General features: G+C 42.4%; 53 protein-coding genes and 1 tRNA gene (1 of these 54 only partly in view). 13 read left to right on the forward strand and 41 right to left on the reverse strand.

What is annotated here, in order from left to right:
• Nucleotides 1-571: 571 nt before the first annotated feature.
• Nucleotides 572-2014, reverse strand: coding sequence for a cytochrome c oxidase accessory protein CcoG (gene ccoG, locus HWQ47_RS27555; protein WP_269969110.1), 1443 nt, complete (start codon nucleotides 2012-2014; stop codon nucleotides 572-574).
• An 88-nt stretch (nucleotides 2015-2102) separates the two neighbouring features.
• Between ccoG and HWQ47_RS27560 the strand changes: the two genes are divergently transcribed.
• From HWQ47_RS27560 to pstB, 7 genes are all read left to right on the forward strand, one after another.
• On the forward strand, nucleotides 2103-2456 hold the full coding sequence (locus tag HWQ47_RS27560; protein WP_269969111.1) for a hypothetical protein: 354 nt from the start codon (nucleotides 2103-2105) through the stop codon (nucleotides 2454-2456).
• Nucleotides 2457-2571: 115 nt separating this feature from the next.
• On the forward strand, nucleotides 2572-3477 hold the full coding sequence (locus HWQ47_RS27565) for a 1,4-dihydroxy-2-naphthoyl-CoA synthase (protein WP_269969112.1): 906 nt from the start codon (nucleotides 2572-2574) through the stop codon (nucleotides 3475-3477).
• Between the two features lie 169 nt (nucleotides 3478-3646).
• Entirely contained in the window at nucleotides 3647-3841 is a 195-nt protein-coding gene (locus HWQ47_RS27570; RefSeq protein ID WP_269969113.1) for a DUF2061 domain-containing protein, read from the forward strand.
• A 488-nt stretch (nucleotides 3842-4329) separates the two neighbouring features.
• On the forward strand, nucleotides 4330-5142 hold the full coding sequence (locus HWQ47_RS27575; RefSeq protein ID WP_269969114.1) for a phosphate ABC transporter substrate-binding protein: 813 nt from the start codon (nucleotides 4330-4332) through the stop codon (nucleotides 5140-5142).
• A gap of 76 nt (nucleotides 5143-5218) precedes the next feature.
• Nucleotides 5219-6124, forward strand: a complete 906-nt coding sequence (gene pstC / locus HWQ47_RS27580; RefSeq protein ID WP_269969115.1) for a phosphate ABC transporter permease subunit PstC — start codon at nucleotides 5219-5221, stop codon at nucleotides 6122-6124.
• Nucleotides 6124-6972, forward strand: coding sequence for a phosphate ABC transporter permease PstA (pstA, locus tag HWQ47_RS27585; protein WP_269969116.1), 849 nt, complete (start codon nucleotides 6124-6126; stop codon nucleotides 6970-6972). The genes pstC and pstA overlap by 1 nt, the downstream gene beginning before the upstream one ends.
• 15 nt (nucleotides 6973-6987) lie before the next feature.
• The gene (gene pstB, locus HWQ47_RS27590; RefSeq protein WP_269969117.1) at nucleotides 6988-7737 is read left to right on the forward strand and encodes a phosphate ABC transporter ATP-binding protein PstB; all 750 of its coding nucleotides are present in this window, start codon (nucleotides 6988-6990) and stop codon (nucleotides 7735-7737) included.
• A 54-nt stretch (nucleotides 7738-7791) separates the two neighbouring features.
• Here the strand turns inward: pstB and HWQ47_RS27595 are convergent, their stop codons facing one another.
• The 3 genes from HWQ47_RS27595 to HWQ47_RS27605 are packed head-to-tail and all read right to left on the reverse strand — an operon-like array spanning nucleotide 7792 to nucleotide 10214.
• Entirely contained in the window at nucleotides 7792-8460 is a 669-nt protein-coding gene (locus HWQ47_RS27595) for a helix-turn-helix transcriptional regulator (RefSeq protein ID WP_269969118.1), read from the reverse strand.
• Nucleotides 8461-8517: 57 nt separating this feature from the next.
• Entirely contained in the window at nucleotides 8518-9795 is a 1278-nt protein-coding gene (locus HWQ47_RS27600; RefSeq protein WP_269969119.1) for an L-cysteine desulfidase family protein, read from the reverse strand.
• 32 nt (nucleotides 9796-9827) lie between these two features.
• The gene (locus HWQ47_RS27605; protein WP_269969120.1) at nucleotides 9828-10214 is read right to left on the reverse strand and encodes a Rid family detoxifying hydrolase; all 387 of its coding nucleotides are present in this window, start codon (nucleotides 10212-10214) and stop codon (nucleotides 9828-9830) included.
• 252 nt (nucleotides 10215-10466) lie between these two features.
• Between HWQ47_RS27605 and HWQ47_RS27610 the strand changes: the two genes are divergently transcribed.
• Complete coding sequence (locus HWQ47_RS27610) at nucleotides 10467-11768, forward strand: hypothetical protein (protein ID WP_269969121.1); 1302 nt, start codon at nucleotides 10467-10469, stop codon at nucleotides 11766-11768.
• A gap of 132 nt (nucleotides 11769-11900) precedes the next feature.
• On the opposite strand, the gene HWQ47_RS27615 is transcribed toward HWQ47_RS27610, so the two are convergent.
• A complete protein-coding gene (locus HWQ47_RS27615; RefSeq protein WP_269969122.1) occupies nucleotides 11901-12272 on the reverse strand; it encodes a VOC family protein in 372 nt (123 codons plus the stop codon).
• Nucleotides 12273-12647: 375 nt separating this feature from the next.
• Here HWQ47_RS27615 and HWQ47_RS27620 point away from each other — a divergent pair, with 375 nt between their 5' ends.
• On the forward strand, nucleotides 12648-13691 hold the full coding sequence (locus tag HWQ47_RS27620; RefSeq protein ID WP_269969123.1) for a GMP reductase: 1044 nt from the start codon (nucleotides 12648-12650) through the stop codon (nucleotides 13689-13691).
• A gap of 155 nt (nucleotides 13692-13846) precedes the next feature.
• On the opposite strand, the gene HWQ47_RS27625 is transcribed toward HWQ47_RS27620, so the two are convergent.
• From HWQ47_RS27625 to HWQ47_RS27670, 10 genes are all read right to left on the reverse strand, one after another.
• Complete coding sequence (locus tag HWQ47_RS27625; RefSeq protein ID WP_269969124.1) at nucleotides 13847-14215, reverse strand: hypothetical protein; 369 nt, start codon at nucleotides 14213-14215, stop codon at nucleotides 13847-13849.
• Between the two features lie 410 nt (nucleotides 14216-14625).
• Nucleotides 14626-16455, reverse strand: a complete 1830-nt coding sequence (glmS, locus tag HWQ47_RS27630) for a glutamine--fructose-6-phosphate transaminase (isomerizing) (RefSeq protein WP_269969125.1) — start codon at nucleotides 16453-16455, stop codon at nucleotides 14626-14628.
• 70 nt (nucleotides 16456-16525) lie between these two features.
• Nucleotides 16526-17296: a DeoR/GlpR family DNA-binding transcription regulator gene (locus HWQ47_RS27635; RefSeq protein WP_269969126.1), complete on the reverse strand. Its 771-nt coding sequence runs from the start codon at nucleotides 17294-17296 to the stop codon at nucleotides 16526-16528.
• A 165-nt stretch (nucleotides 17297-17461) separates the two neighbouring features.
• Entirely contained in the window at nucleotides 17462-19597 is a 2136-nt protein-coding gene (locus tag HWQ47_RS27640; RefSeq protein WP_269969127.1) for a TonB-dependent siderophore receptor, read from the reverse strand.
• Between the two features lie 229 nt (nucleotides 19598-19826).
• Entirely contained in the window at nucleotides 19827-20852 is a 1026-nt protein-coding gene (gene tdh / locus HWQ47_RS27645) for an L-threonine 3-dehydrogenase (protein ID WP_269971877.1), read from the reverse strand.
• A gap of 46 nt (nucleotides 20853-20898) precedes the next feature.
• On the reverse strand, nucleotides 20899-22110 hold the full coding sequence (locus HWQ47_RS27650) for a glycine C-acetyltransferase (protein WP_269969128.1): 1212 nt from the start codon (nucleotides 22108-22110) through the stop codon (nucleotides 20899-20901).
• Between the two features lie 62 nt (nucleotides 22111-22172).
• Entirely contained in the window at nucleotides 22173-23366 is a 1194-nt protein-coding gene (locus HWQ47_RS27655) for a dicarboxylate/amino acid:cation symporter (RefSeq protein ID WP_269969129.1), read from the reverse strand.
• A gap of 495 nt (nucleotides 23367-23861) precedes the next feature.
• On the reverse strand, nucleotides 23862-25697 hold the full coding sequence (selB, locus tag HWQ47_RS27660) for a selenocysteine-specific translation elongation factor (protein ID WP_269969130.1): 1836 nt from the start codon (nucleotides 25695-25697) through the stop codon (nucleotides 23862-23864).
• On the reverse strand, nucleotides 25685-27049 hold the full coding sequence (selA, locus tag HWQ47_RS27665; protein WP_269969131.1) for an L-seryl-tRNA(Sec) selenium transferase: 1365 nt from the start codon (nucleotides 27047-27049) through the stop codon (nucleotides 25685-25687). Before selA ends, selB begins: the two co-directional genes overlap by 13 nt.
• 91 nt (nucleotides 27050-27140) lie before the next feature.
• A tRNA-Sec gene (locus HWQ47_RS27670) sits at nucleotides 27141-27232 on the reverse strand.
• A 482-nt stretch (nucleotides 27233-27714) separates the two neighbouring features.
• On the opposite strand from HWQ47_RS27670, the gene HWQ47_RS27675 reads away from it, so the two are divergent.
• Complete coding sequence (locus HWQ47_RS27675) at nucleotides 27715-28107, forward strand: GrdX family protein (protein ID WP_269969132.1); 393 nt, start codon at nucleotides 27715-27717, stop codon at nucleotides 28105-28107.
• Between the two features lie 60 nt (nucleotides 28108-28167).
• Here the strand turns inward: HWQ47_RS27675 and HWQ47_RS27680 are convergent, their stop codons facing one another.
• From HWQ47_RS27680 to HWQ47_RS27720, 9 genes are all read right to left on the reverse strand, one after another.
• Entirely contained in the window at nucleotides 28168-29463 is a 1296-nt protein-coding gene (locus tag HWQ47_RS27680; RefSeq protein WP_269969133.1) for a glycine/betaine/sarcosine/D-proline family reductase selenoprotein B, read from the reverse strand.
• Between the two features lie 12 nt (nucleotides 29464-29475).
• Complete coding sequence (locus tag HWQ47_RS27685) at nucleotides 29476-30768, reverse strand: glycine/sarcosine/betaine reductase component B subunit (RefSeq protein WP_269969134.1); 1293 nt, start codon at nucleotides 30766-30768, stop codon at nucleotides 29476-29478.
• Between the two features lie 55 nt (nucleotides 30769-30823).
• Nucleotides 30824-31867, reverse strand: a complete 1044-nt coding sequence (selD, locus tag HWQ47_RS27690) for a selenide, water dikinase SelD (RefSeq protein ID WP_269969135.1) — start codon at nucleotides 31865-31867, stop codon at nucleotides 30824-30826.
• A 123-nt stretch (nucleotides 31868-31990) separates the two neighbouring features.
• Nucleotides 31991-33145, reverse strand: a complete 1155-nt coding sequence (grdD, locus tag HWQ47_RS27695; protein WP_269969136.1) for a glycine/sarcosine/betaine reductase complex component C subunit alpha — start codon at nucleotides 33143-33145, stop codon at nucleotides 31991-31993.
• 13 nt (nucleotides 33146-33158) lie between these two features.
• Complete coding sequence (gene grdC / locus HWQ47_RS27700; RefSeq protein ID WP_269969137.1) at nucleotides 33159-34706, reverse strand: glycine/sarcosine/betaine reductase complex component C subunit beta; 1548 nt, start codon at nucleotides 34704-34706, stop codon at nucleotides 33159-33161.
• A gap of 72 nt (nucleotides 34707-34778) precedes the next feature.
• Nucleotides 34779-35246, reverse strand: a complete 468-nt coding sequence (gene grdA / locus HWQ47_RS27705; RefSeq protein ID WP_269969138.1) for a glycine/sarcosine/betaine reductase complex selenoprotein A — start codon at nucleotides 35244-35246, stop codon at nucleotides 34779-34781.
• 16 nt (nucleotides 35247-35262) lie between these two features.
• Nucleotides 35263-35577, reverse strand: a complete 315-nt coding sequence (gene trxA / locus HWQ47_RS27710; protein WP_269969139.1) for a thioredoxin TrxA — start codon at nucleotides 35575-35577, stop codon at nucleotides 35263-35265.
• A gap of 12 nt (nucleotides 35578-35589) precedes the next feature.
• Nucleotides 35590-36801 carry an FAD-dependent oxidoreductase gene (locus HWQ47_RS27715; protein WP_269969140.1) on the reverse strand — a complete coding sequence of 404 codons (1212 nt, stop codon included), beginning with the start codon at nucleotides 36799-36801 and terminating at the stop codon, nucleotides 35590-35592.
• Nucleotides 36802-37323: 522 nt separating this feature from the next.
• Nucleotides 37324-38205 (reverse strand): LysR family transcriptional regulator, encoded by an 882-nt coding sequence (locus HWQ47_RS27720; protein WP_269969141.1) that lies wholly within the window; start codon nucleotides 38203-38205, stop codon nucleotides 37324-37326.
• A 158-nt stretch (nucleotides 38206-38363) separates the two neighbouring features.
• On the opposite strand from HWQ47_RS27720, the gene speB reads away from it, so the two are divergent.
• The 3 genes from speB (at nucleotide 38364) to HWQ47_RS27735 (ending at nucleotide 42027) form a co-directional block, all read left to right on the forward strand.
• Nucleotides 38364-39347 carry an agmatinase gene (speB, locus tag HWQ47_RS27725; RefSeq protein WP_269969142.1) on the forward strand — a complete coding sequence of 328 codons (984 nt, stop codon included), beginning with the start codon at nucleotides 38364-38366 and terminating at the stop codon, nucleotides 39345-39347.
• A 146-nt stretch (nucleotides 39348-39493) separates the two neighbouring features.
• Nucleotides 39494-40417, forward strand: coding sequence for a DMT family transporter (locus HWQ47_RS27730; protein ID WP_269969143.1), 924 nt, complete (start codon nucleotides 39494-39496; stop codon nucleotides 40415-40417).
• A 578-nt stretch (nucleotides 40418-40995) separates the two neighbouring features.
• Nucleotides 40996-42027, forward strand: coding sequence for a PTS sugar transporter subunit IIC (locus tag HWQ47_RS27735; protein WP_269969144.1), 1032 nt, complete (start codon nucleotides 40996-40998; stop codon nucleotides 42025-42027).
• Between the two features lie 74 nt (nucleotides 42028-42101).
• On the opposite strand, the gene glmU is transcribed toward HWQ47_RS27735, so the two are convergent.
• The 17 genes from glmU to HWQ47_RS27820 all read right to left on the reverse strand — a co-directional run.
• A complete protein-coding gene (gene glmU, locus HWQ47_RS27740; protein ID WP_269969145.1) occupies nucleotides 42102-43466 on the reverse strand; it encodes a bifunctional UDP-N-acetylglucosamine diphosphorylase/glucosamine-1-phosphate N-acetyltransferase GlmU in 1365 nt (454 codons plus the stop codon).
• A gap of 115 nt (nucleotides 43467-43581) precedes the next feature.
• Nucleotides 43582-43938, reverse strand: a complete 357-nt coding sequence (locus HWQ47_RS27745) for a DsrE/DsrF/TusD sulfur relay family protein (RefSeq protein WP_269969146.1) — start codon at nucleotides 43936-43938, stop codon at nucleotides 43582-43584.
• A gap of 546 nt (nucleotides 43939-44484) precedes the next feature.
• Complete coding sequence (locus HWQ47_RS27750) at nucleotides 44485-44913, reverse strand: F0F1 ATP synthase subunit epsilon (protein ID WP_269969147.1); 429 nt, start codon at nucleotides 44911-44913, stop codon at nucleotides 44485-44487.
• A gap of 72 nt (nucleotides 44914-44985) precedes the next feature.
• Nucleotides 44986-46362, reverse strand: coding sequence for a F0F1 ATP synthase subunit beta (atpD, locus tag HWQ47_RS27755; RefSeq protein ID WP_269969148.1), 1377 nt, complete (start codon nucleotides 46360-46362; stop codon nucleotides 44986-44988).
• A 35-nt stretch (nucleotides 46363-46397) separates the two neighbouring features.
• The gene (gene atpG / locus HWQ47_RS27760) at nucleotides 46398-47258 is read right to left on the reverse strand and encodes a F0F1 ATP synthase subunit gamma (protein ID WP_269969149.1); all 861 of its coding nucleotides are present in this window, start codon (nucleotides 47256-47258) and stop codon (nucleotides 46398-46400) included.
• Between the two features lie 48 nt (nucleotides 47259-47306).
• Nucleotides 47307-48848, reverse strand: coding sequence for a F0F1 ATP synthase subunit alpha (gene atpA, locus HWQ47_RS27765; protein ID WP_269969150.1), 1542 nt, complete (start codon nucleotides 48846-48848; stop codon nucleotides 47307-47309).
• 14 nt (nucleotides 48849-48862) lie between these two features.
• Nucleotides 48863-49396, reverse strand: a complete 534-nt coding sequence (gene atpH, locus HWQ47_RS27770) for a F0F1 ATP synthase subunit delta (RefSeq protein ID WP_269969151.1) — start codon at nucleotides 49394-49396, stop codon at nucleotides 48863-48865.
• Nucleotides 49397-49412: 16 nt separating this feature from the next.
• A complete protein-coding gene (gene atpF, locus HWQ47_RS27775; protein ID WP_269969152.1) occupies nucleotides 49413-49883 on the reverse strand; it encodes a F0F1 ATP synthase subunit B in 471 nt (156 codons plus the stop codon).
• A gap of 37 nt (nucleotides 49884-49920) precedes the next feature.
• Nucleotides 49921-50172, reverse strand: coding sequence for a F0F1 ATP synthase subunit C (atpE, locus tag HWQ47_RS27780; RefSeq protein WP_011639455.1), 252 nt, complete (start codon nucleotides 50170-50172; stop codon nucleotides 49921-49923).
• 65 nt (nucleotides 50173-50237) lie between these two features.
• Nucleotides 50238-51032 carry a F0F1 ATP synthase subunit A gene (atpB, locus tag HWQ47_RS27785; protein ID WP_269969153.1) on the reverse strand — a complete coding sequence of 265 codons (795 nt, stop codon included), beginning with the start codon at nucleotides 51030-51032 and terminating at the stop codon, nucleotides 50238-50240.
• A gap of 12 nt (nucleotides 51033-51044) precedes the next feature.
• The gene (locus HWQ47_RS27790; protein WP_269969154.1) at nucleotides 51045-51428 is read right to left on the reverse strand and encodes an ATP synthase subunit I; all 384 of its coding nucleotides are present in this window, start codon (nucleotides 51426-51428) and stop codon (nucleotides 51045-51047) included.
• A 225-nt stretch (nucleotides 51429-51653) separates the two neighbouring features.
• Nucleotides 51654-52544 (reverse strand): ParB/RepB/Spo0J family partition protein, encoded by an 891-nt coding sequence (locus HWQ47_RS27795; protein WP_269969155.1) that lies wholly within the window; start codon nucleotides 52542-52544, stop codon nucleotides 51654-51656.
• 15 nt (nucleotides 52545-52559) lie between these two features.
• Nucleotides 52560-53351 carry a ParA family protein gene (locus tag HWQ47_RS27800; protein WP_269969156.1) on the reverse strand — a complete coding sequence of 264 codons (792 nt, stop codon included), beginning with the start codon at nucleotides 53349-53351 and terminating at the stop codon, nucleotides 52560-52562.
• Between the two features lie 85 nt (nucleotides 53352-53436).
• A complete protein-coding gene (rsmG, locus tag HWQ47_RS27805; RefSeq protein WP_269969157.1) occupies nucleotides 53437-54063 on the reverse strand; it encodes a 16S rRNA (guanine(527)-N(7))-methyltransferase RsmG in 627 nt (208 codons plus the stop codon).
• Nucleotides 54064-54165: 102 nt separating this feature from the next.
• The gene (gene mnmG, locus HWQ47_RS27810) at nucleotides 54166-56058 is read right to left on the reverse strand and encodes a tRNA uridine-5-carboxymethylaminomethyl(34) synthesis enzyme MnmG (protein ID WP_269969158.1); all 1893 of its coding nucleotides are present in this window, start codon (nucleotides 56056-56058) and stop codon (nucleotides 54166-54168) included.
• A gap of 458 nt (nucleotides 56059-56516) precedes the next feature.
• Nucleotides 56517-56957 carry an FMN-binding protein MioC gene (mioC, locus tag HWQ47_RS27815; protein WP_269969159.1) on the reverse strand — a complete coding sequence of 147 codons (441 nt, stop codon included), beginning with the start codon at nucleotides 56955-56957 and terminating at the stop codon, nucleotides 56517-56519.
• A 185-nt stretch (nucleotides 56958-57142) separates the two neighbouring features.
• Nucleotides 57143-57671, reverse strand: the final stretch of a protein-coding gene (locus HWQ47_RS27820; RefSeq protein WP_269969160.1) for an S-(hydroxymethyl)glutathione dehydrogenase/class III alcohol dehydrogenase. Its footprint extends 602 nt past the window's final position; only the last 529 of its 1131 coding nucleotides appear in the window; the start codon falls outside the window, past its right edge; it ends in the stop codon at nucleotides 57143-57145.

Raw genomic sequence — 57671 nt, forward strand, 5'->3', positions numbered from 1 at the left:
ACTTCGAATAACTCAACACCTGTGAGTGCCCACACAGATTTCTTGTTTTGAATTGTTAAAGAGCTTCACACTAGTGTGTGACCGTTGACGCTAGGTCGCGGGTTTCTTACTAACTTCCCAAGACGTATCGTCTTGGCTAGGGAGGCGTATTCTACACTCTCCAGTGTCGGCGTCAAGCGCTTATTTTAACAAGTTTTCGAGTGGTGATTTCTTAAGCAGAAGTCAAACTCGAAGCCCGTAAAGCGGTTGTCACCGGAATCAAATCCCCGAAGAGTTTTAACTCTCACTCCTCGTTAAAAGAGTGAACTGATCACGCTGCAAGTCCCCTGCTATCTAGCCTTGCGACTGGGTAGTCGGCCTGCTGTGCCGTGTCAGTGGATGCAGATTATAGGGATATCGGCGAAGAGCACAAGTGCTTTTATTGATAAAATAGCCTTTATGGAACTGAATGCCTTTTTATCATTCAATATGACTAATATAGCGACACAATAGAGGTTTTGAATACACAAAGGAGGCTAACGCCCCCTTTGTGCTGTCACTTAATAATTGCGATGTTAGCTTCTAAAATAACTTATTGGCTAAAGAAGCGTGATTCCTGCGTTGCTTCAATCGGCTCATTACTACTTTCTACGCCAAGACTCTCGGAAACCACTTTAAAGTTTATCTTAGTCATGGTTCTAGAAAGCTCCACTGGATCGACTGCTACACTAATCGGTAGTGTTAACACTTCCCCGCCAGCGATTTTGACCTCTTGCGCTCCATACCAGATATATTCAGGCAATCCTTCAACTGTTAATTTGTAGCTATGATCTTGTTCTGTCTTGTTGAGTAGTTTCAAGGTAAAGGTGTTTTCTATTAAACCTTCATTGTTCTCTCTAAACAGCTCATTACGATCACGAATGACATCGATACGAATAGGCGCGATTGTCGCACTAGCATATACAAAAATAAGGATCATCGCGGTAAGCACGACACCATAACCAACCAACTTAGGACGTAAGACTTTCTCTTTAACTCCGTCCAACTTATTCTCGGTTGTATACGCAATTAAGCCTTTGTCATATCCCATCCGCTCCATTGTGTTATCACAAGCATCGATACAGGCACCACAATTAATACACTCATACTGCAATCCATTTCGAATATCTATCCCTGTTGGACACACCTGGACACATAAATCACAGTCAATACAATCCCCAAGTCCCAACTCTTTTGGATCAGATTTACGCGTTCTAGGGCCTCGAGTCTCTCCTCTTTTAGTATCATACCCGACTATATAGGTATTCTTATCAAACATGGCTGCCTGAAAACGAGCATAGGGACACATATGGATACACATGATCTCCCTCATCCAGCCAGCATTACCGTATGTAGCTAGTGTAAATAGCACCACCCAGAAGTAGATACCGCCACTTGCACTAAGCGTAAATACATCTATATAGACTTCACGAGTAGGCACAAAATAAGACACAAATGTCATCGCTGTAACTAAGGATATCAATAACCAAGAGGCATGTTTCGCAGTTTTACGCCAAAGCTTATTAAAGCTCCATGGCATCTGATCTAACTTCATCCGCTTATTACGTGCACCTTCGAGTTTTTCTTCGAACCAGATAAAGATAAAAGTCCACACGGTCTGTGGACAGGTATAACCACACCAAACTCGTCCTAGGTAAGTGGTAACAAAGAAGAGGCCAAATGCCGCTATCATCAATAGCGCTGCCAACAAAGTAAGATCTTGTGGCCAGATAGTTAAACCAAAGATATGAAACTTCTGCTCAACTAAGTTAAACCATACCGCCTGTCGATTCTCCCAAGGGATCCAAGGCAGAATAAGAAAGAACAACATAGCAGCCCAACCAAGTCGAGTACGTAGGCGGCTCCATAGTCCTTCTACAGCTCGAACATAGATTCGGTTACGTGGGTTAAATCTATCGGCTTTATTAGCATCAGGTTGGTGGATTTTGATCCGGTTAGCCTTTGAATAATCCTTTTTATTAGACTCTGTGCTCATCTTTGTAGCCTTACTACTTTAATATTGCTCATTAATTAGCTTATTATACCTGTTATATTACAAATTATTAGCCAAAGTTGGATTTTAAATGAGAGGTTGGATCATATTAGGACTAGGTGTAGGTCTACTCTATTACACTGCAACTGAAACCAATAAACTTGATGACCCCATAGCTCAATCTGAGGCGCTATTACAAAAGATTGAACATAAGATACAGGCCATGACAGGGACTGCAGCTATAAAAACTAACGATAGAATGCCTAAAATTAAACAAGAGATAGCAGAGCGGCTCTCACCAAACGAGTTAAACGCACTCGACAACATACTCGACTCCAAAGATTCATTAGGGAAATTTAAAACAGAGTATTGCTCTGGATCTACACTAAAACATAAGAGTATAAGCCAAGAAAACATTTACTTTATCTGCGATAAACTTAGATAGCTTTTCAATCAGTCAATAAGCCTAACCCGCCATTTATCTCTCCCCATGATTGACCTGAGTTCTGTTTCGGCCTAGCCTTTGCTCAATCTAGAATTGGATATTAAGGCTAAATATCATGGCACAACAGGTCTCAGACATTTTCGATCCTAATTTATGGGATCAAGTTTCCGGATTTGATTTCGAAGACATCACTTATCACAGAGCCAAAGATCAAGGTACTGTTCGAATCGCAATTAATCGTCCGGAATGCCGAAACTCATTCAGGCCTAAAACTGTCGATGAGCTTTTTATCGCTTTGGATCATGCCAGACAATGGTCTGATGTAGGCTGTGTACTCCTGACTGGAAATGGTCCTTCAGCCAAAGATGGCGGTTGGGCATTCTGCGCAGGAGGTGATCAACGTATTCGCGGTAAAGATGGTTATAAATATGAAGGTGCTGAAGCTAACAGTGCCGATATTGCCCGTATGGGGCGCTTGCATATTTTAGAGGTTCAACGTCTTATCCGTTTTATGCCTAAAATCGTTATTGCTGTGGTACCAGGTTGGGCTGTAGGTGGTGGACATAGTCTACATGTAGTCTGTGATCTGACTTTGGCTTCAAAAGAGCACGCTATCTTCAAACAAACTGATCCTGATGTCGCTAGTTTCGACTCAGGTTACGGCAGTGCTTATCTTGCTAAGATGATAGGCCAGAAACGTGCTCGAGAGATCTTCTTCCTCGGTTTTAACTACAGCGCCGATGAAGCCTTCGATATGGGCATGGTCAACCGCGCTATACCACATGCTGAATTAGAAACTGAAGCACTCAACTGGGCAAAGGAGATTAACTCTAAATCTCCGACGGCTATGCGCATGCTTAAGTATGGTTTCAATATGGCCGATGATGGCTTAGTGGGTCAGCAGCTGTTTGCCGGTGAAGCGACACGATTAGCTTATGGCACAGCCGAAGCTCAAGAGGGCCGTGATGCATTCTTAGAGAAGCGCGATCAAGACTTCTCGAAATTCCCTTGGCACTATTAGCAACCTCTTTTAAATGAGACGCTAGCGATAGTAAAGCCGTTGATTCTGACGGTTTTATAACTAAAACCAATTCTTAATCTTAAAAATCTATCAAATTAATCTAATATTCCCCCTTTTAAATCTTAATGATAACCATTATCATTAACGAATCAATTTAAGGAGAACAAACATGACCAAGACACTTACCTTTGCAATATTACATTTCAGCGTAGCTTTTACAGTTACATATTTACTGACGGGTAGTATCGTTATTGGTGGCGCAGTTGCACTTGTAGAACCCGCTGTTAATACCGTTGTATTTTATTTCCACGAAAAGGTATGGAGTAAATTCGAAAAACGCTCAAACGATATCGTCTCGGCATAGGAAAAACACGATTAATAGTCTCAATAGGAGATAAGTAAACCTTAACCTCCCAAGGAAAAGTGCTTTATGTGTAGGACATGGCCTCCTTAAGTAAACTGTCATAAAAGCTTAATAAATATTTTATTTCGGTAGTTAAATACTGTCTTATTAACATATTCATGTTGTTTGCTTTGATCATAATCATCAGTTGCACAGCTTAAAACTGTAATTACTTTTGGCCTAAACACCCCATTCGTTCAAGCTTTTATATCGTTAGTAGTCTTGCTTACTCTCTCTTAATTAATTACATTTCCACCTCTTTACACAGCCTAACAAACCAACACCGAATCAACATAATAAAAACAAATCAAGTCATAACAAACCTCTCATCTAATCCTAAAACACCGACTGTAACTTGGCTGTCATATTTGTCTGTCTTAATGCCCATAGCTTCCAGAGAGGGAGTCCAAACTAAATCTGTATTTTGACTAAAGAGAGTGGAACTTGTGATGAGAAAAGTTATTAGTTTATTCGCAGCGGTTAGCTTAATGACTGCACCAATTGTTCAAGCAAGCACAACAATTACAGTTTCAGGCTCAACCTCTGTAACGAATGTAATGGAAGTTCTAGCAGAGACTTATCAAAAAGTCTCAGGGAAAAATGTTGAAGTACAAGGTACTGGTTCATCTGCAGGTATCCGTGCAGCTAAAGATGGCACAAGTATGATAGGCATGTCATCACGGGATGTTAAAAGCAGTGAAATGACCGCAGATACAGAAAAAGTGGTTATCGCTCGTGACGGTATTGCAGTCACAGTCAACAATGCCAATCCAGTACAAAACCTAAGTAAAGAGCAAATTGCTAAGATTTATCGTGGTGAGATTAAAAACTGGAATCAAGTCGGTGGCGAGAATAAACCTATAGTAGTGGTCACTCGAGATGCTGCATCAGGTACCCGCGGAGCATTCGAAGACATTATGAAGCTAAAGCGAGAAGTAAAAGGCATGAAGGTCTCCGCTATCACAGCTACAGCTCAAGTCGGTAACGGTAACGGTATGGTTAAAACCATAGTAGCAAATAACACGTTTGCTATCGGTTACATCTCTCTGGGTTCAGTCGATGACTCGCTACAAGCATTGAAAGTCGATGGTATAGCAGCAACGGATGACAACATCGCAGCTGGCGAATACACCATCGCTCGCCCGTTTGTTGTACTGATTAAAAACAACGTAGCCCAAGAAGCTCGCGACTTTATCGACTATATCCTCTCCAATGATGGTCAAAACATCATTGCTGAGCAAGGTTATATCCGCATCAACTAATGCAACACTTGATACCAGAGGAGCCAAGGTTCCTCTTTAGTTTTTATATTAGATCACACGACCTTGAGGCCAAGTGATGGATACGGTAAATAAAATCCGCACACCTGAGCTGCAATTAGCTCAAAAACAAACTTATGATTGGGTTGGAAAAGGATTCCACCTACTATTTTTATGCAGTGCCATGGTTGGTGTGATCTCAGTAGCGACGATTGGTGGGTTTCTGTTTTATGAAGGCTTACCCGCTTTTCAAGAAGCTGGTGTATCTGAATTAATATTGGGTAGTGAGTGGCTTCCACCAGCACTGTTTGGCATATTCCCCATGATAGTTGCATCGCTTATCTCTACAGCTGGCGCTGTGATGATTGGTGTACCTATCGCCATTCTAACGGCTATATTTCTGGCTGAGCTAGCACCTAAATGGCTGGCAGATATTGTTAGGCCTGCAGTAGAACTACTTGCAGGTATTCCATCTGTTGTTTATGGTTTTTTCGGGCTAGTCATCATAGTTCCTGCCATCGAAACCCTATTTAACATCCCCGCTGGGAACACGATTTTGGCGGGGATTATTGTATTGGCAATAATGATATTACCTACGGTTATTACCATTTCAGAAACCTCTCTCAGAGCACTACCTTCTGTCTATAAAGAGGGTGCACTCGCATTAGGCGCATCCCATATATACAGCATCTTTAAAGTCTTAGTTCCCGCTGCACGTAGTGGAATTTTGACCGGAGTGGCACTGGGTGTGGCTCGAGCTATAGGCGAAACAATGGCAATAATCATGGTCATGGGTAATGCTCCTGCTATGCCAGGCTCAATTTTAGAACCCGCTCGAACTTTGACAGCAAATATTGCTATGGAGATGTCATATGCAACTGGCATTCATGCAAGCGCGCTCTATTCGACCGGCATTGTTTTATTAGTATTTATCGTTTTACTCAACGCAAGCCTACTGTATGTAAACCGTAAGAGGAGCTGCTGATGCTTCAACTCAAAAGAGACACACAAGATAAACTACTCTTAGGAGCGATATGGAGCGCAGCGACCATTACTATCGTGTTCCTACTTTGGGTCGTTTGGCATATTCTCAGTAATGGCTTATCCCATGTGAGTTGGGAGTTCGTTACCGGCGCTTACACCCGTATTGGCGAAACCTCGGGGATCTGGTCCATGATAGTCTCGACTATTTATATGGTTGGGCTTTCACTGGGTATCGCAGCACCTATCGGTATTATGACGGCTATTTACTTAACTGAATACGCTAAACCTGGCAGTAAAGTCGTGCAGATGATCCGCTTCTGCATCGAATCTTTAGCTGGCATCCCCTCTATCGTTTACGGTCTATTTGGTATGACTTTCTTCGTCACCACCTTAGGTCTGGGCTTTTCTATCTTAGCGGGGTCACTAACACTATCTATGTTGATCCTACCGGTTCTGATCCGTACCACAGAGGAAGCTTTACTTGCGGTACCTATGGCTTATCGCGAAGGTGGTTACGCATTAGGAAGCAGCAAGGTATACACCATATGGCGCCTAATACTCCCAAGTGCACTTCCGGGTATCGTCACTTCTGTCATCTTAAGTATTGGCCGTGTTATTGGTGAGTCAGCCCCAGTATTTCTCACCGCAGGTATGGTGACCCAAATACCAGAATCTGTACTGGAATCAGGTCGAACCTTAACAGTTCACTTATACAAATTAACCCAAGAGTTGTTTACCCAACATGAATGGGATCAAGCCTACGCAACTGCGACCGTGCTGATTGTGCTTGTACTCATCTTAAATCTGGCAACCAAGTTAATTGCCACTCGCTTTAATAAAGCATCTTAAACAAGGCCAGATACCATGAACAAACTTGAAGTAAATAACTTAAACCTATTCTACGGTGAGAACCACGCGCTTAAAGATATCTCATTGAAGATACCTGCTCGTCAGGTTACAGCGCTTATCGGTCCATCCGGATGTGGTAAATCCACCCTGCTGAGAACGTTAAACAGAATGAACGATCTCATCTCTGGAGTGAGGATATCTGGAGATGTAAAATTCGAAGGTGAAAACATCTACTCAGATGTCGACGTGAAACAGTTGAGAATGCGTGTAGGTATGGTTTTCCAAAAGCCGAATCCCTTTCCGATGAGCATCTATGAGAATGTCGCTTTTGGTCTTAAAGCACAGGGAATTAAAGATAAGAAACAGCTGGATGCAGTCGTCGAAGAATCCTTGCGCGGTGCGGCGCTTTGGGATGAAGTAAAGGAACGTCTCGACTCTCCAGCTTTCGGCCTATCAGGTGGTCAGCAACAAAGGTTATGCATTGCACGTGCTATTGCTATGCAGCCTGAAGTGATCTTAATGGATGAGCCAACGAGTGCTCTGGATCCTATCGCAACCCATAAAATTGAAGAGTTAATGGATGAATTGAGAAAGAAGTTCACTATCGTAATCGTAACCCACTCAATGAATCAAGCTAAACGAATCTCAGATAAAACCGCCTTCTTCTGGATGGGTGAATTAGTCGAATACGGTGAGACAAGTCAGGTATTTAACCAACCAAAAGATCAGCGAACGCAAGGTTATGTCAGTGGAGAATTTGGTTAAGCTAGTATTGGAAAGCCTAGGGAGTTAATTCACTCCCTATGGCAAGTAATCCAGCTAAATTGTAGATGTTTGGCTGGCTTTAATCTCTCTGAGATAGCGATAGATTGAGTGCACAGAAATATCCAGTCTGGTCGCAGCAACCTGAGCACTGTCTTTTAGTTCAAATACACCTAGCTCATAAAGCTGTGTCACTATCTCGCGACTCTTTTTAGAGGGCGCTATGTTGGTATTACTTCGGACATCACTATTGACACTATCGATGGTGCCATGAAGAGCCTCATCGATATTTCGAGCAAACACCTCAGGTGTATTACCGATATCTAAACTCACGATACTGTCTGGCATCATGGTTCGCAGCACAGACTGCAAAGGTGCATCCATATCGGTATTGATGCACAAGAGTCCTATTGCTCGATTCTGACTATTACGAATAATAGTGGTGATCGAGCGTAACGTTTTACCTGTGGCACAACGAGTGATGTAGGAGTTAGAAATATCCTGACCCATTTTTAACTTAAGTAGAGCTAAGTTAGTGACCGGAGCTCCAAGCTTTCTTCCTGTCACATGACCATTGGCTATCTTGATAACGGAAGGATCTCGAGAGTCCAAGCTATGCAACACCACTTCCGTGTGCTCACCATACATAGCTGCGATACCGTCAACCACATTCTCCATCGATTTCAAAATATCAAAATCACTTTTTGTTAGCTCTTGCAGTTTCACATCAACCCCTTTAAAAACCCTCAATCTTACGATAGAAGGTATATATAACAGTAAAAACTATGCCGACATAATATCGATGATAGTGGTATCGGTTGAAGGCATACCATGACTGATCATCTTGCCTATATTAATAATGGTCTGTTCAACATCTTTTGCAATAATGCCTTGCCCAGAAACAGAGCGAGAGTTCATCGCCATTAAAAATGCCCTTACAGCAGCACAAGATGAAGTACTCACCTTCATCGCACAAGAGGCTTTAGCGCCGTCACATATCATACCGGAACTATCACTAATCACATTTTGAATGGCAAAGCAGGATTGCTCAAACGTTCCACCAGCCAAGTATACCATGGCCATAGAAGCCGCTGCGCTCGTCACTGTGTTACCACAAAATGCCGATAAAGGCGGATAATGGGACTTAATATAGATGGCACCTAAATGACTTAAAATCAAAGCCCTAGCAAGCTGTTCATCATTTTTCTTGTAATGCTTAGCCGTAATAACAACGGGAATAGTCGCCGCTATACCTTGGTTACCACTGCCGAAATTACTCATCGCTGGTAATGTCGCCCCACCCATACGAGCATCAGAAGCCGCAGCAGTTTCCATAACAATCTTATTAAGCAAGTCGTTAGATAAAATACCGTCATCGATACTTTTCTTCATTATACGACCGACTTCAAGACCATAGGAGTTAGTCATACCTTCATCGGATAATTTAGTATTTAAATCAGCAGCCTGAAGAATAAACTCAATATGTTCAAGCTCTATCTGAGTCGCAAACTCATAAATAGAGGCTATATTAATATCAACACCGTCACAAATAGATCCTATCGACGTTTTACTGGATTCATCAGCAGTAAAATTAACCTTGCCATCGAGCTGTTTTTCAACGATTAAGGTATGACCACCACTGATTTTAACTAGCGACTCTTTACCTTCAAACTTAGCGATCACGCAGCAATAGATAAACTCATCTGTGACCGTGCGTTTAACAGAAACCTTACCCGTATCAATCATCTCTTGAGCGAGTAAAACTTGCTCTGCTGAAATCGAAGCCAGTACTTCAAGACCTGCATCGGCATTACCACCAATAGCCCCCGCAGCTGCAGCGATAGCCAGTCCGATTTTTCCTGTTCCAGGAACAAAGACACCCATTGAATTTTTATAAAGGTTATCTGAAACCAATATTTCTAATGAATCAGGGATATTACATCCTAACACTTGAACAGCAACCGCAGCACCATACGCCGCCGCAATGGGTTCGGTACAACCAAGCGCCGGTTTAACCACCTGATTTATAATTTGAATATACTTTTGCCACTCTTGTTTCATTGGGGTACTGCCTTATATCCTGCTAATACGAGTTACTTAGATTTTATGTGTGCAATCGCTTCAATCTCAACCTTTACGCCTAAAGGAAGATCTTTAACCGCAAAACAACTTCTAGCAGGACAATCTGTTTTGAAATATTCTTTATATACTTCATTGAACGCCGCAAAATCATTGATATCAGCAAGGTAACAGGTCGTTTTCAACACAGTCTCTAAGCTACCACCGCCAGCAAGTAACACATGGCTAAGGTTCTCTAATGACTGTTTAGATTGCTCAGCAACTCCCCCTTCAACAACGCCTCCTTTTACCTTACAGACTGGCAATTGACCCGAAGTAAAGATTAGATCACCATAGGTAGTACCATGAGAATAGGGACCGATAGCCATTGGTGCATGTTCAGCATTGATTATTGTTTTCATGAAACCTCAAATTAATTTTCATTTTAGCATTAACTAACATTGCAATATTATTTGCATTTTATGCTAAAATTGCAACTTAATCTTCATTTTTAATTTTAAAAAGACCTTAAATAACGACGAAAATCCCATTAATTTAGAGTTTTAGACCTACATCTCGCATTCAAAAAAAGTTAAGTGATTTTGATTGTGAACATTAAAAACTTCAAATATATTTGCACAAAATAATTAATCATAAATGATTTAGGGTGATGTATGACTGCGAGTATTACAGCTGCGGGAATATCCCGAGCAAATGTCTCAGAAGCTGAATGGAAAGAAGCAACACGATTTGATAGCACCGATTGGGGCTGGATTGTGATGAGTATTGGTATGGCCATTGGTGCGGGTATCGTGTTTCTACCCATACAAGTGGGTGTGATGGGGCTTTGGGTGTTTTTACTTTCATCTATTATCGGCTACCCGGCAATGTACCTATTTCAAAAGTTGTTTATTAATACCCTTGCAGAATCTAAAAAGTGCACAGATTATCCCGGCGTAATTTCTGGCTATCTAGGTAAAAACTGGGGCGTAGCGCTAGGCGCGCTTTACTTCTTAATGCTGGTGATCTGGGTATTGGTTTACTCGCTAGCAGTAACGAATGACAGTTCATCTTACTTACACTCTTTTGGTATAACCGAAGGGCACCTTAATGATAATGTCTTCTACGGCTTAGGCCTTATTTGTGCACTTGTTTATATCGGTTCTAAAGGTGAAAAACTGCTGTTCAAACTCTCAGGGGTTATGGCCGTCACCGTTTTAGTGCTTGTTGCTGTGATGGGAGTGCTCCTTATCTCTCGCTGGGATATGAATAATATTCCTGAGATTGGCCAATTTGGTCCAATGTTGAAAGATGCCATTATCACACTGCCTTTTACACTGACTTCAATCTTATTCATTCAATCATTGAGCCCTATGGTCATCTCATACCGCTCACATGAAAAATCAATTGAAGTTGCACGTTACAAAGCAACACGTGCAATGACGATCGCCTTCTCTATCTTATTCGTTGTTGTATTCTTCTTCGCTGTCTCATTCACCTTTGCGATTAGCCAAGAGCAAGCCGCAGAAGCAATGAACAAAAACATCTCTGCTCTAGCGATTATTGCACACTACTTCCCTGGTAGTTGGGCAACTATCACTGGTGTCGTTATCAACATTTTCGCGATTGTGACCTCATTCTTCGGTGTGTTCTTAGCGTTCAAAGAGGCTTGTAAAGGTCTTGCGATGAACCTATTACTACGTAAATATGAAGAATCTCAAATAAACAAAGTAATGGTAAATCGTTTCGTTACCGTGTTTATCATCATACTTGCATGGTCAGCCATTGCCCTAAACGCTCCGATCCTATCGTTCACCTCTATCTGTAGTCCTATCTTCGGTTTAGTGGGTTGTTTAATTCCGGCTTACCTTGTGTATAAAGTGCCACAACTAAACAAGTACAAAGGCGTAGCAACCAACTTCATTATCATCACAGGTATCCTGCTTTGTATCTCACCTTTTATTGCATTTAGTTAAGCCAATAACCCAGCAAGCTGGCTGAATTACAGGAAATAAAAAAGCGCTCTTATGAGCGCTTTTTGCTTTACTGAAAACTAGATTTAAATATCATTTAGCGAAGTTTAATAAAAGTGAGACTCCCCACAACTTTTACACATGTTGATCAACCAAGATTGCATTACCGTCAGGATCTTGCACAGAGAAACTCGACGGCCCACTTTCGCCATCAATGGCTTTTTGTAGTATCTCAACCCCTTGAGCTTCAAACGCTTTCAAGAGCACTCTAACATCGGTATAGGATGTTAAAGTTTGACAACTTTTATCCCAGCCGGGATTGAAAGTCATGATATTGCCTTCAAACATCCCTTGAAACAAACCGATAGTGTGGTCACCGTTTCTAACGATTAACCAGTTTTGAGATTGATCTCCTCCCACAACTTTAAAACCTAACTTTTGATAGAACACCTTTGAATCTTCGATGTTTTTAACCGATAAACTTACTGAAAATGCACCTAATTCCATTTGACACCTCATCGTTTGATAACAAGCTAACTGCTTATTCAATAGCAGTTCGAGAGCCTTCTCGGTTACTCGATTAGTGTAAAAACATTATCACTTCTAACAGATCACTGTAAATCGATCATTATTCAACCAAATCAGAAATCGCACTAACAACAACTACCCAATAATATTAACCTTCCTTTTTTAAGGAAGGACTATTCTAATTTCAGAACTTGCTAACTTAAAATCCATTCCTATAATGCCTAAAACTGGAGCGTCCACAAACGCTCCAGTTTTTTTATGCCTGAAATAAACTCAGGAATTAACTTAATATCCAATGAACAAATACATTTATTGGCGGTATTGCGCTGTGCAAACCGATGCGAGGAATAAACGATGCGTATTGAACAAGATATAAAATTAGGTTTTAAAGATGTTCTCATCAGACCAAAACGTTCAACGTTAAAAAGCCGTTCTCAAGTTGACTTGAACCGTCAGTTTACTTTCAAGCACAGTGGTAAAACCTGGTCAGGTGTTCCCATTATTGCCGCTAACATGGACTCAGTAGCCAGCTTTGAAATGGCAGCAAGCTTAGCGGCACACAATGTTATGACCGCCGTTCACAAGCACTATAGCGTTGAACAGTGGAGCAAATTTGTAAACAGCAGTAACCAAGATGTTTTACAACATATCATGGTTTCGAGTGGCACATCAGATGCTGACTTTATTAAGCTAAGCCAAGTATTAGCCCTATCTGAAGACATTACCTTTATCTGTATTGATATTGCCAATGGCTACTCTGAACATCTAGTCGATTACGTTCGCAAGGTGAGACTAGCCCACCCACAAAAAGTGATAAGTGCAGGTAACGTCGTCACAGGTGACATGGTTGAAGAGCTCATTATCGCTGGGGCAGATATTGTCAAAGTGGGTATCGGCCCAGGTTCTGTATGCACCACACGAGTCAAAACAGGCGTTGGCTATCCACAACTTTCAGCCATTATAGAGTGTGCCGATGCTGCACACGGTTTAGGTGGTCAAATCATCGGTGACGGCGGTTGTAGCTGTGCTGGCGATGTCGCCAAAGCCTTTGGTGGCGGTGCAGACTTTGTCATGCTTGGCGGCATGTTAGCTGGTCACGAAGAAAGTGGCGGAGAAGTCGTTGAACATGGTGGTAAAACCATGGTTAAGTTTTACGGTATGTCATCGCAATCAGCCATGGATAAACACTCTGGCGGCGTAGCAAAATACCGTGCAGCTGAAGGTAAAACCGTACTGCTACCATTTAGAGGCAGTGTCGATAACACGATTAACGACATTATGGGTGGCGTACGTTCAACCTGTACCTATGTCGGTGCTGCATCGTTAAAAGAACTGACTAAACGCACTACTTTTATCCGAGTTCAAGAGCAAGAAAATAACGTCTACGGTAAAGAGTAAGTAATAAAGAACGACCAAGACCCGAATGCTAAGCCCGCACTCTAGCGGGCTTCACCCTACTGTGGTTTGATAAAAAGACGCGACCCCGACATGTCAGTCCATTTATAAAGCCAGTTCAGCTAATGGGCTACCATCCCTTTATCTAAATGGCACCTCTAACGGCTATAGCTATCAGCCATACTTGGTAACCTATCACCATCAACGAGATGCATATTCGTAGTGTAGTAGGACTGACTATATTCAATATTTAATGAAAAATATAAGCTTTGCTTAAGATGCATTTTTATTGATCTTTCTATCTCTTCACTTAGCTTCTGTGTAAATATCTTATCTCGGTGAGGCTTTGTTAATAAGGAGATAGTAACAAGTATGTGGGGGTATTTGTACTGAGAACATGGATAAGCCCTTGATTTACACTCACCAGCGCTCATATCACTCTCATTAATAACGGCTTCTACAACATCAAAAATTTTATCAAAATCTATATCTAAATTATCAGAATATTTAATTTCTACATGAGGCATTTGAATATAGTCCTTTTGCATACAACAAATAATTAGCATGAATTCCGACAAACACCTTGCAAGAGCTAAAGCAATCTAAACGCAAAGTGCGGATTATTCACAATATTTCCTGTAAAAATACCAATAATATTAATGAATGACAATGGCAGTTTCGGTTGAAAGAACGCTAGGCTAGATGAACTCTAGATAGTCAGATTTGATCGCGGCAACTCATATAAGTAGCTGCACGGCACCCGCTGCAGACAATAGATATCGATGAAGTTGATATCTTCAACGAACCACCAAATCCCTCTTCGGCTAGAAGCTAAACCAGAAACTGCAAACTTGGGGGTATTCCCAAAATAAAAATGGCGGTAACCATTAGGAAACCGCCATTTAAATTTAACCAATTAAGGTAAGAATTAAATCAATTACTCTACAGTAACCGATTTTGCCAAATTCCTTGGCTGATCCACATCGGTACCTTTGATTAAGGCAACATGGTATGAAAGCAACTGCAAAGGAATAGTGTAAATAAGCGCAGCCATAAACTCATCGCAATGGGGCACTTGGATCACTTTCATGGTGTCATCGGATTCAAACTCAGCGTCCACATCGGCAAACACATACATCAAACCACCGCGAGCACGCACCTCTTCAACGTTTGATTTCAGCTTCTCAAGTAACTCATTATTTGGTGCAACCACAATCACTGGCATATCAGCATCGATAAGTGCAAGCGGACCATGCTTAAGTTCGCCAGAGGCATAAGCTTCGGCGTGAATATAGGAGATCTCTTTAAGCTTAAGCGCGCCTTCCATCGCGATAGGATATTGATCGCCACGACCTAAAAATAGTGCATGGTGCTTATCAGCAAAATCTTCAGCAAGCTCAGCAATCGCCTCGTCCAATCCTAATGCTTGCTCAACCTTAGCTGGCATAGACTGCAAGCTCTGAGTGATCTTAGCCTGCATCTCAGCAGACATACCATTATGGCGGCCGATAACAGCTGTTAACATCAACAGACCAGCAAGCTGAACGGTGAACGCTTTAGTCGAAGCTACGCCGATCTCAGCGCCAGCCTTCATCATATACGCCATATCTGATTCACGTACCAAAGATGAACCCGGTGAGTTACAGATAGTCATCGTCGCCTTGTAACCCATCTCTTTGGCCAAGCGAAGTGCAGCCAGCGTATCGGCGGTTTCACCAGACTGAGAAATGGTAACAAGCAAGCTATTAGGGAATAGATGAGACTTGCGGTAACGGAACTCAGAAGCAATTTCGACGTTACAAGAAACACCAGCCCAATCTTCTAACCAGTAACGTGCAGCCATACCCGCGTGGTAACTGGTACCACAGGCGATAATCTGTACGTGTTTAATGTCTTTTAGAAACTCAGCAGCATTTTCACCGAAGGCTGAATCTAATACGACTCCGTTAGCAATACGGCCTTCGAGTGTATGAGCGATAGCGCGTGGCTGCTCATAGATCTCTTTTAGCATGTAGTGACGGTATTCGCCTTTATCACCCGCATCATGGGTCACTTCAGACTCTTTAACTTCGCGCTCAACCGCATTACCGTCAACATCAAAAATATTTACAGTGCGACGAGTCACTTCGGCAACATCCCCCTCCTCTAAGAAGGCGAAAGAGCGTGTCACAGGAAGCAGGGCTAACTGATCAGATGCCACGAAGTTCTCACCTAGACCATAACCAATCACCAATGGGCTGCCACTTCGAGCAACGATCATGCGATCACTGTCACGACGGTCAATAACCACAGTGCCATAAGCACCTTCAAGTTGCTTTACGGTCGCTTGAACAGCAGCTAGCAAGCTAGTGTGCGACTTAAGTTCATGGTGTACTAAGTGACAGATAACTTCGGTGTCTGTATCTGATGCAAAGGTATAACCTAGGCCTTTCAGCATCTCACGTAGCTTGTTGTGGTTTTCAATAATGCCATTATGGACAACAGCAATATCACCGCTTGAAAGATGTGGATGTGCATTGCGCTCACTCGGCTCACCGTGGGTTGCCCAGCGAGTATGGGCGATACCGGTACCACCCACTAATGGCGACTCATCGAGTGCTGCCGATAACTCCTGTACCTTGCCGACGCGGCGAGTCGTCTTCAGCTCACCATCTTTAATAACCGCCACACCAGCCGAGTCATAACCACGATATTCCAGACGTTTAAGACCTTCAACTAGAATTTCAGCAACATCCCTTTGCGCCACAGCACCTACGATTCCGCACATATTATTTACCTAACCTCTTTAAAATAAGAGTTAAAATTAAAATGAATTTGTTTTAATAGCTGTAATTAAGCTATTCAACATGAGGTGCAAGCATGACTCGCACACCATGATTAGAAATACTTTCAATGGCCTCAGCCGATAACTTGTCATCTGTAACCAGCACACTCACCTTGCTCCATGGCAGCTCCAAATTGGGAATACGACGTCCCACCTTGTCAGATTCCAGCATGACGATAACTTCCCGCGATACTTCAGCCATCACCTTGCTTAAGCCTGTCAGCTCATTAAAGGTGGTAGTACCTCGCTCGAGGTCAATACCATCGGCACCAATAAAAAGTTGATCGAAGTTATATGATCTCAGTACGTGCTCGGCCACCTGCCCCTGAAAAGACTCAGAGTGAGGATCCCAAGTGCCTCCGGTCATCAATAAGGTCGGTTCATTTTCCAGTTCATGTATGGCATTAGCTAATTGTAAGGAGTTCGTCATCACAAGCAGGCCACGCTTACTGTTTAGCTGCTGAATAAGCCCAGAGGTAGTGCTGCCACTGTCAATAATGATGCGATTATGATCCTTGATCAGCTTAGCGGCTGTTGCAGCAATCGATAACTTGTTAGCTGCTATCTTGGCAGTGAAATGCTGTGTGATCTCATCGGGAATAGCCACAGCACCGCCGTAACGACGCAGTAAAAGGCCTGTTTTCTCAAGGGTTGCCAGATCTTTACGTATGGTCACTTCCGATGTCTCGAAACGAGTAGACAACTCATCAACACTGACCTCACCTTGTTCATTCAAGATGTTGATAATGCTATGCCGGCGCTGTTGAGTATTACGTTTGTTCATAAAATCTTTCAGTTAAGTTTCGTTTCGAAAGATGCATTATAGTGAAACGAAACTTTTTTACCAGTTTGAAACCTTAATAAGAGTGAAATTCAGACAAAAAAAAGCCCCTATTTGAGATAGAGGCCATTCGCTTGGCAAAATACGTTTTAACGCTAAGTTTTAAACTTAGAATTTAGCTTGTAACGCCAAGCTTATGTTGCGACTTTCGCCGATAGACACTTCTTTGTAACTACCGCCACCTAAATACTCTTCATCAAATAGATTTTGCACATTCATACGTACACTATACTCGGTCCCACTTAGCTGCCACTGATAAGCCGCACCTAAATCAAAACGCACATAACCGTCTTTAGTTATGGTATTAACATCATCAGCAAAACGTTCGCCCACATAAACGGCACCGAAGTTAAGCGCTAAGCCCTCAGTCACTTCATAGCGGGTCCAGATATTAGCCGACCACTTTGGTGCATCAATTGGAGTCATACCATTTAATTTAGCATCTTTACCCGTAGTATTATATTCGGCATCTAAGTACATCATAGAACCCGTCATAAACCAACTATCACCCAGCTGGCCTTGAGCACCCATTTCGAAACCACGGTGATTCTGATCTCCACCATTTTGAGTCGTTTCTTGATCATGTCCATTAGCATCTTTATCAAACTCATTTATAACTAAGAAGTTTTCAACGGTAATATCAAATACAGCAGCGGTTAATAGTAAACTATCATTGAATAGTTCCCACTTCGTACCTACCTCATATTGAGTGCCGAATTTAGGTTTTAGATGTTCGCCATAGTTTACATCGTCTACATTATTAATCGAACCTTGAGGCACAAAGCTCTTAGAATAATTAAAATAAATGTTACCGTAATCAGTTGGTTCGAAAATCACCCCAACTTTAGGGGATACTGCATAGCTATTATTGTTAGGTTCTTCTGGTTTCCCGTCTTTCTTCTGCTCGTCATAACGAGCACCTAATAATAGTTTCCAATTATCTGTCAAAGTCATCAAATCTTGAACATAGAAGCCATATTGATAATAATCACTTTCAGACTTTCCATCTGGATCATTATGATAGTTAACCTCAGGTAATGGGAAGTTATTTTGATCAGGGTAAAATGTTGATGTAACACCTCTTTCGATTAATTGCCCATAGTAATAATCAAGCATATTAGCCCCAACTAACAACTGGTGGTCAATACCGCCAGTGGAGAAGGTTCCGGTAAAATCAACATAAGCGGTTTTATATTGCCAATCATCATGGCGATCGAACGGCTTAACATCGTAACCAAGTTCTGGCGTTGGGGTGTAGGTTGGTGATGAAGCGAAGCGCTGACGTTCATACATCTGATGGTTATAACCCATCTTCATCTGCCAGTTATCAGTAATATACCAGTTCAAATCACCACCTATATTTGAGACAGTGAAATCAATAAAGGCCCAAGGCATTTCCCAAATAGTATCGCGACCGCCAATCACTTCACCGTCTTTATTTAACCAGCTACCTGAATCTAAGCCTGTTTTATCAGATGTAGTATCATATTTAACCGATAGTGTCAGATCATCAGTTAAATCAAAATCTAATGCGATTAGTGCAAGTAAACGATCACGCTCTTTATTCTCACCATTTAAATATTCAGATGAGTATGTAGCGTCTTGTTTCACTAACATGCTGCGATAGCGCACTGTTTGTTCTTCATTAAGCGCCCCACCCGCATCCACTTGAAAGCGTGTAGAACCGTATTCATCAGTATCAAATTTTAAATTGAATAAATCATCGTAAGTGGGCTTTTTGGTCACCATGTTAATCAAACCACCTGGACCTGATTGACCGTACAGCATAGATGACGGTCCCTTTAGGACCTCTACAGCCTCAAGAGTCTCTGTTGGCTGTATGTAATGAGACCAATGTTGGTGGCCATTGACTAAGAAACCACTACCAGAATCAAGTGAGAACCCACGTATAGAGAACTGTTGACGATTCCACTTTTCACTCCCTGCTGTCACTGAAGAGTCGTTAGTTAGCACTTCAGCTAAGTTAGTTGCTAATTGTTCATCAGTAACAAAGCTTGGAATAACCACTACCGACTGCGGCGTGTCCATTAAATCGATATCACCACGCATCGCACCAGATGCCGTACCTGCTTTGTAATCATTAAAGCTGCGACCAGTGACGGTAATACGCTCAATATTATTTACAGCATAGACTTCATCACTCGATTGCTCTTGTGCAAAACTGGAAAATGAAGCTAGTGCAGCTGTAACAGCGACGCTGATACAAGAAATTTTAAATGACATTACCGACCCTATTGGAAAGCATTAATGAATAATTGACCCCAACATTAATGATAATCAATCTTATTTGCATTACTTTTTTTATTATATTTTCTTTAATGTGAACAGGATCACTATTGTCCCTATATGATTGGCTAAAAACAAAAAAGCGCCATTGCTGGCGCTTTTTATACAGTGAGAAAGCTCAAACTTCGGGACCTTGAGCTTTCAATACATCGTATTAAATCATTGATTATTCCCAATCAAGAATAACTTTTCCTGATTGCCCCGAACGCATTGCATCAAAACCGCGCTGGAAATCATCAATATTAAAATGATGAGTAATAATGGGGGTGATATCTAAGCCTGACTGGATTAAACTTGCCATCTTGTACCAGGTTTCAAACATCTCACGACCATAAATACCTTTAATGATAATGCCTTTAAAAATAACCTGATTCCAATCGATGCGCATATCTGCTGGTGGAATACCCAGTAATGCAATCTTGCCACCATGGTTCATATTCTTAAGCATGCTATTGAAAGCGGGAGAAGCACCGGACATCTCTAATCCCACATCAAAACCTTCGGTCATGCCCAATTCGGTCATCACATCTTCGATTTTTTCTTCAGCGACATTGACGGCTCTAGTGACCCCCATCTTACGAGCTAAGTCCAACCGATACTCGTTAACGTCAGTAATAACCACATGGCGTGCGCCAACATGCTTAGCAATGGCTGCTGCCATAATACCAATCGGACCAGCACCCGTGATCAATACATCTTCACCGACTAAATCAAAAGAGAGCGCAGTATGAACAGCATTGCCTAGTGGATCAAAAATTGAGGCTATATCATCACTGATATTATTTGGGATTTTAAACGCATTGAATGCAGGTATAGCTAAATACTCAGAAAAAGCACCAGTACGATTTACGCCAACGCCGATAGTGTTGCGACACAAGTGCGTACGCCCACCACGACAATTACGACAATGACCACAGGTAATATGGCCCTCACCAGACACACGGTCACCAATATTAAAACCGCGAACCTCTTCACCAATACCAACCACTTCACCTACGTACTCGTGACCAACGACCATAGGAACCGGGATAGTTTTTTGTGACCATTCATCCCAATTGTAGATATGGATATCAGTACCACAGATGGCTGTTTTCTTAATTTTTATCAAAATATCGTTATGGCCGACCTCAGGTTTTTCAACTTCGGTCATCCAAATGCCAGGTTCTGCCTTTAATTTCGAAAGTGCTTTGATTTTCATAACGTTTCCAAAATAACAAATAAAAACATAAATGAGTAAATTAGATGAGTTCCATCTCTTTACCGACTGCAATAAATACCTTAATGGCTTTATCCAATTGCTCACGGCTGTGCCCTGCAGACATCTGAGTACGAATTCGAGCTTGGCCTTTAGGCACTACAGGGAAAGAGAAACCAACAACATAGATGCCCTTTTCCAATGCTCTCTCGGCAAACTCAGCAGCCACTTTGGCATCCCCTAGCATGATAGGAATGATGGCATGATCTGCGCCTCCCATCGTAAAACCAGCCGCCGTCATTTCAGTACGGAAATGAATAGAATTCTCCCAAAGACGATCACGGAGTTCAGCATTTTCCTGTAATAAATCAATAACTCGAAGAGAAGCTGAAACAATAGATGGAGCTAACGAGTTGGAGAACAGATAAGGGCGTGAGCGTTGACGTAACCAGTCAATCACTTCCTGCTTACCTGATGTATAACCACCAGATGCTCCGCCCATCGCCTTACCTAACGTTCCGGTAATAATGTCGATACGATTGATCACATCATGGAATTCATGGGTACCACGACCGTTACCACCCATAAAGCCAACAGCATGAGAATCATCAATCATCACCAATGCATTGTACTTATCGGCTAAGTCACAAATTCCTGGAAGATTTGCCACTACGCCATCCATAGAGAATACGCCATCAGTCACGATAAGCTTATGCCTAGCACCTGCAGCGTCCGCAGCAATCAACTGCTGTTCTAACTCAGCCATATCATTGTTGGCATAACGGTAGCGCATTGCCTTACACAGACGAACACCATCGATGATCGATGCATGATTTAGCGCATCAGAAATAACCGCATCTTCAGCACCTAAAATGGTTTCAAATAAACCACCATTAGCATCAAAACAAGAGGTATATAGAATCGTGTCTTCAGTACCCAGAAAATCAGAAAGCTTGCACTCTAACTCTTTATGCTGATCTTGGGTGCCGCAAATAAATCTCACCGACGCCATACCAAAACCATGCTTATCTAGGCCCTCTTTCGCAGCCTTAATCAATTCAGGGTGATTAGCTAAACCTAGGTAGTTGTTAGCACAGAAGTTAAGTACTTCGTTATCATCCTGCTCGCCTTGGGCATTCAAAATGGCAACCGAAGCCTTCTGCGCAGAAGTAATGACACGCTCCCCCTTAAATAACCCCTCCTCTTTGACATCATTAAGCTGTTTTGCTAATTGCTGATAAAATATTTTAGACATTACCAATTCCTTAATTACTGGTGCCCGAAGGCGCGTTCTTAACAATCATAATTTAACGCTAGCTATTCCGTACGAGCTTCAGCTTGACTCGCAGGCTCTGGAGTCGTAATCACTTCTTTCTCAGAAAATTTATCCACTAACAAAGAGATAGCACCATCTCCCGTAATGTTGCACGCAGTACCAAAGCTATCTTGTGCCAAATAGAGTGCAATCATTAATGCCAACTCAGCCTCACCAAAACCTAACATTGTTGCCATTAATCCTAAGGCCGCCATTACCGCACCACCTGGAGCGCCAGGCGCTGCAATCATAGTGACTCCTAGCATTAGAATAAAAGGTAACATCTCGAATAATGAAGGGATCGCGATATGCTGGCTCAATGCCATAACAGCGGTAGCACAAGTGACCAGAGTAATTGTAGAACCAGACAGGTGAATCGTCGCACACAAAGGAATGGTAAAATCAGCAATTGCAGGGCTGACACCATTTTTCTTAGTTTGCGCTAAAGTCACTGGAATGGTTGCAGCAGAAGACATGGTACCAATAGCAGTAAAATACGCTGGCAACATGGTTTTAATCAGATGAATAGGAGATTTACCCACCACCAAACCAGCAATCGTATATTGCACACTTAGCCATAACCAATGCATCACTATAGCCAACGCCAACACAACACCAAAGGTTGCTAGGGTATCAAACACTGTGCCCTGAGCCGCCATCTCTGTGAATACACCAGCAATATAGAAAGGCAGTAATGGGATGATTACCTTGCCGAGGACCTTATCTATGATTGCCCGGCCTTCATCAACCACTAGTTTAAGATTCAAGCTCTGATTAACACTAATACCGATACCGAATATAAATGCCAACGCAAGCGCAGTCATTACACCAAATATAGGAGGGATATCGAGGGAGAGCAGACTCGTCAATTGGAACGTATCATTCACAGTGACAGCAGAAATATCAGTCAAGTTACTAATAACAGCGCTTGCCACTAAAAAGGCTAAACTACCCGCGATAATAGTAGAGCCATAAGATAACAATATTGTTTTACTTAACAGTGAACCGGAATTTTGTGGCAGACTGGCAATACCACTTGCAATGTAGAATAAAATAATAAGTGGAATAGTAAACCCAATCAACTGACCACCAAGTTCCTTAATGGTCAACATCATGCGAATAATAACATCAGGAGAGAACAGGCCAAGCAGAATACCTAACACAATTCCAGCAACGAGCTTTAGTATTAACTTCATTACACAACCCTTTATTTAATCATTATAATAAAAGTATTATTGTCTGTGTACATGTTTGTATAAATATCTAACATAGACTTTAGACAATATGGATTATTTATCATTAACATCTATATTTATAAGTTTTTAAATATTAATCACTGTTTATTTCAGTGGACTATTACAATACAGGCAATATATTTACAGTCTATTTATTATGATGAATACTCAACCAGAATATGACACAGGTCACACTTAGATATTGGGTGCTGTGCGGGAACTCCAAAACAAGCATTCTCCAATAATATGGTTAACACCAAAGATTAAAAAGCAACAAACCGCAAACAATACCATCACTTTTAAACACGATAAAAACCGCGTAGATCACATAGATCAACACGGTTTAGTTTATATTTTAAACACCTTAAAATGTTATCTAATTAAAACGGATACATACCGTAAAATAAGAAGCACTTATTTTGTAAACATACTGTTTAGTTCACACGAAATAACTTGCTAAACAAAACTATTAACGTCAAGACTAATATCAGGAAATGAAAAATTAAATAATTTCAGTACTTCTCGATCATTCTCGTATCGTTTTATCCACCCATCTTTCTCCATTCTATTAAGAATTGGAATAATGTACTTACGGGATAAACCTGTGCGCTCGCGCGCTTCTGCGATGGTAAAACGTTCATGTAACTGGTAACCACAAATAATATCGGCCATTAGCTGCTCATAAACTTCGCAATCATAGTAAATTTTACCCTCAAGTGGCACGACAAACGCCTGCCTAACCAAGTTTCTCAGCTCTTTTTGGGCACCAGCAACCTTCTCTTTATCGGCTTCAAAGCCTTGTTTATCATTCGATCTAATCAAACCTAAAATCTTTTTGCCCACATCAGATAAGGACTCTTCTGAATGACCATTTCCCAAACTATATAACAGTTCATCGCAGCGTAACTGACCATTATTCAGCAAGGCGGTTAACACGGGTTTAAGTGCTGAAGCGGGTATATTTAATTTGCTACTTAGCTCCATCAAAGAGAACGACATGGGCCCACTTTCTAACAGAGCTAACACTTGATTCTGTGTTGTTTGGTAACTAGCTGGGAGAAATAGCCAATCGTCACAGCGAATAATATCACCACCAAGTTCAAGATCCATATCTTCAGCTTGAGCATAACCATACAGTTGCAGATTCAACTTAATGTAATCACACCACTGCAATGTTTCCGGTGCTTTATCAAGTAGCGCTGCCAAGAGTGTCCGCATATGACGCGGCACCATACCGGTCCACAATATACTGCCACTATTGAGAATTTTACTGCCGCCATGTTGAATCAACAAAATCCGTTGATTCCAAAAACAGCTAGCGCTTTGCTTTAGACGAATCCTAGCCAGACGAGTATCTTTAAAAAAGAAAATAGTTGCGCGCGTATTAAAAGTACCTAGAGCGACTTCAATCTCACTGTTGTTACGACATGTCCCTTTTTCAGGCAACTCATCTAACCTAACTATACATTCATCCATGACAATGTTTTTAATATTACCTTTATTGTCTGCTGGAATTAAACAATAGCCCCGTTCAAGCTCTTTTTTCTTAACCCCTTTCAAACATACCGCTACCCGTGAAACCATCTCAGCTTTTTCAATACTCTGATGATAAGACTGTAAACTCTTCACCTGTACTGCTTGTCCACTCGGCTGGATGATCAACTTTTGGCCAACATGAAACTCACCGCCACAAAGACTCCCAGTCACTGTTGTCCCTATGCCGTTTACGGTAAAGATGCGGTCAATATACAGATGAGCGCCTTGGGCCAATATTGGACGCTGTAGTATGCTTAATTGATGACCTATTTTCCGCTTTAATTCATTAATACCTATATCTTGATGAGCTGACACAGAGACGGAGTCAGGCAAAATTCCTGCAACATCCATAAACTGCTCTAATGCTTCCTCCTCAACAAGTTCTAGTGTCTGCTGATCGACTAAATCAGCCTTAGTGATCACCAGCAACACCTGCTTAATCCCCATGGCTTGAATCACTCTTAGATGATCCGTCGACATCTGCATCCAGCCTTCATCGGCCGCGACCACAAATAGCACCATGTCCAGACTCCAGACACCCGCCACCATGTTACGGATAAAACGTTCGTGACCAGGAACATCAATAACTCCAATCATATTGTTTTGCTCATCATTAAAATGAGCAAAACCGAGATCGATTGTCATACCACGATTTTTTTCTTGGGGTAAATGCGCCGTTTCGATGCCTGTCAGTGCTTTAATCAGAGCTGTCTTACCATGATCTACATGGCCAGCCGTACCAATTACAAAATGCATACTTCAAGTAACTCCTTCATTTGAGTCGCTACATATTCCAACTCTTTACTCGATAGCGTGGCCATGCTCAGTAACACCTTGTCATGTTTAACCATGCCGATAACAGGAATAGGCCAACTACGCATGATATTGAGTAGTCGATCCGGGGATTGACTCATGTGAACTTGCAAGGACCAAGAGGGAAAGTTTTCATCGGGTAAGGATCCACCACCAATCGTCATTTGACTTGGTACTACACTCAATTGATCTGGGGATAAGGCTGCTAATTTTTCCGCCATAGCACGCTGCTCACTCTCAGGTCTTCGAAAACGACTTTCAGCAATCCCTCTACCCGCATTATCAGCATTCAACTTGCGCACTAATAACTCTTCCAAAAGGGAATAGATAATTCGTCCCGGCCGAAAAGCCCGCATCATAGGATTCTTTTCCATTCTCTCGATAAGCATTTGTTTACCTGTGATAAAACCAGACTGAGGACCACCGATAATTTTATCACCAGAGAAACAAACAAGGTCGACGCCCGCTCTTAAGTAATGGCTGACACTCAATTCATCAGGAAAGGATTCGGTAGTCATACCAGAGCCTTGATCCACGGCTAAAATAACATGATCAGGTAGATATTTTGCCAGTTCAGACAGATCCGGTGATTGAGTAAAACCACGGATCTTATAGTTAGAAGTGTGTACCACTAATACCATTGCGGTATTATCAGTTACCGCATCGAGATAATCTTCCAACGTCGTGATATTGGTTGCACCAACCTCGACCAATTTTGCACCTGACTGTGCCAAAATATCCGGAATACGAAAGCCACCTCCAATTTGAACTTGCTCTCCCCGTGAAACAATGACCTCTTTACCTTTAGCCAGTTCATGCAACATCAAATAGATAGCGGCAGCATTATTGTTAACCACCAAGGTGTCCTCACCTTTTACTAACTCGTGCATCAGTCTAGGAAGCATGCCTTTACGCTTACCCCGTTTCCCCGTGTGCAGATCAAGTTCAAGGTTACAGTAGCCGGTATTGAGTTCTGTCACCGATAGCCACAACTCGGGATCAATGGGAGAGCGACCTAGGTTCGTATGAACCACCACGCCAGTGGCGTTAATGACCTTTCTCAGACGTTGGCGTTGGAAGGTTTTACAGCTAAGTTCTATGAGTGAATAGAGTCGATCACTACTGAAATGAGAAAAACCACCGGCATCAATGCACTCTTGCTTATATTCAGCAACGATATTCTTGACGATACGGGAGACAAACTGACGACTTAAGGTTTCAACATAGGGAGCAAGAAAAGGTTGTTGAATTATTTTTTCAATTTGGGGAAATTGGGCAGCATTTTGGATAGACATGTTTCAGCCTTAACGCAAATATATAAATCACCAGAAACATTAAAATAAGAATTGTACTCTTATTAATGTCATTACTGGAAATAACATTAATTGGCGGAAGGAGCAGGAATCGAACCTGCCACGGCTAATAAAGCCGACATCGGTTTTGAAGACCGCGGAGACCACCAGATCCCATCCACTTCCTTATTTGTTGCAATGAACAATACAGACTCACCTAACCCTATTCAACTTGATAAAATTGAACTTGTGAGCTAACTAACAAAATAACAGTTTTTATAAAACAAAGAGAGATCGAGTATCCATAATTGATAAAAACAAATTTAAACCCATTGATTTAGCATAAAAAAACCGGTTCTAAATTAAAGTTAAAACCATACCTAACCAACTGAAAAATAATGAATAATAAAACATTTAAGCAACATGCTAATCATTAGTAAATGCTAAAAAATCCAAAACTTATTAATGAAGAATAAAATAATAAACATAATGACAAAGCCCAACAATAGATTAGTATTACAGTGAATAATCTATATATTTAACTGATAAAACTACTGAGAACTTTATCTAAAAAGGTTAATAACCTGAAAAGTTTAAGTTCAGATTAAAATTAATACCATAACGTCAACACTCCATAAAATACATTACTAATACTGAGTGATTTAATAATGAATAAAAAACTTATTTTAATATCAAACAATCCTAGCTTACTCAATGACATGTTATTTCCAACTCAGATCGTTGCCGAGAGTAATATTGATGTTATTAACCAATGCAGAGATCAAATCCATGCAGGGGCCAAATTAGTAACACACCCTTTAGCGGGTAGTATAAAACCTTGGGAAACGCCTTATCGATCTATATTAATACAAGTTAAACCAGAAATTCAGGGGCAGGCCTCTCTAGATATGCACTCATTAGAGATGATTGAGTCCGCAATCCAAAAATACAATACCAAACTAGTAGGGATTAATAAACCTAAACCTACCCTCAAGTCAGATGCTGACTTTCAATTAGTGGATAAAGAACTCATGTTGTCGGCTCTAAAATCGCTACGCTAGTTCGACCAATAAAAAAGCCCCATTCGGGGCTTTTTTATTCACAACAAACAGCAAGAGTGATTAAAATACCGTTTGATCGGTTATCTCAGTCATCAGACCCTTAATCGCCTTTTCTACCAACATACGACGTTGGTGCTTCTCTTCCTCTGGCGTTGCTTTTGGATCGCCCAGTGGATGCGGAATAGCAATCGCTGGAACAATACGGTTAGCACCGACAGTTAAGGAGATAGGGACCACAGTCGCAATATGAACAACTGGCATTACTTTTTCAATTTCTTTTAGCATCGTTGCACCGCAACGAGTACAAGTGCCTCAAGTGGATGTAAAAATGGCAGCAGTAACCCCGGCCTTTAGCAGTTCCATGGCGATGGCTTCACCATAAGCTTTAGAGTTAGCAACAGAGGTACCATTACCCACAGTTGCATAATAGATATCATGCAACTTACCAATCTTACCTTCTCTTTCCATATCACGTAGAACATCGACAGGTAAAACTCGGTTTGGATTCTGATTACAGGCAACTGGATCATAACCACCGTGGGCAGTTTCATGGGTCTCAGAAGTAATAGTATCCAACCCTTCAATGCTATAAGTACCAAACTTTGATGCACTGGAAGACTCAATCCTATCTGGATTCCCTTTAGGTACCACACCACCAGACGTCACTAAGGCAAATACTGCGGTAGTGGGATCAAGTATCGCAGGTTGGGGGTCAACACGATCGAACACCGGCATTGGGTATTCAGTAGTGGTAGTGCCCTCAAGCTTAGCAATTAACATATCAACTGCACGCTCAGAGCCGCGCTTATCAGCAAAATAGTTAACCCTTAAGCCACGAGGCATATAACCTTCATCTTCAGGCGAGCCTAACTTACCTTCAGTTTCAATAAAACGATTGATAAGATGTGCCATAGCAGGAGCGGCTTTTCGCATGCCAGCTGCACTGTTCGATGTTTCTGCAAAATAGGCAAAATTACGGAACATCTCGTAACCAGGGTTTTCAACATAGATGCCTGAAATCGTAGTAATACCCAGTTCATGGGCGACTTTTGCCACCATACCACAAGCCATACCATAACGGCCGGCGTTAAATGCAGGTCCCGCTACGACTAAATCAGGCTTAAGCTGTTGCAGTATCTCTTTAATGCCGTAACAGCTCAGTGATTCATTTTCGTTAAAATATGAGTCACCACAAATAATGGTATGAGTAATTTCACCCTTACCTGCCATTGCAGCGTTTAACTGCGCGCCCACACCGACTTGGCCTTCAACAACCTCCATCGGAATATGTGCCATCTCTTCGCCGCCTTTTTGGCCGAAGAACTGATTAATATAATGTACAACTTTAATTGTCATAACAACCTCACCTTAACCTTGCTTAGATGTTAAGTTATGGAACCCAAGTTCGCAGGTAGCACCAAGAATGGCCTGCAACTCCACGGTGATAGAGCCATCGGCATGTAAACTACCGTCAAATCCACCCGCAACCGTATCAGCATAAGAATCCAACCCAATAACACGCTGCATTGGCGGCAGAGTGATCAACTGGTTAGCATTACCGTTAGAGATCACCGCATCTGCCGATGGATGTGCATCAGCCAGTGACTGACTCTCGCCATTTTGACCAGCATACTCATCGGTCATCAAAACCACTTTCAAGCCAGCTTCAGTCAACTTACGGCTGTTCATGATCAAGTCGGCGTCTGGATTACCAAAGCCCTCTTCACTGACAATGACGGCATCCCAGCCCATCTGCGTTGCCAACTTGGCGACGAAATTAGATGAACGCTCTTTGTCTTTCAACGTCACGTTCTCGTTAGTCACAATGACACCCATGAAGTTATATTTACTGCCATGATGTTTATAAAGATCGTGAATAACAGGACTATTTTGATGAATATAAGAGGTGTTCTTATCACAAGCAGAAACACAGTTGCCGCTGGTGATAGCCCCATCCATCACTTCTGTTGGATACATTAATGTTGGCAAGATCCCTTTCACATCAACACCATAATAATAGGTGTCATGCAATAGTCCCTGACTTTGCAACATGTAGATATAGCCCACTTTAGGCAGTTCTGGATACAAGGCAGCCTGCTCTAACATAGGCTTAGTTTCGTAGGTCTCGATCTCATCAGGTGTGGCTGAAATAGACAACTTACCTAACCAACGTGCCGCTTCATGCCCAATCATGCGTAAGATAAATTCGTGATCGTATTGATTGCACTTGTCATTAACTTCACAGGTAATAACCAGATTCATCAGTGAGGAGTAAGGAGTATATTCAGCACCAGGACCACTCATGTCGATGATACCTTCTTGGAATCCGACTATGCTGCCTGTAGTGACAACTGACATACCTTTAAGTACATGAGTACGCCCTTCACCAACCATATCCTCTTCACCAAGATGGCGACCAGGGAAAATATGACCTTTCCCTTCAACCTTCACTCTAGGCTCGATGACATCTTTGACTGGCATAATACGGGTACTATCACCCGGCTTGGCAATGGCCAGTTCAATGCTTGAAATGCGATGATCAATGTCAACGAGGAACGCATTAAGTTCCTGCTCATTAATCACCAGTTTATTTCCGAGTAATTCACTTTGTGGCCCAAAGACCAAGTCACCAATGTGAATGTTGCCAACTTCAAGTTTCATGGATATCTCCAAATAACACGACAATAGATGGTATGTAACATTAGTTTCTAACAGATCAGAAAATCCTGATCCCTTCTCCATGTTCGGCATGTCCAACCACCCAACATGGTTCACCTAGCTTAGAAAATTCTTGTAATAATTCAGGCAAACTTGCTTTCGGCACAGCAGCAAGCAAGCCGCCAGAGGTTTCTGGGCAACACAGTTTCAGCCGCCACAGTTCTGATAAGTCATCGGAAAAATGTAATCGCTGCCGATACTCATCCAGATTTCGTTTAGCGCCGCCAGGAAGGAGTCCCTGCTCGGCATACTCCTTCACACCATCAAAAAAGGGCACTGCATTAGCATCAATATGTAAACAGACGCCACTCTTCTCCGCCATTTCCAGTCCGTGCCCTAAGAGGGAATAACCGGTAATATCGGTGCAGGCTTTAATGGGATAACGAGAGAATATTTGAGCCGCGCTGCGGTTTAGCGCTTTCATGCTGTTAGTGGCTAGCTGAATATGCTCAGTCGTCGCCTTGCCCCGTTTAGCCGCCGTTGAAACCACGCCGTTGCCTATGGGTTTAGTCAACACCAACACATCTCCAGCAGTAACAGCGGCTTTGGTTTGCACTTTTGAAGGGTGAATAATACCCATGACCGACAGGCCAAATTTGGGTTCGCTATCTTCAACGGTATGACCGCCGACTAGCACGGCGCCAGCTTCGCGCACTTTATCTGCGCCACCTTTGAGAATTTGTGCCACAACTTCATCAGGCAATTCAGGCGGAACACAGAAGATATTCATCGCCAGAGTTGCTTCGCCGCCCATGGCATAAACGTCACTTAATGCATTGGCTGCTGCGATAGCGCCAAAATCATAGGGATCATCGACAATGGGGGTAAAGAAATCCAAAGTTTGGATAACGGCTACATCGTCATTTATTTTGTAAACCGCAGCATCATCACTAACGGCTAGACCAACCATAAGGTTAGGGTGTTCATGTTCAGGGAACAAAGGGGTTATCAAACGCAGAACCTGCGCCATGGCACCAGGGCCAATCTTAGAGGCTCAACCCGCTTTCTTGGTCATTTGCGTCAAACGCACTTTATCGCTCATGTCTAACTCCAAAATTTAGGGAATAGAGCCTGCTTAATAAAAGCCAACCTCTGCTACTTAACCATGTCTTTATCTAAAAAATGCCCCGCCGCCATGCGGGGCTTTCATAGCAATTAAACTGACTTACAAATACTGCTTAGTGTGTAAGTGTTCTCTAGCCTTATCTTTATCTGCCGCCGCAATCATCACTATCGGACCGGTACATCCCATACCAGTTCGGGCAAAAATCCCCACAGACCAAAGAGATTCACAAGCATCTTCAATCTCAAGAATATCGATACCACTAATGTCTGCATCGGTGATTTTTGTCGCTGGCGCGACCACCACAGGTTTAGTTGCGACTTCCGTTTTAGCTTGTTTTAGCTCAGTTAAAATCAGATCTAAACCCGCTTTCTTTGCCAACTTCATCTCAGCTTCGGTAATCGCTAGTGCCTGACCAATAACTGCGTCTGCACATAATCGCATGGCTCCAGCAATAACAGGGGCACCGGATGCGCGCGAGATAATTGCAACCAGATGCTGGCTGCCCTCTCCCAATCCAGGACCATAACCGTAACCCGATGCTTCGTAGCTGCCACCTGTAGTAAATGATGAGAACATCTTCATCATTAAATTACCGGTTAGACTATCAGTCACCATCACATCTGGCGTGCCCTTAAGCAGGTCATTACCGCGCATACACACGCCACCATCTTCACGAGAAGACTCGGTAAACCTGATGTCATAACCTTGCTGTTGCAATCTTTTCAGATAGCGTTCCACCAGCGCAGCACCATCAATATTCAGGATGCCCACCGTCGGCTGGTTAATTCCCGTCGCCTTCGCCAGAGCAATACCATTAATGGTATTTTTCAGCATAGCCGCAATGCGATGGGTATCCGTTGTGCCAGTGGTAGAAGCTATTATCATCTCTCGTCCAAGAGATGGCGTAACAACTTTACCAAACGTACTTACCCCTAATGGAAAGTTGTAATGCAGGGTGACACAGCCGTCTATCTCATTGTTTTTAAGGAGTGCTTCCATCACACTGTGGCAAGCATGCAGATCATCAGCTTGATGCAGTTCAAACTCAGTTTCTATCGTTTGACCGATAAGCACAGGCTCAATATCTGGATACTGACGAGCCACCATCTTTGCGGCACGGTGCAACTCATCAGCGCCATGTTCACTGCCGACTAAGGTTAACCCTATACGTTTTTTTGCACCAAACTGACCACTTAACAAACCATCAGCCATATCACTGAAAATATCAGCAAGCTGTTTGTTTATGTTACCCATAATCGCCTCCTGATTACTTAGCGCTGTCTTGTTCGAGTGTCAGCATGTTTTGGGCAACATTTTTCATCGCCTCGGCAATCAATTGCTTGATACGAGCTTCATCAATACCTGAGTCTGTGGTAATACCTGGGTTCTTTTGCACCACGAAACTCAAACCATCAAACAAGTTGGTCATACGTCCGAGGAACAAGCTGCCCTTACCCACCATCATAAAATTATTGATATCGCCATTGAGGATCATATCGCGACCAAATCCTACAAATGGCACACCTGATGGAATGTGGCCCTGAGTCGGTGCCCAACCAGGCATACCGTGCTCGATGACAAAATCAGGCAACTGTTTACGGTCCAGTAAGCCCTCTTTTACTGCAAGTGCAGCAATCATTTTGTAGTTAGCTTCTGGCACGTTTCCGGCACCAGCAGGCTTGGTAATTTCTGGGTTGTGCATTTCGACAGAATACTTGTCAATTTGCAGCATTGTCATACCATTATCTGTTAATGGCTTAGAGATTAAGCTGGTCATCACCGCTTGTGGCGATGAACCAGTCCCCACGGTATGGCGACCAATAATGTCAGTATTAATGATCGGGTTTACCCCATCATTCTCGCTGATTAGACAAGCAAACCCAGCCAACACATCTTCCAATACCGGCATATTTTTAGCGACATGATCGCGGCCATTCATGCCTAGTTTGGCTACGGCGCCACCGGCAACAACCAAGACATGTTTAAACACGCCTGCTTTAACCAAGGCCGCGGCGGTGGTAAATGCATGAGCGGGAGCGGCGCAGAATCCACGTACATCAGAACCAGTGGCATTAATACAACCGGAAGATTCACCGATGGCTTTGGCAAAGTTACCACCACCACGTTGATTGACATCTCCACACGCTTCTTCAGAACACTCGATAATGTATTCAACAGTCGACAGATCTATCCCTTGAGTCTTGAGGTTTAATACTGCAATAACTCCGGTAGCCTTGGCGCAGAGATTTTCTAACATAATATGGCCAGACAAGTTCTCATCTTCGTCATGAGCTTGTTTTACACAGCCGACAAGTTCGCCGTTAAGGATAAGCGGCTCAGCCTGATGTAAATCAACGAAGGCCTGCATTTTCGCCATCGTTTCAGTATTCGCGTCCTGTAGCAGGTTCAATGCTCCCAGCACAGGATGATCGTTAAATTTATCTTGATAAGCAGCAACAAACTCAGGAGAAAGCAGTACCAGATCAAACACATCTACATGTTGTAGTAAGGCATAAAACTCCTCCTCACTCAGGATGTCACCGTATTTACCTAAGCGTTCAGCATCAGCTTTGTGCTCATACCAGGGCTGTGACAAATCAGTCAGTGCTTCAGGCATAATATTACCGATATAACACTGGTTAGCCGGATAAGCGACAACCTCATTGTAGGGCCGTAAGTGATCCTGCAACTGCTGAAGATAAGGATCTTGTGGGTTTCTTTTACGAGTAGCAACCTGAACTGCACCGTGCTGAACTAAAATATCCGGTGTATGAGCAAGGATATAGCTAATGCCTTTAATTACTGCAAATCCCATTTGAAGCTCCTGAATATCAAGATCCGGATCCAGAGATTCTCTGAACCCGGTTATTACATGTTTAAATGACGGTTAAAGATATTTACCAAACTGGGTACGGTAGCTTTTCACTTCAGCCACAATTTCGTCTACATCTAATACCATTTCCATCATGCCAATTTGTTCGTCATAAACGTCCGCATTGACTGCATTTTTTACTTCTGGCTCAACCACATGGTAACAAGAGAGTCCTAACTGAACTCCGGCTAGTGGACCTGCAAAAGTTGGATCACCGTTGGTGACAGTTTCACACGCAAGGCCTGAAGACTCAGCTTCAGCACCACCAAGAATCACGACCACATTTTCTGGTCCATATTCTTCAGCGAGTGATTTGATCCGCTTTTGATTTTCTAGATCCATAGCGCCTGCGCTTGTTCAGACAAAGCATTCTGTAGTAGAGAACAGCACTTGGGCACCCGTAGTGTTAATGCAAGCTTCGATTGCTTGACCAGGAACACCATCTCGATCACCTAAAATAATGACTTTTTTATTAGTGAACATCTTATCTCCAAAGGATTTATAGATACTTTTTAATAGTGGAAGCGATCTCAGCTACTTCCAGTTCTTCTCCGCAAAGATGCTCAAGCTTCTCTCCGTTTTTATAGAACACGATTGATGGTAGCCCCATCACTTTTTGAGCCATAGCCAAGCGGCGACTACCTTTTATATCCAACTTACAAAATTTGATTTGTGAACCAAACTCTTCCGCTAACTTAGTAATATCAGGCATCAACTCCATGCAACGACCACAGCTTTCGCTCCAGTAATCCACTAACACCACACCATCGATATTTACTTCTTGTTCAAAATTATCTTTATTAAGTTCAATCACTATTCTTGCTCCTTAAAAAAGTTTATCTAAATCATTCATGTTGTTGACTAAAACTCGTTTAACTTCCTTACCAGCTTCGAAACGAATAATCAAAGGGATCTCTTTAACATCAAAGCGGTTAGATATAATTTGGCTTTTGTAGGTATCGAGCGTAACAATGCGTAAATCAGGATAGATCTGACAACGAGTTTCCAATTCACCAATAATCTCTAAGCTCTGAGGATTAGTCGGCGACCAGAAAACAACTAAAGCAGAACCATCGAAATGACCGACTTTTTCCAGCCAATTTTCTTCCTCTTCGATATAACGATCCGCAGCTACCGCAGCAATGGCTCCATCACCGGCAGCAGTAATAACCTGACGCAGATAAGTATCGGTCACATCACCAACAGAGAAAATGCCTGGAATATTGGTTTCCTGCTTTTCGTTGACCTTGATATAGCCTTGAGGCGTTAACGCAACTAAATCTTTTACAAAACCAGTTCTTGGGACTGTGCCGACGAACATGAATACACCATCACAAGGCACTGCTGTTATCTCGCCAGTTTTAAGATGCTTTAGCCGCACACCTGTGACGAGTTCATCACCAGCAATTTCATCAACAACTGAGTTCCAGACGAAGTTAATTTTCTTGTTACTAAAGGCTTGTTCCTGAGCGGTACGATCAGCATCGAGAATACCTTCATCATGCAATACGATCATGGTGACCTTATTGACAAACTTGGTTAGGAATACCGACTCTTCAACGGCCGTATTACCACTACCCACCACCACCACATCGAGAGCTTCATAAAAATCTGCATCGCAGGTCGCACAATAAGAGACACCTTTACCACGAAACTCATTTTCACCTTTGATACCCAGTACGCGAGGCGCTGCACCAGTACCTATCACTATGCTCTTTGCCTGTAACTCTTCACCAGTTGATGTGGTCACTGTTTTAAAGAAACCATCGGCAGAAACACAGATACTATCAACGGTCGCTTTTTTAAATTCGACACCAAACTTTTCACAATGAGCTCGAAATTGCTCCATCAACTCAGGACCCGTCGCTTCCAAAATGCCTGGATAATTTTCCAGTTCATTTGTCGTTGCAGCCTGGCCTCCCACTTTGCGTTTTTCTTCTAAAATAAGTGTTTTCATTTTACCGCGTGCCGCATAAACCCCAGCGGACATACCGCCTGCACCAGCACCAATAATGATGATGTCATATAGATCAGACATAATATTTTCCATTTAATTGATAATAATTACTTATAGAAATGTCATCAGATATGCGGCAGCACTTATCTAGCCAAGCTGACAACAGGGAGAAAAATAATTGAATAGAATGATGTGAAAACACTGACGTTTGCAGTCTTGATTGAAAGCAGAAATCTAACTCGAAAAAAGCTAGTAAATAAGAGGTGAGCACCTTTATGTTATTTAATATTTTACAATAAAAAACAATATGTTGGCATGGGTGATTTGCACAGGTCAACTCAGCTATACTAGCGAGATGATAAGAAACTCAACGATGTTGATTTGCTATATTTACCATTACAAAAAATCCGTCTTAATTACTTTAATGACCAAAGATTAAAGCTAACCCATTTAAATTATTGTGAGCTGACGCTTGTTTCTATACTTATTTTTCATTATAAATCACAAATAAACATCATTAGAAAAACTAATGATACTTAAACATATAAATACATCTATGTACTGATAGTTAAATTAATTCATATATATCATTACTTTTTCTAGTCAGATTTTCTGTCCATTTAAAGTATCGAGAAAAACTTGAGTTAAGCTCGTCAACGCTCCTCCTGACTTGGTTATACAATAAAACTGTGACTCTAATTCATAGGGTTTTATTTGCTTTAATGTTCCTTTTTTCACCCACTGTTTTGCATAATGTTTTGGTAAAAAACCTATGTAGTGACCTGTGTGTATCAAGGTTGCCTGCGCCTCAATATTATCTATGCTAGCAGCCGCTTGTTGTACATCTAAAGCAGTTAAGTCACGACCAAACAGATATATTCGAGAAATAATAGCCGCTTGGTTAAGCATACTGAATGTGACATCAGCACAATGATAAAAAGGATGGGTATTAGAACAGTAAAGACAATGACGCTCGATATACAGGGGTTGATAGTTCAAGCCAGCAATCTGTTGTTGAAAAGGGCCAATGGCAAGGTGCAGATTGGTGTTCAATACCTCTTGTTCTAACTGATATGGAGTACCCACCTTGATACTTGGTATCACGGAGCATGACATCCCAAGTAGTTTTCGTAACGTACTGATAAGGGGCATATCGATATCAGATACGGTATTATCGATAACCCCAATACGAAGTTCGCCCCTCAGATCGCTGTGAAGATCACTAATTTTATGACGAAAACTATCGATTGAAATAAATAACTCTTGGCTCGCTTCATATGTGCTTTGACCTACTAAAGTCAGTTTGAAACCACTGCGCCCTCTTTCACAAAGCGTCAAACCAAGACGTCCCTCAAGTCTAGTCATATGCTCGCTGATTGTTGAAGCACTAATATTAAGCACTGACTGTGCAGCAGAGAAACTCCCCGCTTTCACTATGGCATCAAAAACCCGCAATAAGCGTATGTCCGTATCTTGCACCTGCATGATTATCTATTCCATCTAACCAAATGTGTTGAACGAATCTACACCATTTAGTTCGTTTCAATACGAATTACACTTCTCATATTTCGTATTTACCTAAAGATATAAATCGTTGATTTTAATAAATGAGAGTTTGATCTTAATTTATCTAGGAGTGAAATATGAGTGAGAATAACTATGCTACTGGTCGATTGAATCTGCCATTTGTCGGACATTGTACTTTTGCAAAATCCCCCGTTTGTACCGACTGGGAAACTATCGATGCCGATGTTGCTATTTTAGGTGTTCCTAATGATATGGGTTCACAGTGGCGTTCAGGTGCCCGTTTTGGACCAAGAGCAGTACGTGAGGCATCGACTCTATTTTCATTTGGCCATGGTGGCGCTTACGATTTTGAAGATGACAAGATGTACCTCACTCAAGAGCAGGTCACCATGGTTGACGTAGGAGATGCAGATATCATCCACACCGACATGAACCAGAGTCATGCCAATACCGAAGCGGCAGTACGCAAAATATTGTCTCAGGGCGCTATGCCTATCGTTATTGGTGGGGATCACTCGATCCATATCCCAGTGATAAGAGCGTTTGACGATCAAGGTCCTATACACATTATTCATATTGATGCCCACCTAGATTTTGTCGACGAGCGTCACGGCGTTCGTTACGGCCATGGTAATCCCCTGCGCCGTGCCTCTGAAATGTCACACATTACCGGTATGACTCAGCTGGGTATCCGCAATGTCTCTTCATCGAATCGTAGCGACTATGATGCAGCGATAGAGGCTGGCTCCAATATTCTTTCAGTCAGACAGGTCAGACGCCTTGGTACCGAGGCCGTGCTTGCACAGATCCCTCAAGCCGAACGTTATTATATCACCATAGATATTGATGCCTTCGACCCCTCTATTGCGCCAGGTACAGGAACGCCGAGCCATGGCGGATTCATCTATTACGAGGTACTGGAAATTCTTCAGGCCTTGAGTAAGCGCAGTTCTGGAAAAATTGTGGGTATTGACTTGGTAGAGGTAGCTCCTGCCTACGATCCAACTGGTGCGACTCCTATTCTAGCCGCACAACTGTTAATGAATACCATAGGTTTTATCTTCTACGACCGATCGCAAGCTAAAGCCACAGAAGTATAACTACCCCACGGCAAGCTATTCCTCTATAGCTTGCTCATATACAAAAGGTATACACCGTCAATCGTCTTATGCCTATAAACAATCACAACTAAACAGGCATAAGAGGTCGGCGATATTTCGTTACAGATTAATTAAGGATGTAGAATATGATCAAGTCGGAAACCACAGGCTTATTATTATCGATGGTGTGTGCCATCATCTGGGGGGCGTCCTACCCAATATCGGCAATACTTGCCGGGAAAATAGATCCTATCGTCTTCTCTATTGCTCGCTATGGATTAGCAGCAGCTGGACTAGCCATTATATTTCTATTACAGAAGAAAAAATCTTGGTTACAGATAAGAGATATTCCCAGTATGGCAATAGCTGGCATCTTGGGTCAGGCAGTACTCTTTTACACAACATTACTCGCCCTTGAATATATTTCTGCCGCCGAAGTTGGGGTGATCAACGGCATGATCTCCATCTTGACCGTGTTAATCTGTATTCCCATTTATCGCACCATGCCTACCGTGACCCAGATCATCGCCGTAATCATCTCTTTTTTTGGTGCTTTTTGTATTGCCTTCGACCCAAGCAATAAATTTACCGGCATAAATCTTGGACATCTATACGCAATCTTAGGCGTATTAAGTATTATCGCATCTGGCTTTATCAATAAAAAGTTTGCCGAACGCTACGATGGCATTTCGAGTATGTTCTATCAATTTATGTTTGCCACCGCCGCCTTAGTTATCGTTATGGTCGTCCAAGGTAGAGATATCACGCAGATGTCGATCATATTTGATAATGGCTACTATTTATCAAGTGTATTAATACTAGGTTTTGTTTGTTCTGCAATAGCCTACGTCATCTATTTCCAGGCGCTAAAACTCACGGGAGTACAGCGAGCCAATATGGCGCAAAACGTACTACCTCTTTCAGCATTTACCTTAGCGATTTTTATGGTGGATGAGCAAATAACCACTCAAAAAGTGATTGGTATAGCGCTAGTGGTATCTTCACTATTCCTATTCGACATGAAGTGGGACACCATTAAAGTAAGATTGACTAAATTGTCGATAAGATAGAAGAGCAAAACCAACGGTAAACTCTCACTTTATATGCCTAGTGCAATTTATGTAGGAAGGAATCGTTAATCATCACCTTGAAACTAGTGACGCAGCGCACAAATACACTAAAAATCAAAACGATATCGACTAAGCGGTATTTAGAAGCTTGATCAAACCAAGGTTTGGGCATATTGTGAGCACAGAAATAGGTTAGCTATAACGCGAACATTAAACTTGATATTTATTGCCAAGGATTTTATATGTTTGAAAACAAAATTCGCTTACATTGACCCAGTGGAACGTTAACCTGTCAGGTTAATCACTTCCTCTTATTCGGCTCTCTCCTTGAGTTGCTACAACTTACTTATCATTTGATTCATACACTTTGTTGGCCAAGAACTTGGCGTCAACTACGCATCGGTCCTCGTCCCATATACCTTTATGTCTGCGTTCCCCCCTGAGCTTGACCTATTTGACTCACTGTTTCTAATTTTACGAATAACGAGACTGAGTTCAAATAACTAAATAATGCTATCTATGCATCGATAATTAGAGATGTTAAAACATTCCAAAAATATAAAAAAGAGAATAAATATATGGAAATACTTATAGGAATAGCGGCGTTATTCGCCATGTTAACCCTGTTTTCACTCATCAGCCTCAAAGCACCTAATGGTCGCGCGGCCATGTCCGGTTTAGCTGATGCTGCTATCGCGACATTCTTGATTGAAGCAATTCACAAATACATCATGGGTGATTTTTTAGGTTTCACTTTTCTCGGTGAAACAGGGGCTGTTTTAGGTGGGCTGGGCGGTGTAGCTGCAGCAACACTTGTGATGCTACGCCTCAAAGTTTCACCAGTATATGCCGTCATTACCGGCCTTTCTATGCTCAACCTAGGCATACTAGAAGGCTTTGTGGTGGGATATACCTTCTCCTTTATCATCCCAATATTTCAACGCCGTCTACCAGAAGGCTTAGATATAATAGTTATCGCTCTGCTACTGGCACCAGCCGCTCGCATAGTCGGTCTGGAAATATCACCTAACATTCAGTTAATATTAAGCATAATATCCAATGCCATTACAGGTGCGACTTACGCATCTCCACTACTAATGGGTCTATTCTTGGGTGGCATAATCAAGATAGTTTGTACCTCACCGCTTAGCTCTATGGCACTGACTGCCATGATGGGACTTACGGGACTGCCCATGGGTATCGCTTGTATTGCCTGTTTTGCAGGTTCATTTACCAATGGCTACGTTTTCTACAAACTAAAACTAGGTAACCGCGCTAACATCACTGGTGTAATGTTAGAGCCATTAACGCAAGCGGCAATCACAACACGTCACCCTATTCCAATCTACGGTTCAGATTTCATCGGCGGAGCATTAGCAGGTATGGTTGCAGTCTCCTTTGGGATCAGTGTTGATGCACCGGGTACGGCAGCCCCTATTCCAGGCATGTTAGCGCCCTTTGCTTTCAACCCAGCATCAGAAGTGTTAACCGTGCTAGGCATCGCCATGGTATGTGGACTTGTCGGCGGTATGATAGGTGTGAAAGTTTACCAAATGTTCAATAAGAAACCTCTTGAGACAATCGCAACTCCAGATGCACCAGCAAGCTAAACTTAAGAGCTGAAATTGTTACTTAAAGAACAAAAAAGCGACCTAAACAGGTCGCTTTTTAATTACAGCAATAATTACGATTTCTTCTTTACCGGTCTTACCCAGCCACTTAAATGACGCTGCTTAACTCGAGTGATAACAAGTTCGTTAGCAGCGACATTGCTACTAATGGTAGAGCCCGCACCTAAGGTCGCACCTTTACCTATGGTCACTGGAGCAATCAGTTGAGTATCACTACCCACAAAGACGTTATCTTCAATAACCGTTAGATGTTTATTTGCACCATCATAGTTACAGGTAATCGTTCCGGCGCCAATATTCACACCACTGCCGATTTGTGCATCACCAATATAAGCCAGATGACCCGCTTTAGAGCCTTCACCCAACACCGCTTTTTTCATCTCAACGAAATTCCCGACATGAGCGTCGGTTTTAAGCTCAGCGCCTGGACGTAAACGTGCAAAAGGCCCAGCACTCGAAGCCACACCCATTTTGGCATTTTCAACGATAGAGTAAGGTTTAATTTCAGCATTGTCGCTAATATCACAATCGATAAGGATCGCGCCAGCGCCGATAGTCACATTGTTGCCTATGGTCACTTTACCTTGAATAATGACGTTGATATCGATCATCACATCCATGCCCACAGTCACGTCACCGCGAATATCAATACGGGCTGGGTCTCTGAGATTAGCGCCTTCAAGCATCAACTTCTCAGCAGCACGCGCTTGATAAGCTCGCTCCAATTGAGCCAGTTGTACTCGGTTATTAGCACCTTCCACTTCAATCGCCGATTCAGGCTGAGCCGTCGTGATCACCACACCATCTTTATGAGCCATCGCAACGATATCAGTTAGGTAATATTCACCCTGAGCATTGTCAGAAGATAACTGACCAAGCCAAGTTTTAAGCTGCTTACCTGACGCCGCCATAATACCTGTGTTGATCTCATTAATCGTCAGCTGTTCAGCATTGGCATCTTTCTGCTCAATAATGCCCACAACTTTGCCCGCCTCACGCACGATACGGCCATAACCTGTTGGATTAGGAAGATTAACGGTAAGAATGGCTAGACCATTATCTTCGCGGGCAGCAAGCAGAGTTTCAAGGGTAGTACTTTGAATTAAAGGCACATCGCCATAAAGAATAAGCACAGTATCGTCATCAGCAATATTGGAGTTTGCCTGAGCGACTGCATGGCCAGTACCAAGCTGTTCAGCTTGTAAAACCCAATTTAGCTGCTGCTCTCCCAACACACTCTTAAGCTTTTCGGCACCATAGCCATATACCAGCTGAATTTCGTCGCTTCCCACCTTATGTGCTGTGTCGATCACATGTTGAACCATGCTCTTATGGGCTATAGGGTGTAACACTTTAGGGAGATCTGAGCGCATGCGAGTTCCCTTACCTGCAGCCAAAATCACTACGTTCAATGCCATGAGTTATCCTTGAGCTAATGCTGATTATTATAACGAGATTGGGGTCATATTTTTATGAGACTGATTTTAAGCCATTGAACAATTAAAAGCGACTCGACCTGTAATTGAACCAGCATTAGAAGGTAATAACTTTATCAGCAACCAGCACCCACTGAGCCAAGTCATCCATCGTCGCCTCTTCACAACCTTCGATGACGCTAAGATCTTGTAAACCTCTAGCGTGAACACAGGAGCGACAAAACTTCACCTCACAATGTTGAGCCAGCACAATCTCCAACATCTGCCCAATATTGTAACCCTCACCAGGTTGCTGTTTAGGCAAAACAGCAGTAATCGCATCTGAGAGTAAAAACAGACTGACCTTAGCTGGTGGGCTTTCATGTTCATTGAGTTGTATCACAAGCCGCAAAGCATTAAACAGCTTTTCTGATCCATAAGGAGCATCATTAACGATGATAAGTACATGTTGCATGAGTAAAATTCTCAGATATTAAGTTATTTAGAGAGAATATCACTCAAATCAGGTTTAGAGATTTGCACGGATCACGATAATCAATTCAAGCCATTAGATTCTACTAAAAGGTACTAGGACGTGACGCTGTCACGGCTAGAGCGTCGCTACGCTCCTGCTAGATCCTATAAGAGCGATACCGACAACGCTAACTTTCTATTTTGGCTTTCCTGCTTTTCCAACAAATTTTAGCTCCCCTTTAATTGACGGGTTAAAACCCGACCTACAAAAATCAAATTATTTCGTCTCTTTCGTAAGTGAGCTTGCGAACGTTCTGTTATCCGTGAGCAAAGCGTTCGTTCCTGCTTCTGCCTTTCCTAGAACCTTTCTTATCTTTAACCTTCTATTAGACACAAATCCCCTCTAACGCTATCCCTGCGTTCGGGGATAAGTACTCTGACCTCCAAGGATGGAGGAAATGGCGATAAGTGTATGGATCACTTACGGCCATGTACAAAAAAGGCGACCATCCGTTAAGAAGGTCGCCTTTTTTTAAACAAATAACCCTTATCGGGAAATGTTCTTCTTGATGGTTTCAACAACGCGCAATTGAGCAACAGCCTGAGCTAGTTCAATCGCAGCGGCAGCATAGTTGAAGTCAGCGCCAGCATCTGCCATAGCAGATTCTGCACGACGCTTAGCTTCCCCAGCGGCCTTTTCGTCAATCTCATCAGCACGCAATACTACGTCAGCCAATACTGAAACAGAAAAAGGTTGAACTTCCAGAATACCACCTGAAAGATAAAACACCTCTTCTTTCCCATCTTGCTTGACGATGCGTGCCATGCCAGGTTTGATATATGTCAGCAGTGGCGCGTGTCCAGGCATAATACCTAGCTCACCTTCTGAACCAGTCACTTGTAGATGTGCTACAAGGCCAGTAAAGATGTTGTTTTCTGCACTTACAATATCAAGTTGTACTGTCATGGCTGCCATCCGTTCTCCTTAAAACTAATACTCTGCACTTATTCTTGAACTAAAAGTTCTGAACGAGCGCAGAACACTTCGTTACTTCTTGTTGGCTTTCTCAACGGCTTCGTCGATTGAACCAACCATGTAGAACGCTTGCTCTGGAAGATGATCAAACTCACCCTCTAGAATGCCCTTAAAGCCACGAATGGTGTCTTTAAGAGAAACGTACTTACCTGGAGAACCGGTGAATACTTCAGCTACGAAGAATGGCTGAGAAAGATATTTTTCAATCTTACGAGCACGTGCTACGGTCGTCTTATCTTCATCAGATAATTCATCCATACCAAGAATCGCAATAATATCTTTCAGCTCTTTATAACGCTGAAGTACAGTTTGCACACCGTTAGCAACATCATAATGCTCTTGACCAACAACCAAAGGATCTAATTGACGCGAAGTCGAATCCAATGGGTCAACCGCTGGGTAAATACCCATAGAAGCGATGTTACGTGACAATACAACAGTCGCATCTAAGTGAGCGAAGGTTGTTGCTGGTGATGGATCCGTCAAGTCATCTGCAGGTACGTATACGGCTTGAACAGAGGTAATAGACCCTGTTTTAGTCGATGTAATACGCTCCTGAAGTACACCCATCTCTTCAGCCAATGTTGGCTGGTAACCTACTGCTGATGGCATACGGCCTAGCAGTGCAGATACTTCAGTACCTGCTAAGGTGTAACGATAGATGTTATCAACGAAGAAAAGAACATCTTTTCCTTCGTCACGGAACTTCTCAGCCATGGTTAGACCAGTAAGTGCCACACGTAGACGGTTTCCTGGAGGCTCGTTCATCTGACCATAAACCATGGCCACTTTGTCGAGAACACCAGAATCTTTCATCTCGTAGTAGAAGTCGTTACCCTCACGAGTACGCTCACCTACACCAGCAAATACAGATAAACCTGAGTGTGCTTTAGCAATGTTGTTAATAAGTTCCATCATGTTGACGGTCTTACCAACACCAGCACCACCAAACAGACCTACTTTACCACCTTTAGCGAAAGGACAAATAAGGTCAATAACCTTGATACCCGTCTCTAAAAGTTCAGTAGAGCTTGATTGATCTTCATATGAAGGAGCTTCACGGTGAATAACATAACGTTCTTGTTCACCGATTTCGCCACATTCATCAATAGGTTGACCTAATACGTTCATGATACGGCCAAGGGTTTTTTCCCCTACCGGAACAGAAATAGGTGAACCAGAGTTTACAACCTCAAGACCACGACGCAGACCATCTGAAGTACCCATAGCGATGGTACGAACTACACCACCACCTAGTTGTTGCTGAACTTCCAGCACCAAATCTTCACTTTCGATCTTTAGAGCGTCATATATCTGAGGTACGGAATCTTGTGGAAACTCAACGTCCACAACCGCGCCAATGACTTGGACAACAGTACCTGTGCTCATGATAAATCCTCTAAAACTTGTATTCGTTACCTAGCCTAAACGGCTGCAGCGCCAGCAACAATTTCCGACAGTTCCTGCGTAATCGCAGCCTGACGAGCCTTGTTATAAACTAACTGCAAGTCTTTAATAAGATCACCAGCATTGTCGGTTGCAGACTTCATAGCAACCATACGGGCTGCTTGTTCGGATGCAATATTTTCAACAACACCTTGGTAAACCTGTGACTCCACATAACGTACCAACAAGGTATCCAAAAGTTCTTTTGGATCCGGCTCGTATATGTAGTCCCAATGATGAGAAATCTCATCCTCTTTTGACTTTGGCAAAGGTAGCAGCTGTTCGATCACTGGCATTTGAGACATAGTATTAACGAACTTGTTAAATACCACGTACAAACGATCCAGTTTGCCTTCGTTGTATCCTTCTAGCATCACACGTACTGTTCCGATCAGGTCAGCGAGCTTTGGAGCGTCGCCTAAACCAGATGCTTGAGCAGGTACTATTCCGCCAAAATTAGTGAAGAACTGTACACTTCGTGCGCCGATTGGGCAGAATTCAACTTCTACACCAGCTGCACGTTGCTGCTTCACGTCTGCGATAACCTTTTTGAAAAGGTTAACGTTCAGACCACCACAAAGACCACGGTCGGTTGACACTACAATGTAACCAACACGCTTAGCCTCTCTCACCTCTAAATAGGGGTGCTTATACTCGAGAGAACCTTGCGCTACGTGACCGATCACCTTACGCATATTTTCTGCATATGGACGACTTGCTGCCATGCGTTCCTGCGCTCTGCGCATTTTGCTGGCAGCAACCATTTCCATAGCGGATGTGATCTTCTGAGTATTTTGAACACTCGCGATCTTGGTTTTAATCTCTTTAGCGTTGGCCATCTTAACTCTCCAATTCTGGACCTGAGGTGCCAAAGGCACCTCGTTCGATTACCAGGTTTGGGTTTCGACGAACTTATCGAGGCCGGCCTTCAACTCACCTTCGATGTCGGCATTATAGTTGCCAGTCTCGTTGATGGTCTTCATAAGCTCAGCATGCTCGCTGTTCATGAAAGAGAGCAAAGATGCTTCGAAATCACCAATTTTATTAAGCTCAACGCTCTTTAGGTAACCTTTTTCAGCTGAGAAAATAGACACAGCCTGATTAGCTACGCTCATAGGGGCGTATTGCTTTTGCTTCATAAGTTCGGTAACACGCTCACCATGCTCAAGCTGAGCACGTGTTGCATCATCTAAGTCAGATGCAAACTGTGAGAACGCTGCAAGCTCTCGATACTGTGCAAGTGCGCTACGAATACCGCCTGACAGTTTCTTGATGATCTTCGTCTGCGCCGCACCACCAACACGAGAAACCGAAATACCAGGGTTAACAGCAGGACGTAGTCCAGAGTTAAACAGGTCAGTTTCAAGGAAGATCTGACCATCAGTAATCGAAATTACGTTAGTCGGTACGAATGCAGATACGTCACCCGCTTGAGTTTCAATAATCGGCAGAGCTGTCAAAGAACCAGTTTGGCCTTTCACTTCACCTTTAGTGAACTTCTCAACATACTCAGCGTTAACACGTGAAGCACGTTCTAACAGACGAGAGTGAAGATAGAATACATCACCTGGGTATGCTTCACGTCCTGGAGGACGCTTAAGTAGCAATGAAATCTGACGATAAGCAACTGCTTGCTTAGAAAGATCATCATAGACAATCAGTGCATCTTCACCGCGATCGCGGAAATACTCACCCATTGAACAACCAGAGTATGGAGCCAAATATTGCAGTGCAGCAGCTTCAGAAGCTGTAGCAACAACAACAATGGTGTTCGCCAAAGCGCCATGTTCTTCTAGCTTGCGTACCACGTTAGCAATGGTAGAAGCCTTTTGGCCTACCGCTACGTATACACACTTAATGCCAGTATTTTTTTGATTGATAATTGAATCGATCGCAAGAGCGGTTTTACCGATCTGACGGTCACCAATAATCAATTCACGTTGTCCACGACCAATAGGGATCATAGAGTCAACGGCTTTGTAACCAGTTTGCACTGGTTGATCTACTGACTGACGTTCAATAACACCTGGTGCGATTACTTCAACAGGAGAGAAACCATCGTGATCGAGTGGTCCTTTTCCGTCGATTGGTTCACCCAATGTGTTGACTACGCGGCCTAATAGACCACGGCCAACTGGGACTTCCAAAATACGACCAGTTGTTTTAACTTTATCGCCTTCTGCCAAAGAGGCATAAGGACCCATCACTACGGCACCGACAGAATCACGTTCTAAGTTCAACGCGATTGCGAAACGGTTACCAGGCAGTTCGATCATCTCACCTTGCATCACATCGGCTAGGCCGTGGATGCGGATGATGCCGTCACTTACTGCAACGATAGTACCTTCGTTGCGAGCTTCACTAACGACTTCGAACTGCTCGATCCGCTGTTTAATCAGATCGCTGATTTCAGTGGAATTCAGTTGCATGCTCAAACTCCCAATTACGATTGCAGCGTATCAGACAGACGCGAAATTTTTCCGCGGACCGAGCCATCTATGACGAGGTCACCTGCCGTGATAATAAAACCAGCTATTAGGCTGGCATCTGTGCTGCAATTCAGCTTTATTTTGCGTGTGAGACGTTTCTCTAAAGAAACACTAATATCCTGTTGTTGCTCTGAAGTAAGCTCTGTAGCTGAAACGACAAACGCTTCAATCTCTTTTGCCCATTCATGCTTCATCTCAACAAAAAGTTGAGACACTGCAGGTAGTGCTTCTAAACGACCGTTTTCAGCCATTACCTTTAACAGATTTTGACCTTGCTCATTGACTTGCTCACCACAAACATTAATAAAAAGTTCGGCAAGCTTATTACTGGCTAATGCGCCAGATAGCAGTGGCTTAATGGTTTCGTTTTCACTTACCATGGCCGCGAAGTTCAGCATTTCTGCCCAACTATCAACTGCATTTTTTTCAATAGCAAAATCAAACGCTGCCTTTGCGTAAGGACGAGCGATGGTGGTTATTTCAGCCATAACTCAAACTCCTTATTTAAAGTTCAGCAACAAGTTTATCAACTATGTCACTGTGGGCGGCTTTATCGATAGAACGCTCAAGAATCTTCTCTGCACCAATAATGGCTAGAGTAGCAACTTGCTTACGCAAGTCTTCTTTAACGCGATTACGTTCAGCTTCAATTTCTGCATAACCCTGAGCAATAATTTTATTACGCTCAGCATCAGCTTCGGCTTTTGCTTCGTCAACTATTTGAGCTTTACGTTTGTTCGCTTGCTCAATAATTTCGTTCGCAGTAGCTTTGGCGTCTTTTAGTTGGTCAGTCGCTTTCGCTTGTGCCAACTCAAGGTCTTTTACGGCACGGTCAGCATGAGCTAAACCGTCAGCAATCCTTTTTTGACGCTCTTCGATGGCATTCATCAAAGGTGGCCAAACATACTTCATGCAGAACCACACGAAGAGTAAAAAGGCGACCGACTGTCCGAGTAAGGTAGCGTTGAAATTCACAACAGCCTCCTATTGAGTTTAAAGACAGAAGCGTTTATTACAGCATTGCACCTAATGGATTGGTGAAAAGCATGAATAATGCAATACCAACACCGATCATAGTTACCGCATCAAGAAGACCGGCGACGATGAACATTTTAACTTGTAGCATTGGAGCCATTTCTGGTTGACGCGCAGCGCCTTCCAAGAACTTGCCACCCAATAGGCCAAAACCGATAGCGGTACCGAGTGCACCCATACCAATTAGTAGAGCAACAGCAATAGCTGTCATGCCTAATACAGTTTCCATCTCTATCTCCAAATATCTAAATCTAGTTAGTTTATTTTTTAGCTAAAAATATCTTTCAGCAATCCTTAATGATCTTCATGGGCCATGCTTAGATAAACAATGGTCAACATCATGAAGATAAACGCCTGTAGAGTAATAACCAAAATATGGAAAATTAACCAACCTAGCTGTAAAGTTACACCTAGAGTAGATAATGCCCAGTTAGCACCATACATCAACGCAATAAGGATGAATATCAACTCACCTGCATATAAGTTACCGAACAAACGCAATGCCAATGAAATAGGCTTAGCGATTAACGTTACGGTTTCTAACAAGAGGTTGACAGGTATCATTGCCCAATGGTTAAAAGGCTGCATGGTCAATTCTTTAACAAAACCTGAAATGCCTTTGACTTTAATGCTGTAATAAATAATCAGCACAAACACACCGATAGCTAAGCTAAAGGTAATGTTTACATCAGTCGTTGCAACAACTTTCATGTAAGGGATGCCAGCAGCAAGTGCTAGTGATGGAATCCAGTCAACTGGAATCATATCCATGAAATTCATCATGAATACCCAAACAAAAATAGTTAATGCTAACGGAGCAATAACAGGGTTGCGGCCATGAAAGGTTTCTTTCACGCTAGAGTCGACAAATTCAACAATCATCTCGACAAAACACTGAAGTTTGCCAGGAACACCTGTCGTTGCCTTCTTTCCAACGCTACGAAATAGCCATAAGAATAGAACACCAAGCCCAACCGAAAAGAACAACGAATCAAGATGCCATGTCCAGAAGCCTTCACCAACACTTAAGTTGGTAAGGTGGTGCTGGATATAGCCCTGCGGTGTTAACGCTTCACCAGTTGCAGCCATGATTCATCCCACTTAACTTTGCTTGAAATATAAAGGAGCTGTCCAATGCACGATTAACACTAAGGTATAACAAACAAAAAGAGGCATAAATCCCACTTTCCAATTGATAAACACTAGTGAAAACATTGCGATAGTAAGCAGCAACTTTACCGCTTCCCCCCAGTAAAAAGTCTTAATGACCTTTCCAGCTGAACTTGCTCCCGAATGGGAAAAAGCTAGGGTTGCGAATACAAAATTAGGAAGTACAGCAATAGCACCACCTGCTAGTGCAGATAAGCCATACTGAGCTCCCCACGTGGCGAAAAAGAAAATAGAAATAACCCCAGCCATCGCCGCCTGCATCATCACCAATTTATAGGCTGACCATCGGCCACGACGTGCTAAAACTTTACTCAATTTACCCTCTCCGCTTTAGTGCTTTAATGGCTCGATGACCGGATAACTATACCCAAACAATACCGAACTACAAAAAAGCTTGCGAAAGTATACCTTTTCAAGCATTCAAAGCAAGTTTAAGCTAAGGAAAATCGACACTTTTAATGTGATCTACTACCAAAGATGCAAAAGTATAAAACTAACGGATGTCGCAAAATTACATAATATAGCCGTAACATGATTTTTTTAACGGATTTTGCTGATAATGCCGTCTAATTCAGCGAGATCTTGATAGTTTATTACCAATTTACCCTTACCTTTTTTATTATGCGTAATCGATACTTTCGCACCTAATCTTTCGATTAATTGGCTTTCAAGACGGGCTACGTCATGATCTTTTGCAGGTTTGTCTGCAATTTCAGGAGGATTTAAGGTTTTATTAACTAAGCGTTCAGTTTCACGCACAGTTAGTTCTTTTGCAGCCACCATTCTGGCGATAATTGTCTGTTCATCACCATCGATAGATAACAAAGCTCTAGCATGGCCCATATCTATGTCACCATACTCCAACATACGCTTAACAGGTTCGTTAAGACCATTAAGTCGTAGCAAGTTAGAGACGGTAGTTCGAGACTTCCCAACAGCGTCAGCAATCTGTTGATGGGTCAGATTAAACTCTTTCATTAATCGATGAAGTGCTATCGCTTCTTCCATCGCATTAAGATCTTCACGCTGAATATTCTCAATCAAGGCGATAACAACGGCAGATTCATCGGGCACTTGTTTAACAATACAAGGAACTTGCTCAAGTTTAGCGAGTTGAGCAGCACGCCAGCGACGTTCACCGGCAATAATTTCATACATGGTAGGCGATATTTTACGCACTAAAATAGGCTGAATAATACCTTGTGCTTTTATCGACACCGATAACTCATCGAGGGCTTCAGGAGACATATCCTTACGAGGCTGATATTTTCCTGATTGCATCATATCGACATCTAACATGATGAGAGAATCGTTTTTAATATCTTGATCCGCTGAATCGCTATTTGTTTGATTTAACTTCGCACTTGCTGCATTGCTGGTACTGAGTAATGCGTCCAGGCCTTTACCCAAACCACGCTTTTTGACTGTCATTTCCATAACCCTAATTTAAGCTTGTTCGCCCTGAAGTTTATGCTGTTCGGCACGCCGAATGATTTCACCAGCTAGTGACAGATAGGCTTTTGCACCCGCACTGGTTTTATCATAATACATAGCTGGGGCACCAAAACTTGGCGCTTCAGCCAATCGCACGTTTCGAGGAATAACAGTGCGATACACTTTCTCACCAAAATGTTGTTTAAGCTGATCGGACACATCATTCGCCAAACGATTACGGGGATCATACATGGTACGTAAAATACCTTCGATATGCAGACCAGGGTTAACCATGGCACCTATCTTACTGATAGTGTCCATTAGCGCAGTTAATCCTTCTAGCGCATAATACTCACACTGCATCGGCACTAACACCGAATCCGCAGCCGACATCGCATTTACGGTTAACATATTTAAAGAGGGTGGACAGTCGATAAAAATATAATCGTAATCATCTTTGATCGGAGCTAAAGCATTACGTAGACGGATTTCACGAGCAAAAAATTCCATCAATTTGATCTCAACAGCAGTAACGTCACCATTACCCGCGATCAGATCATACTTGCCACTCGTCTCTCTATAGACAACCTCATCAAAAGGTTTCTCTTCAACCAACAATTCATATGCTGTATTTTCAACGCTGTATTTATCAATCCCACTACCCATGGTCGCATTACCCTGAGGATCGAGATCAATAAGCAACACTTTACGCTTTGTAGCAGCTAAAGATGCGGCTAAATTCACGCAAGTTGTTGTTTTTCCCACGCCACCTTTTTGGTTGGCCACGGCAATCACTTTACCCACAATATCATCCTGTCAGTCACTTTCTTATATTCAATCTAAGTTATAACAATTACCAAGTTGCTTGAACCACTTAAAAAATGCAACTTTATTGCACTTTTTTAATGACTCTTAATAAGTGTCTTTGCTCATCAAGACAAGGAACGGTTAACTCGAAAACATCGGTTACTTCAAACCCTTCTGGAATATTCGCCATCTCATCTTCGGCCAACTGACCCTTTAATGCATAATAACAACCGTTATCAGTCGGAAGATGGTGACACCAATGCAACATATCTTCGATTGACGCAAATGCACGACTTAACACACCATCAAATTTAATGTCTGGTTGATAAGCTTCAACACGACTTTCAACAGAGCTGATATTTTTAATACCTAATTCATGTTGGACCTGCTTTTGAAAACGGATCCGCTTGCCTAAACTATCTAATAATACAAAAGATTTATCTGGATTCATTATCGCTAATGGGATGCCTGGTAAACCAGGGCCGGTGCCCACATCAATAAAACGCTCACCAATGAGATGTTCAGATACCGCTAAACTGTCCATAATGTGACGGATCAACATCTGTTGTGGGTCTCGGATCGACGTCAGGTTAAAAGCCTTATTCCACTTATTGAGCATCTCAACAAAACCAATAAGCTGCTTTTTTTGCTCAGCGGTCGCAGACAGATTCATTTCAGACAAATACTTATCTAATAGGGCAGATAACACAGGTAGATCCTTAATTACAAACTTAAATAGGCATGAACAAGCTATTATGAAGCTGTCAAAACAGTAAGGGAAGCGCTATTGGCTTCCCACTACTTGATATTTTTACGAAGCTTTTTTACGTAACAAGCCACGTCGCTTCAGATGCACCAATAAAATAGAGATAGCGGCTGGCGTCATTCCTGAAATTCTCGAAGCCTGACCTATCGTTTCAGGTTTATGATCATTGAGCTTAGCGATTACTTCGTTTGATAATCCCGGCACCTCCTGATAATCAAGATCTAACGGTAATCCAGTAGTTTCATGACGAACCGCTTTATCAATTTCATCTTGCTGACGTTGAATATAACCCGAGTATTTAACTTGGATCTGAACTTGCTCAGCAGCACGTGGATCTTCAAGTCCCGGACCAAATCCTTCTAAGGACATTAGTTTAGGGTAATCCATTTCTGGACGACGCAATAAATCTTCAAAAGAGGCTTCACGTGAGATGGGTGTATTTAACTCAGGATTCAAGACATCGATCAAAGGTGAATGGGGGTGAACCCACTGGCTACGCAAACGTTGCAGTTCAAGTTCAATAGCCTCACGTTTCTCATTGAATTGTTCCCAACGGTTATCACAAACTAATCCAAATTCACGTCCTTTTTCGGTTAAACGTAGATCGGCGTTGTCTTCACGAAGTAGCAAACGATATTCAGCGCGACTGGTAAACATGCGATAAGGTTCTTTAGTGCCTAATGTAGAAAGATCATCCACTAACACACCTAAGTAAGCTTGATCACGACGTGGCGCCCAAGCTTCTTTACCTTGAACTTGCAAAGACGCATTCATGCCTGCTAATAAACCTTGAGCAGCGGCTTCTTCATAACCTGTGGTGCCATTGATCTGTCCAGCAAAGAAAAGACCGGCAATGGTTTTAGTTTCAAGGGAGTTTTTTAAATCTCTTGGATCAAAATAATCATATTCAATTGCATAACCAGGACGGATAATTTCAGCATTTTCCATTCCCTTAATCGATCTAACCAAATTAAGCTGCACATCGAAAGGCAAACTGGTTGAGATACCGTTAGGGTAGATCTCATTGGTGTTTAGCCCTTCAGGTTCAATAAAGATTTGATGGGAAGATTTATCTGCAAAGCGATGGATCTTATCTTCAATTGAAGGGCAGTAACGTGGACCAATACCTTCGATAACACCTGAATACATAGGACTACGGTCTAATCCACCACGAATAATATCGTGTGTGCGCTCATTGGTATGAGTGACATAGCAAGAAACCTGACGAGGATGATCTTTTACATCACCGATAAATGACATCACAGGCAAAGGGGTATCACCTTTCTGTTCAGCCATCAGATCGAAATCTATGGTATTTACATCAATTCGAGGTGGAGTCCCTGTTTTTAAGCGGCCAATCCGGATCGGCAGTTCACGTAGACGATCAGCTAGTGCGATCGATGGTGGATCTCCTGCTCGTCCACCACTGTAATTTTGCATACCTATGTGAATTTTACCACTAAGGAAAGTGCCTGCAGTTAAGATTACCGTAGGGGCTTCAAATGCTAATCCCATCTGAGTGACAACGCCTGTGACTCGACCATTTTCAACAATAAGATCATCAACTGCTTGTTGGAAAAGTCTAAGGTTAGGTTGGTTTTGCAAAATCTGTTGGATCTTAGCTCGGTACAAAGCCCTGTCTGCTTGAGCACGAGTGGCTCGAACTGCTGGGCCCTTGCTTGAGTTAAGAGTTCTGAATTGAATACCAGCAAAGTCAGTTGCAATCGCCATTGCACCGCCTAAAGCATCAATTTCTTTTACCAAGTGTCCTTTGCCAATCCCGCCAATAGCTGGATTGCAAGACATCTGTCCTAAGGTATCGATGTTGTGAGTCAGCAAGAGGGTTTTTGATCCCATTCTTGCTGCAGCTAACGCGGCTTCGGTACCAGCATGGCCACCACCGATAACAATTACATCGAACCGTTCATGAAAATGCATGAGTAAACCTTAAATTTAAACTTTAGTCGATAACGAGCAAACAGTGAATTTGAGCTGAGCATTTTAGCATTTGATCTGACCTAGGTGAAAGATCAATTTTACTGTTCAGATCCGATGAAGATCTGCTTAATAGATCTTAGGATCTTTATATAGATCCTTTGTTATGTTTATTATTAAGGGAGCACTTTTCTGTGGATAATCTATTTTTTTAAATAGAATCAATAGTTAAAAGCGATCAAAACCTGTGATCTATTTTAGATCTAACTGACTTAAGCTTGGGGATAGATCGGCTACTTATCCACAAGGCGGATCATTGACCGGATCGCATGTGGATCAATACAGAGTTTGATCAGAGCTAAATAATAGGTTATCCACATATTTATCATTTTAGATCGTAATATGTGGATAAAGTAGATCTAAACTGTGAGTTGTTCTCATAGTTATACTGAAAAGCGATCTTATAGTTGATCTTGCCATTGTGTTAACCAAGCAAGAGCAGGGTCTTCAGGAGTATGATCGTATTGAACATCGATCTGGATCTTATCCACATAGACTTGTGCACCGCAATCCTGCAAAGCTTGAGACAACTTTTCTGGTCCTTCACAAAAAGTATCGTAGCTTGAGTCTCCGATCGCGCAAATGGCAAATTTGATTCCGGTTAGATCGGGATTTTTAGCGAAGATCTCGCTTAAAAATGGGGTTATATTGTCAGGAAGATCGCCTGCTCCATGTGTCGATGAGACGATCAACCAGAGGGATTTTGGGTCCAAATCATCCAATTTAGGGGTCATGTGCAGCTGATTTTTATGGCCTAATTCGGTTAATTTAGCCGCTAGTTCATCGGCAACATACTCTGCATTACCTAAGGTTGTTCCTATTAATATCTCTATTTTAGCCATAATCTTTCTCATTTAGCGGTGTAAATAGGCCTTTTTAGGCCACTTTGATTCAATAATGGAGCTCATAATAAGGTAAAACGAGTGAGAAGTAGGAGGTTTAAAGGTAAATATGGGAGTAAAGAGGAGAAAATAGATACTTTAAATAAGCAAAAGCCCAACTGAATGGGCTTAATTAACGAGTTTGATTACCTATTATAGTGGATGACGGTACGAATACTCTTGCCTTGGTGCATTAGATCAAAAGCCTTATTGATCTCATCGAGTCCCATTATATGGGTAATAAAATCATCCAGCATAAACTCTCCAGACATATAAAGGTTTACCAACTTTGGCAATTCCGAACGTCCCTTGATGCCGCCAAAAGCACTACCACACCAGACTCTGCCAGTAACTAATTGAAACGGACGGGTAGAAATCTCTTGTCCTGCACCCGCTACACCAATAATTACCGATTCGCCCCAACCTTTATGACAGCACTCAAGTGCACTACGCATCACATTAACATTACCAATGCATTCGAATGAATAATCGACACCACCATCGGTCATCTCAATGATGACATCTTGAATAGGAATACTATAATCCTGTGGGTTTATGCAATCTGTGGCTCCCAGTTTCATCGCCAATTTATACTTGTTTTCGTTAATATCGATGCCAATTATTCGACTTGCACCCGCCATAGTCGCACCGATAATGGCTGATAGTCCTATACCA

Source organism: Shewanella sp. MTB7, assembly GCF_027571385.1.
Classification (GTDB): domain Bacteria; phylum Pseudomonadota; class Gammaproteobacteria; order Enterobacterales; family Shewanellaceae; genus Shewanella.

What these genes read in the sequence shown, in the direction of transcription:
- ccoG (WP_269969110.1), bottom strand. Translation starts at nt 2,014, where the DNA reads ATGAGCACAGAGTCTAATAAAAAGGATTATTCAAAGGCTAACCGGATC.
- HWQ47_RS27560 (WP_269969111.1), top strand. Translation starts at nt 2,103, where the DNA reads ATGAGAGGTTGGATCATATTAGGACTAGGTGTAGGTCTACTCTATTAC.
- HWQ47_RS27565 (WP_269969112.1), top strand. Translation starts at nt 2,572, where the DNA reads ATGGCACAACAGGTCTCAGACATTTTCGATCCTAATTTATGGGATCAA.
- HWQ47_RS27570 (WP_269969113.1), top strand. Translation starts at nt 3,647, where the DNA reads ATGACCAAGACACTTACCTTTGCAATATTACATTTCAGCGTAGCTTTT.
- HWQ47_RS27575 (WP_269969114.1), top strand. Translation starts at nt 4,330, where the DNA reads ATGAGAAAAGTTATTAGTTTATTCGCAGCGGTTAGCTTAATGACTGCA.
- pstC (WP_269969115.1), top strand. Translation starts at nt 5,219, where the DNA reads ATGGATACGGTAAATAAAATCCGCACACCTGAGCTGCAATTAGCTCAA.
- pstA (WP_269969116.1), top strand. Translation starts at nt 6,124, where the DNA reads ATGCTTCAACTCAAAAGAGACACACAAGATAAACTACTCTTAGGAGCG.
- pstB (WP_269969117.1), top strand. Translation starts at nt 6,988, where the DNA reads ATGAACAAACTTGAAGTAAATAACTTAAACCTATTCTACGGTGAGAAC.
- HWQ47_RS27600 (WP_269969119.1), bottom strand. Translation starts at nt 9,795, where the DNA reads ATGAAACAAGAGTGGCAAAAGTATATTCAAATTATAAATCAGGTGGTT.
- HWQ47_RS27605 (WP_269969120.1), bottom strand. Translation starts at nt 10,214, where the DNA reads ATGAAAACAATAATCAATGCTGAACATGCACCAATGGCTATCGGTCCC.
- HWQ47_RS27610 (WP_269969121.1), top strand. Translation starts at nt 10,467, where the DNA reads ATGACTGCGAGTATTACAGCTGCGGGAATATCCCGAGCAAATGTCTCA.
- HWQ47_RS27615 (WP_269969122.1), bottom strand. Translation starts at nt 12,272, where the DNA reads ATGGAATTAGGTGCATTTTCAGTAAGTTTATCGGTTAAAAACATCGAA.
- HWQ47_RS27620 (WP_269969123.1), top strand. Translation starts at nt 12,648, where the DNA reads ATGCGTATTGAACAAGATATAAAATTAGGTTTTAAAGATGTTCTCATC.
- HWQ47_RS27625 (WP_269969124.1), bottom strand. Translation starts at nt 14,215, where the DNA reads ATGCCTCATGTAGAAATTAAATATTCTGATAATTTAGATATAGATTTT.
- glmS (WP_269969125.1), bottom strand. Translation starts at nt 16,455, where the DNA reads ATGTGCGGAATCGTAGGTGCTGTGGCGCAAAGGGATGTTGCTGAAATT.
- HWQ47_RS27635 (WP_269969126.1), bottom strand. Translation starts at nt 17,296, where the DNA reads ATGAACAAACGTAATACTCAACAGCGCCGGCATAGCATTATCAACATC.
- HWQ47_RS27640 (WP_269969127.1), bottom strand. Translation starts at nt 19,597, where the DNA reads ATGTCATTTAAAATTTCTTGTATCAGCGTCGCTGTTACAGCTGCACTA.
- HWQ47_RS27650 (WP_269969128.1), bottom strand. Translation starts at nt 22,110, where the DNA reads ATGTCTAAAATATTTTATCAGCAATTAGCAAAACAGCTTAATGATGTC.
- HWQ47_RS27655 (WP_269969129.1), bottom strand. Translation starts at nt 23,366, where the DNA reads ATGAAGTTAATACTAAAGCTCGTTGCTGGAATTGTGTTAGGTATTCTG.
- selB (WP_269969130.1), bottom strand. Translation starts at nt 25,697, where the DNA reads ATGCATTTTGTAATTGGTACGGCTGGCCATGTAGATCATGGTAAGACA.
- selA (WP_269969131.1), bottom strand. Translation starts at nt 27,049, where the DNA reads ATGTCTATCCAAAATGCTGCCCAATTTCCCCAAATTGAAAAAATAATT.
- HWQ47_RS27675 (WP_269969132.1), top strand. Translation starts at nt 27,715, where the DNA reads ATGAATAAAAAACTTATTTTAATATCAAACAATCCTAGCTTACTCAAT.
- HWQ47_RS27685 (WP_269969134.1), bottom strand. Translation starts at nt 30,768, where the DNA reads ATGAAACTTGAAGTTGGCAACATTCACATTGGTGACTTGGTCTTTGGG.
- grdD (WP_269969136.1), bottom strand. Translation starts at nt 33,145, where the DNA reads ATGGGTAACATAAACAAACAGCTTGCTGATATTTTCAGTGATATGGCT.
- grdC (WP_269969137.1), bottom strand. Translation starts at nt 34,706, where the DNA reads ATGGGATTTGCAGTAATTAAAGGCATTAGCTATATCCTTGCTCATACA.
- HWQ47_RS27715 (WP_269969140.1), bottom strand. Translation starts at nt 36,801, where the DNA reads ATGTCTGATCTATATGACATCATCATTATTGGTGCTGGTGCAGGCGGT.
- HWQ47_RS27720 (WP_269969141.1), bottom strand. Translation starts at nt 38,205, where the DNA reads ATGCAGGTGCAAGATACGGACATACGCTTATTGCGGGTTTTTGATGCC.
- speB (WP_269969142.1), top strand. Translation starts at nt 38,364, where the DNA reads ATGAGTGAGAATAACTATGCTACTGGTCGATTGAATCTGCCATTTGTC.
- HWQ47_RS27730 (WP_269969143.1), top strand. Translation starts at nt 39,494, where the DNA reads ATGATCAAGTCGGAAACCACAGGCTTATTATTATCGATGGTGTGTGCC.
- HWQ47_RS27735 (WP_269969144.1), top strand. Translation starts at nt 40,996, where the DNA reads ATGGAAATACTTATAGGAATAGCGGCGTTATTCGCCATGTTAACCCTG.
- glmU (WP_269969145.1), bottom strand. Translation starts at nt 43,466, where the DNA reads ATGGCATTGAACGTAGTGATTTTGGCTGCAGGTAAGGGAACTCGCATG.
- HWQ47_RS27745 (WP_269969146.1), bottom strand. Translation starts at nt 43,938, where the DNA reads ATGCAACATGTACTTATCATCGTTAATGATGCTCCTTATGGATCAGAA.
- HWQ47_RS27750 (WP_269969147.1), bottom strand. Translation starts at nt 44,913, where the DNA reads ATGGCAGCCATGACAGTACAACTTGATATTGTAAGTGCAGAAAACAAC.
- atpD (WP_269969148.1), bottom strand. Translation starts at nt 46,362, where the DNA reads ATGAGCACAGGTACTGTTGTCCAAGTCATTGGCGCGGTTGTGGACGTT.
- atpG (WP_269969149.1), bottom strand. Translation starts at nt 47,258, where the DNA reads ATGGCCAACGCTAAAGAGATTAAAACCAAGATCGCGAGTGTTCAAAAT.
- atpA (WP_269969150.1), bottom strand. Translation starts at nt 48,848, where the DNA reads ATGCAACTGAATTCCACTGAAATCAGCGATCTGATTAAACAGCGGATC.
- atpH (WP_269969151.1), bottom strand. Translation starts at nt 49,396, where the DNA reads ATGGCTGAAATAACCACCATCGCTCGTCCTTACGCAAAGGCAGCGTTT.
- atpE (WP_011639455.1), bottom strand. Translation starts at nt 50,172, where the DNA reads ATGGAAACTGTATTAGGCATGACAGCTATTGCTGTTGCTCTACTAATT.
- atpB (WP_269969153.1), bottom strand. Translation starts at nt 51,032, where the DNA reads ATGGCTGCAACTGGTGAAGCGTTAACACCGCAGGGCTATATCCAGCAC.
- HWQ47_RS27795 (WP_269969155.1), bottom strand. Translation starts at nt 52,544, where the DNA reads ATGACAGTCAAAAAGCGTGGTTTGGGTAAAGGCCTGGACGCATTACTC.
- mnmG (WP_269969158.1), bottom strand. Translation starts at nt 56,058, where the DNA reads ATGCATTTTCATGAACGGTTCGATGTAATTGTTATCGGTGGTGGCCAT.
- mioC (WP_269969159.1), bottom strand. Translation starts at nt 56,957, where the DNA reads ATGGCTAAAATAGAGATATTAATAGGAACAACCTTAGGTAATGCAGAG.